At 70.0% G+C, this 56,416-nt stretch carries 53 protein-coding genes, 1 pseudogene and 1 riboswitch (1 of these 55 running past the window's edge); of the genes and pseudogenes, 29 read left to right on the top strand and 25 right to left on the bottom strand.

Going from position 1 to position 56,416, the window contains the following annotated elements; translation table 11 throughout:
• On the bottom strand, positions 1-135 hold the beginning of the coding sequence (locus tag Ate02nite_RS12020) for a glycine hydroxymethyltransferase (RefSeq protein WP_203803952.1). 1,290 nt of this gene lie to the left of the window's left edge; 135 of the gene's 1,425 nt are visible here — the first part of the coding sequence; it begins with the start codon at positions 133-135; its stop codon lies beyond the left edge, outside the window.
• 18 nt (positions 136-153) lie between these two features.
• Positions 154-244, bottom strand: a riboswitch (ZMP/ZTP riboswitch).
• A 427-nt stretch (positions 245-671) separates the two neighbouring features.
• Between Ate02nite_RS12020 and Ate02nite_RS12025 the strand changes: the two genes are divergently transcribed.
• The 3 genes from Ate02nite_RS12025 (at position 672) to Ate02nite_RS12035 (ending at position 3,901) form a co-directional block, all read left to right on the top strand.
• Positions 672-2,219 carry a cation:proton antiporter gene (locus Ate02nite_RS12025; protein WP_203803955.1) on the top strand — a complete coding sequence of 516 codons (1,548 nt, stop codon included), beginning with the start codon at positions 672-674 and terminating at the stop codon, positions 2,217-2,219.
• A gap of 113 nt (positions 2,220-2,332) precedes the next feature.
• Positions 2,333-3,148 (top strand): helix-turn-helix transcriptional regulator, encoded by an 816-nt coding sequence (locus tag Ate02nite_RS12030; RefSeq protein WP_203803958.1) that lies wholly within the window; start codon positions 2,333-2,335, stop codon positions 3,146-3,148.
• Between the two features lie 30 nt (positions 3,149-3,178).
• A complete protein-coding gene (locus tag Ate02nite_RS12035; protein WP_203803961.1) occupies positions 3,179-3,901 on the top strand; it encodes an SDR family NAD(P)-dependent oxidoreductase in 723 nt (240 codons plus the stop codon).
• 306 nt (positions 3,902-4,207) lie between these two features.
• Here Ate02nite_RS12035 and Ate02nite_RS12040 read toward each other — a convergent pair whose 3' ends face one another.
• Genes Ate02nite_RS12040 through Ate02nite_RS12050 form a run of 3 tightly spaced genes read right to left on the bottom strand, consistent with a single transcriptional unit; the run spans position 4,208 to position 6,198 of the window.
• Positions 4,208-5,437, bottom strand: a complete 1,230-nt coding sequence (locus tag Ate02nite_RS12040) for an SLC13 family permease (protein WP_203803963.1) — start codon at positions 5,435-5,437, stop codon at positions 4,208-4,210.
• 3 nt (positions 5,438-5,440) lie between these two features.
• A complete protein-coding gene (locus Ate02nite_RS12045; RefSeq protein WP_203803966.1) occupies positions 5,441-5,752 on the bottom strand; it encodes an STAS domain-containing protein in 312 nt (103 codons plus the stop codon).
• 29 nt (positions 5,753-5,781) lie between these two features.
• Entirely contained in the window at positions 5,782-6,198 is a 417-nt protein-coding gene (locus Ate02nite_RS12050; RefSeq protein ID WP_203803968.1) for an ATP-binding protein, read from the bottom strand.
• A gap of 397 nt (positions 6,199-6,595) precedes the next feature.
• Between Ate02nite_RS12050 and Ate02nite_RS12055 the strand changes: the two genes are divergently transcribed.
• Positions 6,596-7,315, top strand: coding sequence for a SigB/SigF/SigG family RNA polymerase sigma factor (locus Ate02nite_RS12055; RefSeq protein WP_239147347.1), 720 nt, complete (start codon positions 6,596-6,598; stop codon positions 7,313-7,315).
• Positions 7,316-7,386: 71 nt separating this feature from the next.
• Here Ate02nite_RS12055 and Ate02nite_RS12060 read toward each other — a convergent pair whose 3' ends face one another.
• Positions 7,387-8,982 carry a glycoside hydrolase domain-containing protein gene (locus Ate02nite_RS12060; protein ID WP_203803972.1) on the bottom strand — a complete coding sequence of 532 codons (1,596 nt, stop codon included), beginning with the start codon at positions 8,980-8,982 and terminating at the stop codon, positions 7,387-7,389.
• Positions 8,983-9,107: 125 nt separating this feature from the next.
• A complete protein-coding gene (locus Ate02nite_RS12065; protein ID WP_203803974.1) occupies positions 9,108-9,263 on the bottom strand; it encodes a DUF6131 family protein in 156 nt (51 codons plus the stop codon).
• Positions 9,264-9,417: 154 nt separating this feature from the next.
• Here Ate02nite_RS12065 and Ate02nite_RS12070 point away from each other — a divergent pair.
• From Ate02nite_RS12070 to Ate02nite_RS12080, 3 genes and pseudogenes are all read left to right on the top strand, one after another.
• Positions 9,418-10,161: pseudogene (locus tag Ate02nite_RS12070) on the top strand (dolichyl-phosphate beta-glucosyltransferase); the annotation flags it as partial.
• A gap of 102 nt (positions 10,162-10,263) precedes the next feature.
• Positions 10,264-10,941: a DedA family protein gene (locus Ate02nite_RS12075; protein ID WP_203803980.1), complete on the top strand. Its 678-nt coding sequence runs from the start codon at positions 10,264-10,266 to the stop codon at positions 10,939-10,941.
• Positions 10,942-10,980: 39 nt separating this feature from the next.
• The gene (locus Ate02nite_RS12080) at positions 10,981-11,649 is read left to right on the top strand and encodes a hypothetical protein (protein WP_203803983.1); all 669 of its coding nucleotides are present in this window, start codon (positions 10,981-10,983) and stop codon (positions 11,647-11,649) included.
• An 83-nt stretch (positions 11,650-11,732) separates the two neighbouring features.
• On the opposite strand, the gene Ate02nite_RS12085 is transcribed toward Ate02nite_RS12080, so the two are convergent.
• Positions 11,733-12,521: a hypothetical protein gene (locus Ate02nite_RS12085; RefSeq protein WP_203803986.1), complete on the bottom strand. Its 789-nt coding sequence runs from the start codon at positions 12,519-12,521 to the stop codon at positions 11,733-11,735.
• 81 nt (positions 12,522-12,602) lie between these two features.
• Here Ate02nite_RS12085 and Ate02nite_RS12090 point away from each other — a divergent pair, with 81 nt between their 5' ends.
• The gene (locus Ate02nite_RS12090; protein WP_239147328.1) at positions 12,603-13,208 is read left to right on the top strand and encodes an HAD-IA family hydrolase; all 606 of its coding nucleotides are present in this window, start codon (positions 12,603-12,605) and stop codon (positions 13,206-13,208) included.
• On the opposite strand, the gene Ate02nite_RS12095 is transcribed toward Ate02nite_RS12090, so the two are convergent.
• Positions 13,197-14,141: a Dyp-type peroxidase gene (locus Ate02nite_RS12095; RefSeq protein ID WP_239147329.1), complete on the bottom strand. Its 945-nt coding sequence runs from the start codon at positions 14,139-14,141 to the stop codon at positions 13,197-13,199. The genes Ate02nite_RS12090 and Ate02nite_RS12095 overlap by 12 nt on opposite strands.
• Positions 14,142-14,221: 80 nt before the next feature.
• Here Ate02nite_RS12095 and Ate02nite_RS12100 point away from each other — a divergent pair, with 80 nt between their 5' ends.
• The gene (locus Ate02nite_RS12100) at positions 14,222-15,055 is read left to right on the top strand and encodes an SDR family NAD(P)-dependent oxidoreductase (RefSeq protein ID WP_203803995.1); all 834 of its coding nucleotides are present in this window, start codon (positions 14,222-14,224) and stop codon (positions 15,053-15,055) included.
• Here the strand turns inward: Ate02nite_RS12100 and Ate02nite_RS12105 are convergent.
• Together Ate02nite_RS12105 and Ate02nite_RS12110 are read right to left on the bottom strand one after the other, a co-directional pair.
• Positions 15,052-16,188 carry a hypothetical protein gene (locus Ate02nite_RS12105; RefSeq protein WP_239147330.1) on the bottom strand — a complete coding sequence of 379 codons (1,137 nt, stop codon included), beginning with the start codon at positions 16,186-16,188 and terminating at the stop codon, positions 15,052-15,054. The genes Ate02nite_RS12100 and Ate02nite_RS12105 overlap by 4 nt on opposite strands.
• 6 nt (positions 16,189-16,194) lie before the next feature.
• Complete coding sequence (locus tag Ate02nite_RS12110; RefSeq protein ID WP_203804004.1) at positions 16,195-18,270, bottom strand: phage holin family protein; 2,076 nt, start codon at positions 18,268-18,270, stop codon at positions 16,195-16,197.
• A gap of 128 nt (positions 18,271-18,398) precedes the next feature.
• On the opposite strand from Ate02nite_RS12110, the gene Ate02nite_RS12115 reads away from it, so the two are divergent.
• A complete protein-coding gene (locus Ate02nite_RS12115) occupies positions 18,399-19,595 on the top strand; it encodes a glycoside hydrolase family 18 protein (RefSeq protein ID WP_203804005.1) in 1,197 nt (398 codons plus the stop codon).
• A gap of 98 nt (positions 19,596-19,693) precedes the next feature.
• On the opposite strand, the gene Ate02nite_RS12120 is transcribed toward Ate02nite_RS12115, so the two are convergent.
• Positions 19,694-20,422, bottom strand: coding sequence for a LamG-like jellyroll fold domain-containing protein (locus Ate02nite_RS12120; protein ID WP_203804016.1), 729 nt, complete (start codon positions 20,420-20,422; stop codon positions 19,694-19,696).
• Between the two features lie 62 nt (positions 20,423-20,484).
• Positions 20,485-21,777 carry an NAD(P)/FAD-dependent oxidoreductase gene (locus tag Ate02nite_RS12125; RefSeq protein WP_203804025.1) on the bottom strand — a complete coding sequence of 431 codons (1,293 nt, stop codon included), beginning with the start codon at positions 21,775-21,777 and terminating at the stop codon, positions 20,485-20,487.
• A gap of 246 nt (positions 21,778-22,023) precedes the next feature.
• On the opposite strand from Ate02nite_RS12125, the gene Ate02nite_RS12130 reads away from it, so the two are divergent.
• Together Ate02nite_RS12130 and Ate02nite_RS12135 are read left to right on the top strand one after the other, a co-directional pair.
• Positions 22,024-22,542 (top strand): SigE family RNA polymerase sigma factor, encoded by a 519-nt coding sequence (locus Ate02nite_RS12130; RefSeq protein WP_203804028.1) that lies wholly within the window; start codon positions 22,024-22,026, stop codon positions 22,540-22,542.
• Positions 22,539-23,735: a TolB family protein gene (locus Ate02nite_RS12135; protein ID WP_203804041.1), complete on the top strand. Its 1,197-nt coding sequence runs from the start codon at positions 22,539-22,541 to the stop codon at positions 23,733-23,735. The genes Ate02nite_RS12130 and Ate02nite_RS12135 overlap by 4 nt, the downstream gene beginning before the upstream one ends.
• Before the next feature lie 3 nt (positions 23,736-23,738).
• Here Ate02nite_RS12135 and Ate02nite_RS12140 read toward each other — a convergent pair whose 3' ends face one another.
• From Ate02nite_RS12140 to Ate02nite_RS12165, 6 genes are all read right to left on the bottom strand, one after another.
• On the bottom strand, positions 23,739-24,377 hold the full coding sequence (locus tag Ate02nite_RS12140) for a tetratricopeptide repeat protein (protein WP_239147331.1): 639 nt from the start codon (positions 24,375-24,377) through the stop codon (positions 23,739-23,741).
• Between the two features lie 28 nt (positions 24,378-24,405).
• On the bottom strand, positions 24,406-25,665 hold the full coding sequence (locus Ate02nite_RS12145) for a tetratricopeptide repeat protein (RefSeq protein ID WP_203804045.1): 1,260 nt from the start codon (positions 25,663-25,665) through the stop codon (positions 24,406-24,408).
• Positions 25,662-26,612: a cyclase family protein gene (locus Ate02nite_RS12150; protein ID WP_203804047.1), complete on the bottom strand. Its 951-nt coding sequence runs from the start codon at positions 26,610-26,612 to the stop codon at positions 25,662-25,664. The genes Ate02nite_RS12145 and Ate02nite_RS12150 overlap by 4 nt, the downstream gene beginning before the upstream one ends.
• Positions 26,613-26,620: 8 nt before the next feature.
• Positions 26,621-27,208, bottom strand: coding sequence for a TMEM165/GDT1 family protein (locus Ate02nite_RS12155; protein ID WP_203804049.1), 588 nt, complete (start codon positions 27,206-27,208; stop codon positions 26,621-26,623).
• Between the two features lie 236 nt (positions 27,209-27,444).
• On the bottom strand, positions 27,445-29,034 hold the full coding sequence (locus Ate02nite_RS12160; protein WP_203804056.1) for an alpha/beta fold hydrolase: 1,590 nt from the start codon (positions 29,032-29,034) through the stop codon (positions 27,445-27,447).
• Between the two features lie 95 nt (positions 29,035-29,129).
• Positions 29,130-30,347: an MFS transporter gene (locus tag Ate02nite_RS12165; protein WP_203804058.1), complete on the bottom strand. Its 1,218-nt coding sequence runs from the start codon at positions 30,345-30,347 to the stop codon at positions 29,130-29,132.
• A 79-nt stretch (positions 30,348-30,426) separates the two neighbouring features.
• On the opposite strand from Ate02nite_RS12165, the gene Ate02nite_RS12170 reads away from it, so the two are divergent.
• Positions 30,427-31,020, top strand: a complete 594-nt coding sequence (locus tag Ate02nite_RS12170; protein WP_203804060.1) for a TetR/AcrR family transcriptional regulator — start codon at positions 30,427-30,429, stop codon at positions 31,018-31,020.
• A 3-nt stretch (positions 31,021-31,023) separates the two neighbouring features.
• Here Ate02nite_RS12170 and Ate02nite_RS12175 read toward each other — a convergent pair whose 3' ends face one another.
• Both Ate02nite_RS12175 and Ate02nite_RS12180 read right to left on the bottom strand, forming a co-directional pair.
• Complete coding sequence (locus Ate02nite_RS12175; RefSeq protein ID WP_203804063.1) at positions 31,024-32,793, bottom strand: MFS transporter; 1,770 nt, start codon at positions 32,791-32,793, stop codon at positions 31,024-31,026.
• Positions 32,794-32,813: 20 nt separating this feature from the next.
• Positions 32,814-33,266, bottom strand: a complete 453-nt coding sequence (locus Ate02nite_RS12180) for a MarR family winged helix-turn-helix transcriptional regulator (protein WP_203804072.1) — start codon at positions 33,264-33,266, stop codon at positions 32,814-32,816.
• Between the two features lie 132 nt (positions 33,267-33,398).
• On the opposite strand from Ate02nite_RS12180, the gene Ate02nite_RS12185 reads away from it, so the two are divergent.
• The 5 genes from Ate02nite_RS12185 to Ate02nite_RS12205 all read left to right on the top strand — a co-directional run bounded on the left by Ate02nite_RS12185 (position 33,399) and on the right by Ate02nite_RS12205 (position 39,589).
• Positions 33,399-34,289 (top strand): DUF4240 domain-containing protein, encoded by an 891-nt coding sequence (locus tag Ate02nite_RS12185; RefSeq protein ID WP_203804075.1) that lies wholly within the window; start codon positions 33,399-33,401, stop codon positions 34,287-34,289.
• A gap of 45 nt (positions 34,290-34,334) precedes the next feature.
• On the top strand, positions 34,335-35,804 hold the full coding sequence (locus tag Ate02nite_RS12190) for a glycosyltransferase family 39 protein (protein ID WP_203804078.1): 1,470 nt from the start codon (positions 34,335-34,337) through the stop codon (positions 35,802-35,804).
• Positions 35,801-36,760 carry an asparaginase gene (locus Ate02nite_RS12195; RefSeq protein ID WP_203804083.1) on the top strand — a complete coding sequence of 320 codons (960 nt, stop codon included), beginning with the start codon at positions 35,801-35,803 and terminating at the stop codon, positions 36,758-36,760. The genes Ate02nite_RS12190 and Ate02nite_RS12195 overlap by 4 nt, the downstream gene beginning before the upstream one ends.
• A 104-nt stretch (positions 36,761-36,864) precedes the next feature.
• Positions 36,865-37,419, top strand: a complete 555-nt coding sequence (locus Ate02nite_RS12200) for a DoxX family protein (protein ID WP_203804086.1) — start codon at positions 36,865-36,867, stop codon at positions 37,417-37,419.
• Between the two features lie 169 nt (positions 37,420-37,588).
• The gene (locus Ate02nite_RS12205; protein ID WP_203804431.1) at positions 37,589-39,589 is read left to right on the top strand and encodes an EAL domain-containing protein; all 2,001 of its coding nucleotides are present in this window, start codon (positions 37,589-37,591) and stop codon (positions 39,587-39,589) included.
• Positions 39,590-39,592: 3 nt separating this feature from the next.
• Here the strand turns inward: Ate02nite_RS12205 and Ate02nite_RS12210 are convergent, their stop codons facing one another.
• The gene (locus Ate02nite_RS12210; protein ID WP_239147333.1) at positions 39,593-41,854 is read right to left on the bottom strand and encodes a putative bifunctional diguanylate cyclase/phosphodiesterase; all 2,262 of its coding nucleotides are present in this window, start codon (positions 41,852-41,854) and stop codon (positions 39,593-39,595) included.
• A gap of 253 nt (positions 41,855-42,107) precedes the next feature.
• On the opposite strand from Ate02nite_RS12210, the gene Ate02nite_RS12215 reads away from it, so the two are divergent.
• From Ate02nite_RS12215 to Ate02nite_RS12260, 10 genes are all read left to right on the top strand, one after another.
• The gene (locus tag Ate02nite_RS12215; RefSeq protein ID WP_203804099.1) at positions 42,108-42,869 is read left to right on the top strand and encodes a DeoR/GlpR family DNA-binding transcription regulator; all 762 of its coding nucleotides are present in this window, start codon (positions 42,108-42,110) and stop codon (positions 42,867-42,869) included.
• 50 nt (positions 42,870-42,919) lie between these two features.
• Complete coding sequence (locus Ate02nite_RS12220; protein ID WP_203804102.1) at positions 42,920-44,269, top strand: ABC transporter substrate-binding protein; 1,350 nt, start codon at positions 42,920-42,922, stop codon at positions 44,267-44,269.
• A complete protein-coding gene (locus Ate02nite_RS12225) occupies positions 44,270-45,199 on the top strand; it encodes a carbohydrate ABC transporter permease (RefSeq protein ID WP_203804104.1) in 930 nt (309 codons plus the stop codon).
• On the top strand, positions 45,196-46,011 hold the full coding sequence (locus Ate02nite_RS12230) for a carbohydrate ABC transporter permease (RefSeq protein ID WP_203804106.1): 816 nt from the start codon (positions 45,196-45,198) through the stop codon (positions 46,009-46,011). Before Ate02nite_RS12225 ends, Ate02nite_RS12230 begins: the two co-directional genes overlap by 4 nt.
• Entirely contained in the window at positions 46,008-46,997 is a 990-nt protein-coding gene (locus Ate02nite_RS12235) for a zinc-dependent alcohol dehydrogenase family protein (protein ID WP_203804108.1), read from the top strand. The genes Ate02nite_RS12230 and Ate02nite_RS12235 overlap by 4 nt, the downstream gene beginning before the upstream one ends.
• 94 nt (positions 46,998-47,091) lie before the next feature.
• Positions 47,092-48,639: an APC family permease gene (locus tag Ate02nite_RS12240; RefSeq protein ID WP_239147334.1), complete on the top strand. Its 1,548-nt coding sequence runs from the start codon at positions 47,092-47,094 to the stop codon at positions 48,637-48,639.
• Positions 48,640-48,657: 18 nt separating this feature from the next.
• A complete protein-coding gene (locus tag Ate02nite_RS12245; RefSeq protein ID WP_203804112.1) occupies positions 48,658-49,038 on the top strand; it encodes a hypothetical protein in 381 nt (126 codons plus the stop codon).
• Entirely contained in the window at positions 49,038-49,328 is a 291-nt protein-coding gene (locus Ate02nite_RS12250; protein WP_203804114.1) for a hypothetical protein, read from the top strand. The genes Ate02nite_RS12245 and Ate02nite_RS12250 overlap by 1 nt, the downstream gene beginning before the upstream one ends.
• Before the next feature lie 94 nt (positions 49,329-49,422).
• Positions 49,423-50,565 carry a sigma-70 family RNA polymerase sigma factor gene (locus Ate02nite_RS12255; RefSeq protein WP_203804117.1) on the top strand — a complete coding sequence of 381 codons (1,143 nt, stop codon included), beginning with the start codon at positions 49,423-49,425 and terminating at the stop codon, positions 50,563-50,565.
• 114 nt (positions 50,566-50,679) lie between these two features.
• Entirely contained in the window at positions 50,680-51,384 is a 705-nt protein-coding gene (locus Ate02nite_RS12260; RefSeq protein ID WP_203804119.1) for a class I SAM-dependent methyltransferase, read from the top strand.
• A gap of 3 nt (positions 51,385-51,387) precedes the next feature.
• Here the strand turns inward: Ate02nite_RS12260 and Ate02nite_RS12265 are convergent, their stop codons facing one another.
• The 3 genes from Ate02nite_RS12265 to Ate02nite_RS12275 are packed head-to-tail and all read right to left on the bottom strand — an operon-like array spanning position 51,388 to position 53,127.
• Positions 51,388-51,942, bottom strand: coding sequence for a DoxX family protein (locus Ate02nite_RS12265; protein ID WP_203804121.1), 555 nt, complete (start codon positions 51,940-51,942; stop codon positions 51,388-51,390).
• A 19-nt stretch (positions 51,943-51,961) separates the two neighbouring features.
• Positions 51,962-52,579, bottom strand: coding sequence for an AAA family ATPase (locus Ate02nite_RS12270; protein ID WP_203804123.1), 618 nt, complete (start codon positions 52,577-52,579; stop codon positions 51,962-51,964).
• Complete coding sequence (locus Ate02nite_RS12275; RefSeq protein ID WP_203804124.1) at positions 52,576-53,127, bottom strand: TetR/AcrR family transcriptional regulator; 552 nt, start codon at positions 53,125-53,127, stop codon at positions 52,576-52,578. Before Ate02nite_RS12275 ends, Ate02nite_RS12270 begins: the two co-directional genes overlap by 4 nt.
• A 57-nt stretch (positions 53,128-53,184) precedes the next feature.
• On the opposite strand from Ate02nite_RS12275, the gene Ate02nite_RS12280 reads away from it, so the two are divergent.
• Positions 53,185-54,153, top strand: coding sequence for an alpha/beta hydrolase (locus Ate02nite_RS12280; RefSeq protein WP_239147335.1), 969 nt, complete (start codon positions 53,185-53,187; stop codon positions 54,151-54,153).
• Here the strand turns inward: Ate02nite_RS12280 and Ate02nite_RS12285 are convergent.
• Positions 54,084-56,318 carry a putative bifunctional diguanylate cyclase/phosphodiesterase gene (locus Ate02nite_RS12285; RefSeq protein ID WP_239147336.1) on the bottom strand — a complete coding sequence of 745 codons (2,235 nt, stop codon included), beginning with the start codon at positions 56,316-56,318 and terminating at the stop codon, positions 54,084-54,086. The two genes, Ate02nite_RS12280 and Ate02nite_RS12285, sit on opposite strands and share 70 nt — an antisense overlap.
• Positions 56,319-56,416: the final 98 nt, after the last annotated feature.

Raw genomic sequence — 56,416 nt, forward strand, 5'->3', positions numbered from 1 at the left:
ACTGGCGATCAGTTTCAGCGACTCGCGCTGATCATGCAGTTCCTTGGTGATCGCGTCAGCGATGCGCGGCTCGACGGAACGAACCACCTCGAGCGCGGAGCGGAAGGCTGCGGATTCAGCATTAAGCTCGGACATAGGACCTCCCTATCACGATGCAGAGGCCCAGGCGCACGGCAGGTCGTCGGGTGACGGGGCCGCTCCCCGATGGTTGCCCCATCCGAACGCGCCAGTCACGGCCCGTCCGAAAGCATACCGGCGACGGCCGCCCAATTCACCCCGGTCAGCCGCCCACCCACGCTCAAAGCCCAGCCCTCACGCTCCAAGCCCAGCCACAAACGCTCTAAGCGCAACCACAAACGCTCTGAGCGCAACCACAACGCTCTGAGCGCAACCACCGACCAACTACATATTTCTCAAGGGCGCCCCTAGCCACGGGACCCGCGCGTTTTGCCCCGCTGATGAGTTGGTGGTCGCCGGCCTCGCGGTGTTTGCGATGTCGGTGCCCGCCAACTCATCAGCTCCCCGGGGGCAAAACGCCAGCCGAGCGAAGCGAGGCCAGCCAGCTCAGCAGCCGCATGCACCCAGCCCAACCCCAGCTCACCAGCCGCATGCACCCAGCCCAGCCGTCTCACCGGCCATACGCAACCAGCCCCAGCCACTAGCCTGATCAAGTGAACGGCGTCCAGCTACTAATAGTCATCGGCGCAGGCATAGCCATCAGCGCAATAGCCCGCAAGCGGCACATAGAACCCGGAATGATCATCGTCGTCCTGGCAGCGGCGGCAAGCTTCATCCCCGGTGTGCCAAGGCTAGAGCTGGAGCCCGAGGTAATCCTGGCAATAGTGGTCCCCCCGCTGCTCTATTCCGCCACCCGCGGCGCCTCCTTCTCCGCTTTCGGCGCCAACCTCCGAGCGATCGTCACCCTGGGCGTCCTGCTGGTAGTCCTGACCGCAGGCGTACTAGGCCTGGTAACAACCTGGCTCCTGCCAACGCTAGGAGCAGCCGCCGCCTTCACCCTAGGCTCGGTCCTAGCCCCACCGGACACGATCACCACGGTCTCGCACGGCGACGAGATCGGCCTGCCCAAACGGGTCACCTCGATCCTCACCGGAGAGAGCCTGGTAAACGACGCCACCGCGCTGACCCTGTTCGCCCTGGCGCTAGGCGTAGCCGAGGGCGAGCAGGCCAGCTTCGGCGCGGGCGCCCTGGATCTGGTGCGCAACGCCGGCCTAGGCCTGGCGATCGGCGCGGGCCTAGCGCTGCCGACCTTGTTCCTGCGCAAGCGCCTGGGCAACCCAACGCTGGAGACCGCGCTGGTCCTGCTGCTGCCGTTCACCGCGTACCTGCTGGCCGAGGAGGCACACGCGTCCGGCATCATCGCCGTGGTCGCGGCCGCGTTCTCGGTGAGCGTCAACCTGGCCCTGGACCCGAAGCACCAGTACCCGGGCGGCTACCGCACCCGATTGCAGGAAGAAGCTTTCTGGCCGGTGCTGGACTTCCTGCTGGAGACGTTCGTCTTCGCCTACATCGGGCTGCAGCTGAAGTTCGTGCTCGAGGACCTAGCCGAGTCGCACGACCCGGGCCTGACCCGCACCCTGGTCGCGGCGGGCGTGCTGCTGGCCGTCGCGATCGTGTTCCGGCTGGTAACGGTGTATGTCCTGTTCGGCCGCTGGCAGCTAAAGGCTCTGATGATCAAGAACCGGTCGGAGCGCGACCTCTACTTCCGGCAGGAGCAGCAGGCCCGTCAGGAACGACGCGCCCGGCGGGGTGGACAGCCGCTCGATCCGCCCACCCAGAAGGAGACCCTGCTGGTCGGCTGGACCGGCATGCGCGGCATCCTCACCCTGGCCGCGGCGGCCGCCATCCCGGAGACCGTGCCCGGCCGGGACGCGATCCAGGCGATCGCCCTGTTCGTCACGCTGGGTACGCTGCTGATCCAGGGCACCACCGTCGGCTGGCTGGCCCGGAAACTGAAGTTCGACCTGGGCGCCGAGCACGCCGAGACCGAGGAGCTGCGCTCGAAGGCCCGGCAGATCGTGCTGGCGGTCGACGGCGACCGGGCCGAGATCGACGCGCACTACGACGCCCAGCGGGCGGCGCTCGGCAAGGCGGTCATGGAACGGCAACTGACCGAGGACATCGCCCGCGAGGCCATCGAGGACCTCGACCTGCGTCAGGCCGCCCAGCACACCGGTGACAAGTGGGGTGGGCGGCCCTGACGGGACGTGCGGCCACGGTAGCCAGGGACAGACTGTCCGTGGATAGATTCGGCCTTCATCCAATTTCTCTTTCGAGCCAGTCTTGTCATGTCGAACGAGGAAGGGTGGGACGCATGGACCGGGCACAGCTCGCCGACTTTCTCCGGGCACGCCGCGAGGCGATGCAGCCGGAAGACGTGGGCCTGCCCCGTGGCCAGCGCCGGCGCACCGGCGGGTTGCGGCGCGAAGAGGTGGCGGCGCTGGCCGGGATGTCGGCCGACTACTACAGCCGGATCGAGCAGCAGCGCGGGCCGGTCCCGTCCGAGCAGATGCTCGCCTCCCTCGCCCGGGCCCTGCACCTCAACCTCGAGGAGCGCGACCACCTGTTCCGGCTGGGCGGGCACGCGACGCCGCAGCGGGTGCTCCGGGAAGATCACATCAGCCCCGGCATGATGCGGATCCTCGACCGGCTCGCCGACACCCCGGCCATGATCATGTCCCGGTTCGGCGAGACGCTGCTGCAGACCCGGCCGGCGGTCGCGCTGCTCGGCGACGAGACCCGGTGGCCCGGGATGGCCCGCTACATGGTCTACCGGTGGTTCACCGAGCCGTCGGCGCGGCTGATCTACCCGGCCGCCGACTACCCGCTGCACGGGCGCATCTTCACGGCCCAGCTGCGGGAGGCCTACACCGCGGCCCCCGACAGCCGGGCCGGCGAGATCGTCGACGCGCTGCTCGCGATCAGCCCCGAATTCGCCGAGATCTGGCGGTCGCACGAGATCGGGCTGACCCATCTCGACCGCAAGCGTTTCCAGCACGCCGAGTTGGGTGAGTTGGAGCTTTACTGCCAGACCCTGTTCGACCCCGACCAGTCGCAGGTACTGCTGGTCTTCACCGCGGTACCCAGCTCGCCGAGCTACGAGAAGCTCCAGCTGCTCGCGGCCGTCTAAATCCGGTTTTTCTCGAAGAAAGGCACCACCATGTCAAAAATCGCCCTGATCACCGGCGGCAACCGCGGTCTCGGCCGCGCGACCGCACTCGCCTTGATTGAGGATGGCGTCGAGGTCATCTACACGTACCGGGACGACCCGGGCGAGAAGATCGACGCGGTCGCGCTGAAGCTGACCGTCGGCGACCTCGACTCGTACCCGGCCTTCGTCGATGAGCTGCGCACCGTCCTGCGGGAAAAAGGCCGCGAGGACTTCGACTTCCTGATCAACAACGCCGGCATCGGCAAGGCCGGTAAGGTCGCCGACTTCTCGGTCGAGGATTTCGACGAACTTGTGAACGTGCACTTCCGCGGGGTGTTCTTCCTGACCCAGAAGCTGCTGCCGGTGATCAAGGACGGCGGCCGGATCATCAACCTCTCCACCGGCCTGGCCCGCTTCACCGGCGAGGGCATCTACGCCGCGTACGGCTCGGTCAAGGGCGCGATCGAGGTCTTCACCCGGTACCTGGCCAAGGAGCTCGGGCCGCGCCAGATCAGCGTGAACGTGGTGGCCCCCGGCGCGACCGGCACCGACTTCGGCGGCGGCGCGCTGCGCGAGAACGATCAGGTGCGCCAGCACCTCAGCGGGGTGATCGCGTTCGGCCGGGTGGGCGAGCCCGAGGACATCGCCGGGGTGATGGTCGGGATGCTCGCCGACAACACCAAGTGGATCACCGGCCAGCGCATCGAGGCTTCCGGCGGAATGCTGCTCTAGGTTCCGTAACTCAGATTTCTTGCTTGTTACGTGATGCATCGATAAAACTGAGTGAGTCGGACGCACCCCGCCGCCGATCCCCCACCGGATCACCCCGGTCGTTCCCCGAACCGGTCCCGGCGCGGCGGCGGAGGTGCGTTCCTAGGGCCCGTCCTGCCGATCACGCGAGAGCGAGGCGAGGTCCAGGTGGTGGCTGGCGTCGGCCGCGAAGCGGCCGCATACCGGTGTTGTATTCGGCCGCTTCGCGGACGCCGTCAGGCGCCGCCTGGGCCACGCCGCAGCCACGCGTGATCGGCAGGACGGGCCCTAGCTTCCGGCGAAGTGCAGCGACACCCAGAGCGCCAGCACCCCCGCGACCAGCGCGGCCGGCACCGAGAGCAGGCCCAGCCGGAGGAAGTCGCCGGCGTCCGGCGGGTGCTCGCGGGTGTGCAGGATCTGCCGCCACAGCAGGGTCGCCAGCGAACCCACGTAGGTCAGGTTCGGCCCCACGTTCACCCCGATCAGCACCGCCAGCAGCAGCGCCGGCCGGCTCTGCACGGCCGGGACCAGCACCAGCGTGGCCGGCAGGTTGTTCACCAGGTTCGCCAGCAGGGCCGCGATCCCGGCCACCGCCAGCAGCTGCAGCAGCCCGTTCCGGTCCGGCACCACCTTCTCCACCAGCGCGTCCAGGCCGTGCTGCCGGACCGCCAGCACCACCACACCGAGCGCCAGCACGAACGCGCAGAACGGCAGATTCGCCTCGCGGACCATCGTGGTGACCGAGACCCGCCGGGGCACGGCCAGTGCGACAGCGCCGGCTGCGGCGACCCATCCGGGGTGTACGCCGAAGGGCTGGGCAACCGCGAAGCCGGCCAGCGTCAGGGCCAGCACGACAAGCGCGTACCGGGGTGCGGCCGGGTCCTCGCCGTCCTCGACCGGCTCGGCCGACGCCCGCAGATCGGCCCGGAAGAACCAGCGGAAGACCAGGTACTCGGCGAGGATCACGGCGACCCAGGGCAGGGCCATCACCGCCGCGAAGCCCAGGAAGGTCAGCCCACTCGCCGCAAAAGCCAGCAGATTGGTCAGATTGGACACCGGCAGGAGCAGCGACGCCGAGTTGGCCAGGTGCGCCGAGGCGTAGGCGGCCGGGCGCGGGCGGGCCCCGGTGCGCGCGGCGGTGACCAGCACCACCGGGGTGAGCAGCACCACCGTGGCGTCCAGGCTGAGCACCGCGGTGGTCAGCGACGCGGCCACGAAGACCGCCGCGAGCAGCCGGGTCGGCCGCCGGCCGCTGATCCGCGCGGTCAGCGCACCGGCATACCGGAAGACGCCGTGCTCCCCCGCCAGGTACGCGAGGAGCAGGACCGCCGCCAGAAAGCCAACCGTCGGCCCGAGCTCGCGGATCTCGGCCAGCGCGTCGGCCGCGGGCAGCAGGCCGGTCGCGACGATCAACAGCGCGACCGGCACCGCGACGACCGCCTCGGGCAGGCCACGGGGCCGGCCGACGGCGAACGCGAGGACGCCGGCCAGCAGCGCTCCGGAGATGAAAAAGGGCATCCGCTAGGCGCCGAACAGCGCCAGCGCGCCGGACACCTCGAGCACCCGGGCCACCAGACCACGCGGATTGATCACTCGGAAGCCGACCGCACGCTGCAGGGACTGGTTGTAGCCGTCGATCAGCGCGCCGAGGGCTTCCGAGTCCAGAAAGGTCACCCCGGCCAGGTCGACCACGACGTCACCGGCGTCGAGTGCGGCCACGAACGCGCCGCGCAGGTCGTCGCGCGCCGTGATGTCCAGCTCACCGCTGATGCGCAGGAGGGTCGCGGCCCCGTCGGCCGTGCGCTCCTGACCGATCTTGTAAGAGTCCGCCACGGGAGAATTTTTACCAGTACCCGGCGCATTCAGCTCGGGAAGCTGGCCCAGACATGTTTGGTGAGGCCCGTCGCGTACCACCCGACGTCCAGCGCGAAGGTCTGGGTGAGCTGTAGACCGAGCCCGCCGGCGCCCAGCGGCCGGCCCGCGTCGACCGCCGGTTCGGCGTACCGATGGTGGTCGGCGACGTCGATGATCAGGCGATCCCCCTCTCGGAGCAGGCGCACCACGGTGGGTGGCAGGCCGTGCCGCAGCGCGTTGGTCGCCAGCTCGGTGACGACCAGGGCCATCCGCTCGACGGCATCACCCGTAGCGGTGGTCATGGTGCCGGCCACCGCTTGGCGTAGCGCCGCCCGCAGGTCGCGCAGATCGCCGAACGCGCCCAGCTCCCAACGGCATAACTCGGCGGCCCGGGGGTATGGCAACGACGCAGGCAGCGAGGTCATGGTGTCCATCTTGCCGGGACACGACACGGCGACGCACCGACCGACCAGCCCGCACGGAGTCCACCGGCCGGACATCGATCCCGCCCGTGATCACTCCGTATTACTTGTCATGACGCAAAGTCACTCATACTTTCGGCTAGTCTTTTCTCCACCTCTCGGTTAAGGTCGACTCACCGAACGGCCTACTTCACAGTTGTCGACCGGCGCAACATCGACTCCGGTCGACAACTGAAGGAACCCCGACCGAACTCGGGTCCAGCACGAACGGACCGGCTCTCCGGTTAGGTAATAGGGAGGACCACGCATGACCGTCACCCAGACGTCGTCGCAGATCTCGACGGCCACCAAGACCCGCGCCGAGGCTCCGGTCGACAGCGCCGCCGAGTTGCTCAACGCGATGGCTGCGATGCCCGTCGGGCACCCGTCCCGGGCGGCCCTGCGGGACAAGGCGATCGAGGCATGGTTGCCGCTGGCCCGGCACCTCGCGAACCGTTACTCCGGGCGCGGTGAGCCCACCGACGACCTCATCCAGACCGCCACCGTCGGCCTCATCAAGGCCGTCGACAAGTTCGACCCCGAGCGCGGTGTCGACTTCGCCGGCTACGCGATCCCGACCATCATCGGCGAGATCAAGCGCCACTTCCGCGACCGCACCTGGTCCGTCCGGGTCCCGCGCCGCCTGCAGGAACTGCGCCTGGCCATCACCGAGGCCAACAGCACCCTGACCCACACCCTCGGCCGCTCGCCCACCGTCGCCGACATCTCGGTGCACCTGGGCATCACCGAGGAAGAAGTCCTGGAAGGCCTCGAAGGCGCCCGCGCCTACAACGCCACGTCGCTGAGCACGCCCATCTCGGCCGACGGCACCACCGAGCTCGGTGAGACCCTCGGTGGCCTCGACGCCGAGTTCGAGCTGGCCGAGACCCGGGTCGCCCTCGGCCCGGCGCTGGCGATGCTGGACGAGCGGGAGCAGAAGATCCTGACGCTCCGCTTCTACGGCAACCTGACCCAGTCGCAGATCGCCGACCAGATCGGCATCTCCCAGATGCACGTGTCGCGGCTGCTGACCCGGGCGCTCACCAAGCTGCGCGGCCAGCTGGCCGGCGACCAGATCTAAGCCTTCCGCCACCTGAACTAGCGAAGGGCCGGCCCGGTTCGGGTCGGCCCTTCGCTGTGTCGTGAGCCAGGTCAGGCCAGCGGAGTCGAGCCCTTGAACACGCTGACCAGCGTCCGGGAGCTCAGCGTCTTGCCGTTGCCGCGCCACAGCAGCACGGCGCTGTCCCGGGTGCGAACCCCGATCAGATCGGTGTAGCCGTCCCGGTCGAAGTCACCGACGCCGACGATGTCGCGGACGCCGTTCCAGCCGGTGCCGAGCGAAATCTTGCTGGTGTTGTAGGCGCCCTTCTTACCCGGGAACAGGAAGAGCTTGCCGGTCGAGGGCTGCCGGGCCACCAGGTCGGGGAAACCGTCCCGGTTGAAGTCGCCCACCCCGGACAGCTCGTTGAGGGTGGTCCAGCCGCCGCTGTAGATCGCCTTGCGGGCGCCGAACTTCGTACCCGCGGCTCCCGGGTAGAGGTAGAGCGTGCCGCCCTGGACGGCGACCATGTCCGGGTAACCGTCCTTGTTGAGGTCGCCGGCCGCGGCGAGCTCACGGATCTTGGTCTGCTTGGTGGCGAGCTTCTTCCGGGTGCCGAAACCGGTGCCGGTGCCCGGGTAGAACCACAGGTCGCCGTTGGTCTGCCGGGCGATCACGTCCTCTTTGCCGTCCCGGTTGAGGTCACCGATCCGGATGATCGCGTTCATCGACTTCCAGTTGGTGCCGACCGTGATCCGCGAGGCAATCGTCGCCCCGTTGCCCGGGTAGAGGTAGACGTTCCCGTTCGACGTCTGTTTGGCCAGGAAGTCCGACCAGCCAGTGCCGTTGAAGTCGGCCATCGTGGCGGACGGCAGCGGCGCGAAGTCGACGTAGTTGTTGTCGATGTTGATGGTCACGTCGCCGTACGTCTCGGTGTGACCGCCGCGGTACTGCTTCATCCGGCGCTTGCCGGGCCACGCGGTGGCCGGGATCTTCGCGTCGGCGGTGGTGACGACCTGGTCCCACCGAGCGAAGTCGATGTAGTCGGGCCGGGCGTAACCTGGGGTGTTGTACCAGGCGAGCTGGTCGGCGATGCCGGAGCTGACGCTCGAGTAGAACCCGGAGAGATAGCCCAGCTCGTGCAGCCGCTGGGTCCAGCCGTTCATCAGGTTGTAGATGCCGTTGCGGCAGGTGGCGTCGCTGGTGCTGTACGCCTCGAGGTCGTAGATGATGATCGACTGCTTGGCCAGGCCGAGCGCGGTGGCCTGGGTGACCGCGTCCCCGGCCACGGTGCGGCCCTGGGCGTACGCGTTGTTGTTGTCGATCAGCGTCTTCTTCGGCACCGAGGCGCAGGTGGCCTGCGGTCCAACGTAGAGCGGCAGCAGCTTCCAGCCGGCCGTGACCTGTTCCTGCACCCACGCGGCGGTGAGGTTGGTCTGGGTGCAGCCGCGGGCGGCGCCACCGATGTAGATGCCGATCGCCTTGTACGGCGAGTTCGCCCGCCACGCCGCCATCGACTTGCTGGACGGTGCCGTGCACGCGTCGAAGGCGTATCCCGTGAACGATCCGGGTTGGACGGTGGAGTATGCGGTCGCTGCCCCGGCATCAGCCTGGGCCAGCGTGAACGACGACGCCGCGAGTATCAGGGCGCTGAACGCAGCCTTGACCTTGACGTTGCGGCGCGCCGAAATGAGCCTGTGAGCCCCCATGATCGCCCTTCTCGGCCGGAAACGACCACCGAGCTAAGCAGTCGATCATGAGACACAACTCCGCCGAACGGCTCGATCTACAGAGCCGCTCGGCGGAAGTGATGGTCATCAATGGTGCAAATACATCAATACCAATATTTCCGGCCGCCGATCGGGCGCCCGACCGAGCCGAGGATCCAAAACACGGCACCGACGATCAGCAGGATGGTTCCGATCGTGGTGAGGATCGAGATGTGGGCGAAGATGCCAATCAGCAAGAGGATCAGGCCGATGACCAACATGGGAGCGCTCCAATCAGCGGGGGGTTGCTTCCGCGCCGAGTGATACCCATGACTACAACTCGCCAACCATCACCGGTTGATCACGGCGACTTTCACAGAGCCGACACAGTCACGCCACACCCTGCGGAAAGTGCCGCGACCGACCTTTGATCGCATGAGACCAGTACTCGACGTGGTCATCCCCGTCTACAACGAAGCCGCCGACCTCGAGCGGAGCGTGCGCCGGCTCCGCGGCTACCTGCTCTCCGTGCTGCCGTACCCGTTCCGGATCACCATCGCGGACAACGCCAGCACCGACGAGACGCCGATGATCGCCGGGCGGCTCGCGGTCGAGCTGCCCGAGGTCACGGCGGTCTACCTGGCCGACAAGGGCCGTGGACGGGCGTTGAAGTACACCTGGCTCAATTCGAACGCCGACGTGCTGGCGTACATGGACGTCGACCTGTCCACCGATCTCGCCGGCCTGCTGCCGCTTGTCGCCCCGCTCGTCTCCGGCCACTCCGACCTGGCCATCGGGTCCCGCCTCAAGCGCGGCTCCCGGGTCGTGCGCGGGCCGAAGCGGGAGTTCATCTCGCGCAGCTACAACCTGATCCTGCGGGCCGCCCTCGGCGCCCGGTTCTCCGACGCCCAGTGCGGCTTCAAGGCGATCCGGGCCGACGTGGCGCACCAGCTGCTGCCGCTGGTCCAGGACACCAACTGGTTCTTCGACACCGAGCTGCTGGTGCTGGCCGAGCGGACCGGGCTGCGCACCCACGAGGTGCCGGTCGACTGGGTGGACGACCCGAACAGCAAGGTCGACATCGTCGCCACCGCCCGCGAGGACCTGCGCGGCATCGCCCGGCTCCGCCGCACCATCCCGAGCCTGCCGATCCCGGCGATCCGCGCCCGGATGGGCCGCACCACGCCCCGGGCGAGCGAACTCGCCACCCATTAGGGGATCAACCAGAAGTAGTGACTCCACAGGTTTCCCGCACCCGGGCCCGGCTACGGTAGATACCCGATGCCACCTTCTGCCGACCTTCCCGGATTCCTGCACGGCGTCGCCCCGATCCTCGACCGATGGGGCTACACGGCCGTCGCGGCCATGATCGGCGTGGAAAGCTTCGGCGTCCCCGCTCCCGGTCAGACGATCATGGTGGCCGCGGCCATCTACGCCGGCGCCGGTCGGCTCAACATCTTCGGTGTCGCAGCGGTCGCCTTCGTCGCGGCGGTGCTCGGCGACAACATCGGTTACTGGATCGGTGTGCGCGGCGGCCGCAAGGCCGTACACCGCTGGGGAAAGTACGTCTTCCTCACACCCGAGCGCCTGGAACGGGCCGAAGGTTTCTTCGCACGCCGCGGCGGACGTATTGTCGTCATCGCTCGTTTCATTGACGGTCTCCGGCAGTTCAACGGCGTGATCGCGGGAATCACCGCGATGCCGTGGCGCACGTTCCTGATTTACAACACGATCGGGGCGGCGATCTGGGTCGGTTGGTGGACGGGCGTCGCGTACGCGTTCGGAACGCATCTCGTCGAGATCATCGAGCACGCGCACCGATACAAATGGTGGGCGATCGCCATAGTTACCCTCGCGGTGGTCGCCTACGTCACCTTGCACCTCCGGCACATCAGACGCCGACGAGCCCGCACCGCCGCGGAGGTCGTCGAGGAACCCGTCGAGGAACCGCAGAGCTGACGCTCACCCGCCGGAGGGTGCGAAACGGAAGGAGAGTTCGTGACCACCCCTCAGCTCGACCGTCGTCGTGCGCAGTCCGCTTCCGCCGGCGCAGCCGCCGAGAAGGCCCGGCTGGCCGTCGCTGAACTGGACAACCGGCTCCGCAGCAATGCCGAGCTCACCCAGCAGCAGAAGCAGTCCCTGCGCAACGTCGAGGCCGAGGCGAAGCGCCTCAAGCGCTCCCTCAAAACCCAGGACCGCGATCGGGTACGCCTGACGAAGGCGCACAAGAAGGCGATCACCCGAGCGGCGAAGACGAAGGGTCGTGCCGCCGAGAGCGACACGAAGTACGACAAAGCGGTTCTCGCCGACCTGATCCGCCGGGAAAAGGCGCGCGACCTCGAGGCTGCCGCGTCCGCCGCGCCCGCCCCCGTCGTGGCCACCGCCACCCCGGCCCCTGAGGCCGTCGTGGAGCCGCCCGCGGCACCCGTCGTGGAGCCGGTGACCGAGCCGGTCGTCGAGGCCGTCACCGAGCCGGTCGTCGAACCGGTGGTGGAGCCGATCACCGAGCCCATCGCCGCTCCGGTCCGGGCCACCCGCGCCGCTCGGCCCGCCGCGCCCGCCAAGGCCGCTCCGGCCCGCACCGGCCGGGCCACGACGACCCGCACGGCGCCCGCCGAGCAGCCCGTCGCCGCTCGTCGCGCCCCGCGCCGGGCCACCGGTCGCTGATCGACGCAACACGCGAAGCAGCCCGCCCCGATCCTTGATCGAGGCGGGCTGCTTCGTCAGGGCCCCGCAGCCCTGTAGGTGGGTCAGTTCGGAGCGCCGCCGGCGGCGAGGCTGGTGTCGGTGATCGAGCCGGCGGTGACCGTCTGCTTGGCGCTGGTCGCCACGATCCGCACGGTGTGCCCCTTGAGCACGTCGGCGATCCGCCCGGTCCCGACCGTGGTCGAGGTGCTGATCACGTACGTCTTGCTGTAGCCGTCGTCGCTCTTCACCGTGATCGAGGTGCCGCTGATCGTGGAGACCGTCCCGGTCTGGGTGAGTTGCGTGGTGTAGCCGCCGTTGCCGTCGGACACCACATACGTCCCGTGCAGCGCACTCGTCGTCGCGGTCGCCGCGCCCTGGTTGCCACCCGGTCCGCCCTGGCCGATCCCCTGGCCGCCGCCGGGTCCCGTGGCCGTGGAGCTGCCGCCGCCGACCGCCGCCATCACGCCGGCGGTGACCCCGGCGCTGGCCACGGCCACCGCCACGATCCCGCCGATCAGCGCGAGCCGTTTGTTCTTCGGCGCCGCGGCGGGTGCGGCGGCGCTGCCGTTCTCGGGCGGCGTCCAGGCCGGCGGCGGACCGTCGACGTGCGCCGGCGTCCACTCGGCCGGCGGCCGGCTCGGCGAATCCTGGTAGGGATCGACCGCACGCACCGGCGTCTGGACCCGGTGGGCGGCGAACCGGGGGTCGTCCCGGTAGTCCGCCTGGAACGGCGGATCGTCCCGGAAGCCACCGGAGACCGGCGGATCCGCGTAGTAACCATCAGGGTCGGAGTGGTGGGGCCAGGTCGGAGGTTCGCCGGACGAACGGGTCGAATGGTCGTAAACGGTCATCGTTTCGGGTCTCCCTCGGTTCGTTCCTGCCAACCAGGGAGACTGGCCAGGGCGACTATGTCGGAGCTGTGGAGGCATTAGGTGGCGGATATCAAGGCAGTGCTCTTCGACATGGACGGCACGCTTGTCGACTCCGACAACGCGGTCGAGCGATCCTGGCTGAACTGGGGCGAGGAGTACGGCGTGGACGGCCCGGCCGCGCACCGGCTGGCGCACGGCGCACCCAGCGCCGCCACCGTCCCCAAGCTGCTCCCGCACCTGGGCGAGGAGGACCTGCAGCGCGCCGTGATGCGCCAGCTCGAGCTGCAGTACGACGATCTCGCCGACGTGGTGGCCGCTCCCGGCGCCCGGGAGCTGCTCGACGTGCTGGCCCGGCGCGGCCTGCCCTGGGCCGTGGTGACCAGCGCGGACACCCGGCTGGCGAAGGCCCGGCTGGACGCGGCCGGCATCGTCCCGCCGGTGCTGGTCACCATCGACGACGTACCGGCCGGCAAGCCCGACCCGGCCGGCTACCTGCGGGGCGCCGAGCTGCTGGGCAAAGATCCGGCGGACTGCCTGGTGGTGGAGGACGCCGAGGTGGGCCTGCAGGCCGCCCGGGCGGCCGGTGCCCGCACCGCCGCGCTGCGTGGCCTGGACGGCGACATCCGCCTCACCACCCTGGCCGATCTGGCCGAATTACTCGGGTAGGTCGTCCAGGAACGCCGCGGTCGGCACGTAGAACAGCGAACCGGTCACCGCGGTCGAGAAGTCGAGGATCCGGTCGGAGTTCCCGGGCGGGTCGCCGAGGAACATCCGGCGCAGCATCAGCTCCGGCACGTCCGGCGTGGCCGCGTACGCGATGTAGTAGGTGCCGAACTCGCCCTCTTTGATCGAGCCGAACGGCATGTTGTCCCGCAGGATCTTCAGCTCGTTGCCGTCCGGGTCGTCGACCGTGTTGAGCGCGACGTGCGAGTTGGCCGCCTTGTCCTTGAGCTCGATGTTGTCGAGCTTGGTCCGGCCGATCGCGGCCTCCTGCTGCTCGACGGTCAGCCCGTTCCAGGCCGCCATGTCGTGCAGGTATTTCTGCACGATGACATAGGTGCCGCCGGCGAAGTCCGGGTCCTCGTCACCGATCAGCACCGCCTCGGCCGCCTCGTCACCGGTCGGGTTCTCGGTGCCGTCCACGAAGCCGAGCAGGTCGCGCTCGTCGAAGTACTTGAAGCCGTGCGTCTCGTCGACCACGTCGGCGACCAGCGAGAGCCGCTCGGCGATCTTCGCGGCCAGCTCGAAGCAGACGTCCATCTGCCCGGCCCGGATGTGGAAGAGCAGGTCACCCGGGGTCGCCGGGGCGGTGTGCCGGGGGCCCTTCCAGGCCCGGAACTTGTGCAGCTCGGCCGGGCGCGACCCGGTGAACAGCCGGTCCCACAGCTCGCGGCCGATACCGGTGACGCAGGACAGCTCGGCGGCCGGCAACCGGAAGCCGACCGAGCGCTGCAACCCGCTCAGGTCCTCGAGCAGGTCTCGCACGGTTGCCTCGCCGCCCGGGCGGACGGTGAGCACCAGGAAGACGGCAGCATCGGTGAGCGGTGCCAGCACCGCCTGCGAGTTCACGAGCGGGGCTTGCGGACGAGGCGCGGTCATGATCCGCAGCTTACGGTTCGGCGGCCCGATAATGGGCCGATGAGTGATCGGGCTGACGTGACCTTCGGGAGGACCCCACGATGAAACGGTTCGCGTTCGCCGGGCGGATCTGCCTGATCACCGGGGCGGCCAGTGGCATCGGCGCGGCGGTGGCCCTCGAGCTGGCCAAGCGGCGCGCGGTGCTGGCGCTGCTCGACGTCGACACCGACGGTCTCGAACGGGTGGCCGCGGTGGCCCGCGAGATGGGGGCGGAGGTCACGACGTACAAAGTAGATCTGAGCGATGGGGGCGACCGGCTGGACCTGGCCGCCGAGATCGCGTCCCGCCATGGCGGGATCGATCTTTTGATCAACAATGCCGGGGTGACCCTGATGGGCACTTTCGAGCAGAACCGGATGTCCGATTTCGACTGGCTGCTGGAGATCAACCTGCACGCCGTCATCCGGATGACCAAGGCGTTCCTGCCGCAGCTGCTGGCCCGCCCCGGTGCGCACCTGGTCAACGTCAGCAGCCTGTTCGGCCTGATCGCCCCGCCCGGCCAGGTCGCCTACGTGACCAGCAAGTTCGGCGTGCGCGGCTTCACCGAGGCGCTGCGGCACGAGATCGAGCCGCTCGGCGTCGGCGTCACCGTCGTGCACCCCGGCGGCATCAAGACCAGCATCGCCACCAACGCCCGGCTCAGCGGCGCCGACCCGGACGGTGAGCAGGCCGAGCAGGCCCGGCGGTTCGAGCAGACGGCACTGACCGTGCCGGCCGAGGAAGCGGCCCGGCAGATCGTCGCCGCCATCCAGGCCCGCCGCCCCCGGCTGCTGATCAGTAAGGAAGCCCGAGCCGGGGACTGGCTGATCCGGCTCACCCCGACCCGCTGGTGGCAGATCACCCAGCGGTTCGCCAAGCGCCGAGGCGCTCTTTAAAAGATGGCCAACCGGCGGCGGTCCAGGCCGTTGATCGTGGTGAAGTCGCCGCCGGCCACCAGGATCCCGGTGTCCTCATTGACGCTCAGGGCCCGCACTCCGATGATGCCGTTGCCCTGCGGCGCCCACGGGGCCAGCTCGCCGCTCGCGGTCACCGCGGCCAGCTTGTAGCGTGGCTGCGACCCGTCCACGCACGCACCGTGCGCACCGTTCTTGGCGGTCAGGCAGGCACTGTCGAAGTGACCGCCGACGTAGGTGAGACCGCCGAGGGTGGCGATCGCGGCCGCGTCCCCGTCGAACACCCGCTGCCAGCGCATCTTTCCCTTGAACGAGTAGGCGATCGCCCGGCCACCCACCCCGGCCGTGGCCGCGTAGACGCCGGCCTTGTCGACCGCGATGGACCGCACCTCGGCCGGCGCCTTGGGCAGGAAGTCCTCGTTGACCTCGCCGGTCTTGCCGTGCATGACGGCCAGCCGCAGCGTGCCGCGCACCTCGTCGATGGTGTGGAACCCGCCGCCGGCGAACACCTGGCCGCCGTACGCGACGAGGGTGTGCACGGCGTCGTCGGCCCTGGGCCGCCAGCGGTCGTCCAGTTCGCCGGTCCGCAGCGAGAACGCGGCGAGCCGGGTCCGCGGATGCCCGTCCACGTCGGTGAAGCTGCCGCCCAGGTAGAGCCGGCCGTTGCCGCTGGCCAGCGTGTAGGCGGTGCCGGCCAGGGTGTGCTTGAACGGGAGCACCGCGCTGCTGCCCGGACTGAGCTGGGCCAGCGAGTCGCGGTCGTGGCCGCCGACGGCGTGGAAGTCACCGGCCACGAAGATGCTGTCGTCGGTGGAGACCAGCGCCCGGACCGTGCCGTCGGCCTCGGGGGCCCAGCTCAGCAGCGCGCCGGTGCGTGCGTCCAGGGCCGCGAGCCGCAGCCGCGGGTAGGTGCGGCCCCGGTAGGTGGCCGTGGTGAAGGCACCACCGAGGTAGACGACCGGGCCGCGCTGGGCGATCGCGTAGACCCCGCCGTTGAACGTGGGCGCGGAATCCAGTACCCGGCTGCCGGTCTCGGTGGCCTGCGCCGGCAAGCCGGCGAACAGGCCGAAAACAAGGATGGCGACGAGAGCGACGGCTCTGAGGAGTACGGACACACACCCTTAACCGTCGTGCGCACGGGAAAGTCTCGGCGCCGAAGTTTCGGCTTCCAACTCGTCCGCCTCGACCGGCTGGGTCCGCAGGCCGAGCATGTCCAGCCACTCGACCAACTGGCGGTGCACCGCGTCCGGACCGTCGAGCTCGGGCCGGCCGACCGGCCACCGCGACGGGTGCACCAGGACTGCCTCGGTCTGCCAGCCGCCCAGCCCGCCGTGCGAGCCGACCAGCTCCTCGAACGCGGCGACCTCCTCGGTCACCGGGTCCACCGAGGAGATCAGCACCAGGTCGCCGACGTGCATCGCATCCTGGTGACGCAGCAGGTCGGCGCGGGCCTGCGGACCGTACGGCAGGAGCGGGTCGGCGCCCTCGACCGTGCCGTCACGCAGCCGGTGCAGGCCGGAGGTACCGAGCGCGACCGGTCCGTCCTCGTCCCGGACCACCACCAGCCCGATCCCCGGATGGGCGACCAGCCCCGGCACCAGCCGGGGGTAGGCCTCGTCGATCTCGGCCCGGCACAGCCGGTGCGCGAACCGGGTCAGGTAGAGCAGGGACAGGTTGCCGGACGAGACCACCAGCAGCGGCGCGACCGGCGGGTCCGGTTCGTTTGCCGACTCCTCGGCCGGGGTGGCCGGGCCGTCCGCCTGATCCGGCGCGGACAGCCGCCCGACCATCCCGTCCAGGGTCTCGCCGTAGCGCTGCCGGAACGTGGCGCCCTGACTCTGTCCGTGGTCGGAGAGCACCACGATGTGGTAGCGACGGGCCGCCTCGGGGGCGAGCCGTTCCAGCACGCCCAGCATCCGGTCGAGGCTCTCCAGCTGCCGCATCGACTCCGGCCGGGCCGGGCCGGCGTGGTGTGCCACCTCGTCGTAATCGACCAGGTCGCAGTAGACGGCCGGGGCACCGCGGGCCATCTGCTCGGCGATCAGCGAGATGTTGACGTCCCGCAGCAGCATCGAGGCCGGGCGCAGGGCCAGGAACGCACCGGAGCGGCTGACCCGGGGCTGGAGGTTGCGGCGGCGCTGGAGACGGGCCTGGTGCAGCTCGGTGAACACCTCACCGACGCCGAGCACCAGGGCCCGGGTGAAGCCGTACGGCGAGGCCATGAACGCCGCCCAGCCGCGCGCCGACCGGCCGGGCAGCGCCGCGTGGCTGACCGTGAGCAGGCTGACCACGGCGTCCCCGCTGAACGCGTTGCCGATGCTGACCCCGCCGTCGCGCAGCAGTCCGCGCCCGTCGGACAGCCGCGGCTCGATCGTGGCCGCGTCCCGGGGCCGGTTGGTGACCATCAGCTTGCCGGTGTCCTTCTCGTACCACCGGAACGCCGGGATCTGCCGGAAGGCACCGTGCAGGATGCCGGCCTGCGAGGCGGGCGTGGTGGACGGCATCCCGGTGTGCCAGCCGACCATGCTGTGGCTGCCGGAGCGCAGCCAATAGCCCAGGGTGGGCAGGTTGCCGGCCCGCACCGCCCAGCGCAGCACCGGCTCGGAGAGCCCGTCGAACTGCAGCATGAGCAGGCCCGGCTCGGTGCCCTGGCGGGGCCGGCGCAGGGTGAGGATCGGCCCGCCGGCCTGCCGCATCTGCCGCCGGCGCACCCCGCGCATGAGCCGCTTGGCCTCCTTGACGAACGTGTCGTCGGAGCCGGAGTCGAGCATCCAGTCGATGATGGCGGCGAAGACGACGGCCAGGATCGCGGCGATGACCAGGGACGGAAGGCCGCTGATCCGCTCGGCCGGGTCGAGTTCGAGGGCCACCACGATCACCGTGATCTGGGCGACGACGCCGAGCAGCATGGCACCCCAGCCGCCGAGCGCGACGATGCCGACCAGCAGCAGCGGCCGCAGCACCGCGCCGGTCCCGGCGACCAGCAACACCAGGCCCAGGGTCTGCACGATGTCGGCGCTGGCCACGCCGGGCATCAGCCACAGGGTGGCGGTCAGCACGACGAAGGTGACCAGGGCGCTGCGCAGCACCGCCCGCAACCGGTTGAAGACGCGCCGCCAGCTCAGCAGAACACGCAGCTCGCCACGCAGGTCCCTGGTGGTCGGCGCGGGCGGAGGTTCATGCGGGCTTACGGCCACCGGGAAACAATCGCACAACCGGCTGTTTCGATGGCTCCCCGTGCCGCGAATCACCCCGGTATGGAAGTCACACCCGTTCGGGGGAACGACCGGCCGTCGCTCCGGCGCTTCCGGATAGCTTCGGCGCGGTGCGCCGACTAGCCCTTCCTGTCCTTCTGCTGCCGCTGGCGCTTCTCGCCTGTTCCGGTAAGGCCGAACCACCACCCGAACGGCCGACCACCAAGGTGGTCGGCTACTTCACCAACTGGGGCGTCTACGGACGCGACTTCCAGGTGAAAGATCTCGATGCGAGCGGCGCCGCCGGCAAACTCACCCATCTGGTGTACGCGTTCGGCAAGGTCACCGACGGCCGGTGCGCGGCCTCGGACGGCTGGGCCGACTACCAGAAACCGATGCCGGCCGCGGACAGCGTCGACGGGGTCGCCGACCAGCCCGACGCCACGCTGCGCGGCAACTTCGGGCAGTTGCGCAAGCTCAAGGCGAAGCACCCCGGGCTGCGACTGATCTGGTCGTTCGGCGGCTGGACCGGCTCGGACGGCTTCACCGAGGCGGCCCGCGACCCGGCCGCGTTCGCCACCTCCTGCCGGGACCTGCTCGGCGATCCGCGCTGGGCCGGCCTGTTCGACGGCATCGACGTGGACTGGGAGTACCCGAACGCGTGCGGCCTGCGCTGCGACACCAGCGGCCCGGACGCGCTGCCGAAGGTGCTCACCGCGCTGCGCTCGGCACTCGGGCCGAAGGCCCTGATCAGTGCCCCGGTCTCCGGCGACATCGCCAAGCTCAAGGCGACCGACTACCTGGCCGCGTCCCGCACGGCGAACTGGCTGAGCGCGATGACCTACGACTACTTCGGCACCGACGACGCCAAGACCACCGCGGCCCACTCGCCGCTGACCGCCTACCCCGGCATCCCGAGGGCGACAAACACCACCTCGGCCACCGTCGACGAGCTGCTCAAGCTGGGCGTCCCACCGGCGAAGGTGCTGCTCGGCATCGGTTTCTACGGCCGTGGCTGGACCGGCGTCACGGCCTCCGACCCCGGCGGTTCGGCGACCGGCCCGGCCGACGGCCGCTTCGAGAAGGGCCTGGAGGACTACGACGTGCTGGCGGTCCGCTGCCCACCGACCGGCACGGCCGGCGGCACCGCCTACGCGCACTGCGGCACCCAATGGTGGTCCTACGACACCCCGACAACCATCAAGGACAAGATGGCGTACGCGCGCAGCAAGGCCCTGGGCGGCGCCTTCGCCTGGGAGCTATCCGGCGACACCCCGAAGGCCGACCTACTCGGCGCAGTCGCTACCGGAGCCATCGAGGCCGGATAGCGGGTGTCGAGCGGGGACACCCGGCCGGTGTCCGACGCCGCCCAGGCCGACTACGACGCCGTGGTGCGGCCGGGGTGGGCAGCGAGGTGCTGACGGCCCTAGCCGACCTCGACCCAGACGTTGTCTAGAGCGCCGTTGAACTGGTCGTTGTCGGGAAAGGCGCCCTTGGCGCCGATGCTGAGCGGCCGGCTGTTGGTCACCGACAGATTGGCCGGCACGACCACGCTGCCGCGCACCACCCCGTCGAGGTAGACCGCCAGGGTGGTGCCGGTGCGGCGGCAGGCGAGCGCGTGCCAGCGCCCGTCGGCGGCGGTGACCGAGCTGGTCACCACCCGGATGAACGGCTTGCGGTGGTCGACCAGCACGCAACTGGGCCGGCCGGCCACCCCGTCGATCTGCAGCTTCCACTGGCTGCTGGTGGTGGAGTAACCCTTCTGCACGATGTTCTGGCCCTTGCTGGTCTGCCCGGGGGCGAGCAGGACGTCAGCGCCGTACGCGATGTCCCGGGTCCCCGGGTTCAGGTCGGGCGTGCTGGGCGACTGCAACGCGACGTGCGGGCAGATCGACGCCCGCGCCGCGCAGCGGGACGGGAAGGCGAGCGCCGCGCCCTGGCCGTGCACCACCGGGCGCACCGAGCCGCCCTGCCCGGAGATCACCGACAGCGTGTGCCCGCGCCCGGACTCGTCGACGATCGACCCGGCTCGCCCGTTGAAGGTGTACCGGGCCATCACCGCGCCCGGGACGTCCGGGGTGGCCGCCCGCACGGGCGCCGGGCCGGCGACGAAGGTGACAGCGACGACCAGCACGCCGAGCCAACGAGATCGCATGCCCCGAATTATGACTTGTGAGTCTTATGTCCGGGTGAACATCCGCACCGCAAACCGGCCGATCATGGCTGGCTGAATGGCTTACCGCTGTCCAGTGGCACCGCGTCACCCCGGATCAGCCCGAGTTGGACCCCCTGCCGGCCCAGCAGCGAGTCGAGCAGCCAGTCACCGGCCACCCGCACCCGGTTGCCCGGCATCGACAGCAGGTGGTAACCGCGGGCGACCACCTTGGCGGGTAGTCCCCGCAGCGGCAGGCGAAGTGGGTTGGCCGCCGAGTCCAGTCCGCCGAGATCGACGACGAACCCCAGGTCATGGTGCCGATAGGCGCGTCGGCGCCCGTACCCGTAGGAGGCCGCGATGTTGCCCGCCGCGACCGCGCCGTGCCGGACCGCGTGCTGCGCGGTCATCCCGGTGATCTCCCCGGGCCTGGTCAGGTCGGGCACCGCGGCGGCATCGCCGATCGCGTAGACCTCGGGCCGCCCCGGAACGTTGAGGAACTCGTCGACCACCACCCGGCCGTGCTCGGTGGCCAGCCCTAGCCCCTCGACCACCGGGTCGGGCCGCACCCCGACGCACCAGATCAGCGACCGGGTCGGCACGAACTCACCGCCGGACAGCCGCACCCCGTCCGCGGTCGCCTCCTGCACGCTCGTCTTCAGCAGCACCTCGACACCGCGCTCGCGCAGCACCGCGTCGGCGGCCTCGGCCAGCCGGTGGTCGAGCGAGGGCAGCACCCGCTCGGCGGTGTCCAGCAGCAGCCAGCGCGGCCGCCCGTGCCCGACCGGCCGCGCCCTGACCAGGTCGTCGGTGTAGAGCACGCCCTGCGCCGCCACCTCGGTGCCGGTGTAGCCGGCCCCGACCACCACGAACGTGCAGCGCGCCTGCCGTTCCGGCTCGTCGGCCGCGTTGCCGGCCATCTCGATCTGCCGGGTGAGGTGATCGCGCAGATAGAGCGCCTCGGAGATGCCGCGGAAGCCGTGCGCGTGCTCGACCACGCCGGGCACCGGCAGCAGCTTGTTGACGCTGCCGACCGCTATCACCAGTCGGTGGTAACCGATCGTGCGGTGGGCGCCCTCCGGGTCGCGCAGGGTGACGGTGCGCCCGTCCAGGTCGAAGGCCTCGACGCTGCCCAGCACCACCCGCACACCCGGCAGCGCCGCCGCGAGCGGGACGGTGACCCGCCGCGGTTCGAGCAGCCCGGTGGCCACCTCGGGCAGCAGCGGCAGGTAGAGGAAGTAGTCGGTCGGGTTGATGACGACGATGTCGGCGCTGCCGTGCGACAGCTTGGCGAGCTTGCGGGCCGCCGCGAAACCGGCGAATCCGGCCCCGACGATCACGATCCGGGGACGTGCCATGACGCTGTCTCCCTCCGGGGGCATCCGTTCGGCCCATATTGAAAATAGGCCGTTCGGCCGTCGACCGGTCGTTCACTACTTGGCGTCTAACCGTGTGCCGGACGGTGCCCACACGGGGAGGCATCGATTGGCGGGGCATCCGTTGCGGGGCGATCGACGGAAGGGGGAGACGTGAGCGGGGCCGCGGTATTTGAACCGCGTGGGTACGCTCACGTCTCCCAATACCCCTCGATCGGACACCAGGCAATGGACGCCCGAGAGGCCGACTATGCGCATTTCGTCCGCACCCGGACGCACGCATTGTTGCGCTCGGCGTACCTTTTGACCGGAGATCAACACCTGGCCGAAGACCTGGTCCAGGAGGCGCTGGCCCGCACTCATCGAGCGTGGTTGCGGTTGGAGAAACCCGAGAACGCCGAGGCGTACGCGCGGAAGGTGATGTACCACGCGCAGGTGTCGCTGTGGCGCCGGCCGCGGATCGCCGAGGTGCTGCCGGGCGAGTTCGCCACCGACCCGGCCGGCGCCGACGACCCGGCCGAGGCCGCGGTCCAGCGGCTCACCCTGCGCCGGGCCCTGCTCGCACTCAGCGCCAAGCAGCGCGCGGTGATCGTGCTGCGCTACTTCGAGGACCACACCGAGGCCGAGGCCGCCCAGTTGCTCGGCATCTCGGTCAGCACCGTGAAGACCCAGACCGGCCGGGCCCTCGAACGCCTCCGCACGCTGCTGCCCGACCTGCGGGTGCTCACCTCGGAGAACCCCCGATGACCACCCCGGGCGAGGGCGGCCTGCGCGAGTCGCTGCACGACCTCGCCGACCAGGTGACCTCGGCCGACATGTACGAGCGGGCGGTGCACCGGTCCCGGCGGATCGCCCGCCGGGAGGCCGCGATCGGCACGGTCGCCGCGCTGGCCGTGCTGGTGCTGCTGGCCAGCGGCCTGTGGCGGCTCCCGGACCGGGACACCGGGCACACTCCGATGGCGCTGATCTCCGCGTCGGCGCCGGCCCCCGAGCCGATGCCGTCGCCCATCCCATCGGCCATCCACCACCCGGAAACGCCGGAACACCACGCGAGCACCCGCACCACCTCGCCGCGGCGCAAGAACCAGCCGCGGGCCGCCACGCCCACCGCCACCCCGAAGTCCCGTGCGCTGGCCGACCTGCCCGGGCACGTCTTCTACCAGCAGACCGGCAACCAGCCGGACGTGGTGCGACTGTCACCCACCGACGGCGACACCACGACTGTGCTGTCCGGGGCGCCCTCCGCGGTCGGCATCTCCCCGGACGGCAACCGGATCGCCTACGCCGTCGGCGGCGTGCTGCTGGTCGGCGAGACCGGCAGCGCCCAGTCCCAACCGGTGGCGACCGGCATCACCACCACCGCGCAGGCTCCGGCGTGGTCCCCCGACGGCGCCCGGCTGCTGGTGGTCACGAGCCGCCCGGCGATCCTCCAGGTCGATTCGGGCACGCTGACCCCACTGCCCGGCCGGCTCGCCGCCGGCCAGCATTTCCGCTGGTCAGGCGACGGCAACACGCTGGTGTACGCGACGACGTACTGCTCGCTGAAGGTCTCCTCCGGCGAGTCGAACGCGGTGGTGCCGATGTTCGGTGACCGGCAGCCGGTGGACAACCCGGACGGCCTGGCCGCGTGCAAGCCGACCAGCGTGGACGTGACCGGCCAGCACGTGACGGTGCCGCTGCAGAGCACCGGCGACATCGGCACGGCCAGCACCGACCCGGCCGACGTGGTGGTCGACACGATCACCGGCGACCTGGAACCGCTGCCGGTGGCCGGCAGCGTCGTCGGCGCGGTCTTCGGTCCGGACGGCAACCTGCTGGTCCGGGCCCGCACCGACGAGAGCACGACGCTGTCGGTCTTCTCGCCGGCCGGAAAATTGCTGGTGCAGGCGGTCGAGCCGGCCGCGGTCCACGACCTGAACCTGCTCGCCTACACGCGTTGAGGCTTACTTACGGCGGAACGGGTTCCAGCCGCGCTTCTTCGGTTCCGGTTCGCGGGCGGCCTCGCCGTTGAGCACGGCCAGCCGGTGCTGGGCGACCGGGTTCTCCGGTTCCATCTTCAGCGAGGTGAGCAGGGCCTGCCGGGCCTGGTCGGAGTGCCCGAGCGCGTCCAGCGTCACGCCGTGCGTGAAGTAGTAGTGGGCCTCGTTCGGGTCCAGCCCGATCGCGGTGCGCGCGGACTGCTCGGCGTCGGCGAACTGGCGGTCGGCGGCGAGCAGCGCCCACGCCACCCGGTCGTGCCACTGCGGGTTCACCGGCTCGACGATCACCGCCCGGTAGGCCATCGTGACCGCCTCCTCGTGCCGCCCGAGCAGCGACAACGCCCGGCTCGCGGTGGCCAGCGACCGCGGGTTGTCCGGGGCCAGCGCGATCGCCCGGTTGGCCGCGTCGAACGCGGCCGCCGCCTGGTCGGCGGCGAGCCGCAGCCGGGCCATCAGGTTCCAGCCCTCCACCGTGCTCGGGTCAGCAACCAGCGCCGGCTCGAGGACGGCGATCGCGGCCGGAACATCGAGCCGCTCGAACAGCGCCGCGGCACGGGCAATGCCCAACTCGGTGGCACTCTGCGCGCTGGAGTCGGGGCTCACTCGCCCATTCTCGGCGAAATGCCGCAATTCATCTGCGGATTCCCCGGAAAGCCTCCCGGCGAGCGCGACGGCGCCGAACGATCACCAGCAGACACACCATCGCCGCGGCCACCAGGGTCAGGGCGGCCGCCGAGAACCACCACGCGGCGTCGGCGGTGCCGATCTGCAGCAGGATCGCGGTGACCATGCAGCCGATGATCACCCACCAGAGCACCACGCTGACCCGGTCCGGCTGAGCGCCGACGCCGGCCGCCCGCACGTGCGCGTTGGTGGCCGAGACGGTCAGCAGCCGGACCGCGAAGCCGCCCAGCGCGGCCGTCCCGAGCAGCCAGGGCAGCCAGCCGGCCGGCGCGAACGTCGAGACGAGCAGAAGCAGAAGGCAGACCGCGAAGCCGATCGCAGCGATCCGCTGCCGGCCATAGGCCAGAACATTGAGCAGGTACGCACGGAGCGGGCGATCCAACCGCAGTACGAAGTAGGCCGCGAAGCCGACCGTGGTCAGCGCCGACGCCCCGGCCAGCAGCCGAGCACCGGCCACCGAGAACTCGGTCATCCGCCAGCCCACGTAGGCCAGCACCGCGAGCAGCACGGCCGTGTAGACCAGGAAGCGCCGCAACGCCACGTCGAGCATGAACCGGCTGGCCTGCTGCCGGGGGTCGGACCGCAGCGCCCCGGCCAGCCCGCTGGCGCCCCGGGCCAACCGGCCCAGCGCGAACGGATTGCGGTGCACCACGTCGAGGGTGGCCAGTTCGTGCTGCGCGACCGCGTTGTCGGGTTCCAGGGCGAGCGCGTCGCGCAGCGCCTGCCGGGCCCGGTCGGTGTAGTCGAGCTGCTTCATCACCATGGCGTAGGTGATCCGGAAGTCGGCCTCGTTCGGGTCGAGCTGCACCGCCAGCCGGGCCGCGTGCTCGGCCTCGATCGTCCGCCGGCCGTCGCCGAGCAGCGCCCAGGCGAGCCGGTTGTGCCGGTACGCGTTGTCCGGTTCGAGCCGGCTGGCCCGCTGTGCCACCTCGACCGCCTCGTCGTGCCGGTCCAGCCCGGTGAAGGCCCGGCTCAGCGCGCCGAGCGCCTCGGCCGAGTCGGGCGCGACGTGCACCGCCCGCTGGGCGACGCGATAGGCGAGGTCGGGGTGCTTGAGGGCGAGCTGGGCGTGGGTCATCAGCACGAGCGCGCGCACGTTGTCCGGCTCGGCCGCGAGCACCGGGCCGAGCAGGCCGACCGCCGCATCCGGGTCGCCCCGCTGGAACTGCACGGCCGCCATCGCGACAGCCGTGCCGGTCTCCGTCATGACTGCTGAACTGCGGTGGGAAGCCAACCCGCCGACCGGGTGTGATCATGCGGTTCGAACCACGGCATGGTGGCGAACGCCCGCACCGGGAAGGTGCCGAAGCCGACGATCCGGGGCGGCGCCGCGGTGAACCGGGCCCCCAGCGGCGGCAGCTCGCCGAGGTTGGTGAGGTGCTCGACGATCGGGATGCCGACCGCCAGCAGCACGCTGTGCGCCGGCCGCGGCCCGCCCGGCACGGCGTCGTCGATATTGGCCGAGTCGATGCCGACCAGGGCGGCACCCCGCTCGACCAGCAACCGGGCGCCCGCCTCGGTCAGGAACGGCGCGTCCGTCCCGTAGGCGTCCGTCCCCCAGTGCCGGTCGCCGCCGGTGTGCAGCAGCACCGCGTGCCCCGCCACCACGTACGGCTCGAGGTCGCCGGCGTCGACCGCGCGGCCGTCGTTGTCGACCGTGCGGACCACCACGGCCGGCAGGTCGGCGAGCCGGCCGAGCGGGAGGCCGGCCAGGTCGGTGCCGTCCTGGTAGCGGTGCCGAGGGCTGTCGAGGTAGGTGCCGGTCTGCCCGATCATCTCGATCCGGTCGAAGCTGAACTCGGTGCCCTCGGCGTAGCCGGGCCGGGACTCCGCCCAGGTGCGGTAGGCCGAGATGACCGGGCCGGGCAGACCGGCGTAAGTGGTCATGCCCGACTCGATCACGTGACTGAGTTCGACGTACTCGATCCGTTGTGGGGTTCGGCCGCCGCCGGCCGCGACGGTCTCGCCGAAGACCCGGACCGACGTGAGGTCGACCTTCGCGCCGGCCAGGCCGAGCGCGGCGACCGCCAGCCGGGCCACCTCGGGGTGGGTGACGTCGGCGTGCGGCACTTCCACGAGCAGGGCGCGCGCCGTCACGCTGCCGCCGTTGCTGAGGGTGATCTCGGCGTCCAGCTCCGCCCGGTACTGCAGCACGGCAACCCCTATCGCAGTTTGATGATCGCTTCCACGATCAACCAGATGCCGAAGATAGCGAAGAGCGCGGCCGCACCGTACTTGATGAATTTCTCCGGTAGATGGCGGCCGAGCATCCGGCCGACCACGATGGCCAGCGCGTCGGCGGCGACCATGCCGATCGTCGAGCCGACCCAGGTGCCGAACCAGCCATGCTGGGTGGCCAGCGTGATCGTCGCGAGCATCGTCTTGTCACCCAGCTCGGCCAGGAAGAACGCGCCGCCGACGGCCCAGATCGCCGAGCCGGTGGTGCGCTCGGCCTTGGTCTTCTCATCGTCGGTCAGTTTGTCACCGCGCAGCGTCCAGGCGCCGAAGGCGAGGAACGCGATGCCGGCCACCAGCGAGATCCAGCCGGTCGGCAGGGTGGCGCCGAGGCCGTAACCGATGCCCACCGAGACGAGGTGCACCACGGCAGTCGCCACGGTGATGCCGATCAGCACCGGCCACGGCTTGAAGCGGGTGGCGAAGGTGAGGGCCATGAGCTGCGATTTATCGCCGAGCTCGGCCACGAAGATGACCGCAAAGCTGATCGCCAGCGCGGCGAGGAAACCATCCACCAAAAACTCCCGGGGGCATTCAGGACCGGGAGGAAGTTTTGGCCCAGGGGCGTCTTCGACCCGGCCGTTGTGAACAACAGCCAAGTCGAAGGTCTCGCTCGCCTCTGGTGAGGCTGTCCGGCCGGACACCCGGAGGCGTCAGCATGTCGACCGCGACATTGGGAGCTACTCCCCTTCGCGTTTTCGAGCATAACCGCCGCCGGGTGCCGACCGGTTGCAAGGTGGTGCGGATCTCGTTACCGGATGAGCGCCCGCTGCAGCAGCAGGGCCTCGGCCGGCCGCTTGCCCTTGACGTCGTCCGCGCCGTCGTCGGCGGGGTTCGGCTGGGGAATCGGCGGGCAACGCTTGTCGGACCGCTCCCCCGCCTTGCGCTTGGGGAGTGCGCCGGTGGCGAGGTAGTCGGCGATCGTGTTGTCGATGCACTCGTCGCCGAACAGCGAGCCCGCGTGGGTGGTCCCGCCGACGCCCTCGATCAGCGACGAGCGCGGGAACCGCTTGCGCACCTCGATGCTGCCGTTGAACGGGGTGGCCGCGTCCAGGGTCTCGCTGATCAGCAGGATCGGCGGCACGCCCTCGCCGGAGACGGTGGTCGGGATGCCCGGCTTGCCGGCCCAGGTGCGGCAGGGCGCGTTGTACCAGGCGTTGGCCCAGGTCTCGAACGGCGCCTTGCGGTGCGCCTCCCAGTTGTCCGCGGCCCACTTGGTCCAGCTCAGCGGCCACTGCACGTCGGTGCACTGCACACCCAGGTAGATGGCGTACCCGTTGTCGCCGCCCTCGCCCTGGTCGTTGTTCTTGTCGTACAGCTTCTTGAGCGGTTCCGCGTCTTTCTTGTGCACCCAGGCGGCGAACGCCTGCGCGATCTCCTCCCAGCCGAAGACGTAGTAACCCGCCTGCAGGAAGATGTCGGTGAACTCGGACGAGCCGAGCACCCCGCCGGCCGGCTTGGTGGCGAGCTTGGCCCGCTCGGCGTAGTAGCGACGCTCGACCGCCTTGGCGGTGCGGCCGAGGTGGTAGACCCGGTCGTACTTGGCGAGCCAGCCGAAGTAGACCTTCATGTTCTTGTCGAACGCGATGTCCTGGTCGATGTTCGAGTCGTACCAGACCCGAGCCGGGTTGACGTTGCCGTCGAGGACCATCCGGCGCACCCGGGACGGGAACATCGTGGCGTAGACCTGGCCCAGGTACGTGCCGTACGAGAAGCCGTAGAAGTTGATCTGGGTGGCGCCGAGGACGAGGCGGATGCTCTCCATGTCCCGGACGGTGTCCTGGGTCTTGAGGTGGTCGAGCAGGGGACCGCCGGCCTTGGCGCAGTCCGACGCGTACTTCTCGGCCCGCTCCAGCCAGGTCTTCTCGATCGCGGTCGTGGTCGGCACGTACTCCGGCCGGTTGTAGCCGGCGTAGTGGGTGTCACAGCTCAGCGACGGCTTGCTGGCGCCCACCCCGCGCGGGTCGAAACCGATCCAGTCGTACGCCTCGCCGGCCCGCTTGGGCACCAGCGAACCGATCACTCCGAGGCTCTGGCCCTTCCCGCCCGGGCCGCCCGGGTTGACCAGCATGACGCCCTGGTACTTCTTCTGCGGGACGGTGTGCTTGATCCGCGAGATGGCGATCTCGATGGTCTCGCCGTCCGGGTCCTTGTAGTCCATCGGCACCGTGACGAAGCCACACTCGGCCTTCCGGCTGACCAGTGACGGGTCGGTGCAGGTGCCCCAGGTGAGCTTGGGATAACCGGGCTTGAGCCGCGGTTCTGCGCGCGCCCCGGTCGCCGTGGCGCCGGCCGCCGCCACGGCGATCGTGATGGCCGCAGCCAGAAGTCTTCTTCGCATCTCAAGCCCTCTCGTGTCTGTTTCGCCCCATATGCTGCGGCGTGGGCGACCTCAAGGGAGGTCGCCCACGCCGGGGACGCACGAAAGATGGCCTTTTAGCTGATCCGCGCCCTCAGCCGTTGAGCTGTCAGTGCCGCTGCCGCCAGTACCGCCACGACCAGTCCGTAGACCAGCGTGGTGCGGTGCAGGCCGACCGAGGTGGCGGCGAAACCAGCGATCACGGCGGGCACGCTGAACGCGATGTACGCGATGGTCAGCGCGACCGCGAACAGCTCACCCCGCTCGTGCGGGGCGGCCAGCACCGCGAGGGTGCCGAACGAGGCCAGCGCTGAGGCGCCGAAGCCGATGCCGGAGATCACCGTGCCGATCGCAGCGACCGCGATGTTCGACCACTCGACACCGGCCACGCTGATCAGCGAACCCGCGGTGAGCAGGGCAGCGGCCAGGGTGAGCACACGCGGGGTGGGCACGCTGCGCATGGCGTACGACGTGATCGCGCCGGTGCCGCAGAGCAGCGTCACCACCAGGCCGCCGACCAGATGGTTGGTGAGCCCGAGTTCGGCGGCCGCGACCGACGGGCCGAGCGACAGGTAGAGCCCGCCGATCGCCCAGCTGGCCACGATCACCGGCACCAGGGCCAGCAGGTCGCCGCGCAGCCGGGCCGGCACGCCGAGCCGGGGCGAGAGCGAGGCGACCGCGCCGGGGCGGCGGATCGAGGTCTCCGGAAGGCGGGCCACCACCACGCCGGAGAGCAGCATCCCGGCCAGCAGCAGGGCCCAGACCAGGTGGGTGGGCTCGGGCGCGAACTGGACCAGGGCACCGCAGCCCAGCGCACCGACGGCCAGTCCGGCGGTCGGCGCGATGCCGTTGATCAGGCCGGCCCGTCCGGGAGCGTGCGGCGGGTTGAGGTCGACCAGGGCCGCACCGAGGGTGGTGAGCGCGGCGCCGGTGGCGATGCCCTGCAGCAGTCGGGCCACGAGCAGGACCGTGACGTCACCGGCGGTGAGGAAGAGGACGAGCGAGGCGGCCTCCAGCGCGATCGCGGCGGCCAGCACCGGGCGGCGGCCGACGTGGTCGGAGAGCGCGCCCAGCATGAGCAGCGACCCGATCAGCCCGACCACGTAGACCGCGAAGACCACCGTGAGCGTGGTCGCCGAGAAGCCCCAGAGGTGCTGGTAGACGACGTACAGCGGGGAGGGCGCGGCGGACGCGGCGGTGAAGGTCACGAAGATCGCGGCGATGGCCGCGAACGCGACCGGGCGAGACAGCCGCCGGTTGCGAATGACCGGTGGCGCTTCAGCAACGGTGGTCATGGCGAGCCTTTCGCTTGTGAACAGACAGGTCTGTCTGCCTCCAAGAGACTAGACAGACCTGTCTGGTATCGTCAAACCCATGTCACCCGCATCACCTACCGCGGCCCGTAAGCCGTCGGCCCGCGAGCGCCTGCTGGCCGCCGCGGACGAGCTCTTCTACGCCGAGGGCGTGCACACCGTCGGCATCGACCGCGTCATCGAGCGCGCCGGGGTCGCCAAGGCGTCGCTCTACAGCAGCTTCGGCAGCAAGGAGGAGCTGGTCCGGGCCTACCTGGAAAACCGGCACGAGCTCCGCCGCAAGCGACTGCTGGCCGGGCTCGAGCGGTTCGACAACCCGCGCGACCGGCTCCTCGGCGTCTTCGACGTGCTCGCCGAGGTGACCGGCACGCCCGGTTTCCGGGGCTGCGCCTTCTACAACGCCAGCGCCGAGTCGGTGGCCGAGGGCGGCGCGGTCGACCAGGTCTCCACCGCCAACCGCGCCTGGACCAGGGGCCTGTTCACCGAGCTGGCCCGGGACGCCGGGGTGGCCGACCCGGCCGCCCTCGCCGACCAGCTGGTGATCCTCTACGACGGCGCCTCGGTCGGCGGCCGGATGGACAAGCAGGCCGGCGCCGCCGTCCTGGCCCGCTCGATCGCCGAGCACCTGCTCGACGCGGCCACCGCTACCGCCTAGGAGTTACTGCTGCGCCCGGTCCAGCGGCTCGGAAACCGCGGTGGCCGGGCTCAGCGGCTGCGCGTCGGACAGCTCGGCCTTGACCTCGGCCTCGTGCGCGACGAACCCCTCTGCTGGCGGCACCTTCTTGCTGCGCAGCAGGGAGAGCAGCGCACCGGCCACGGCCATCGCGATGGCCAGCCAGAAGACGATCACCAGGCCGTCGTGGAACGGCTCGGAGATGAGTCGCGGGAAGAACTCCAGGCCGGTCAGGTTGGCCGCGTTGGCGGCCGGCAGTGCGCCCAGCACCGCCGGGCCGAGCAGTTCGCCGATCGGGTTGAAGCCGAGGAACGCCGCGAACAGCGTGCCCACCGGCGGCAGCTGGGCGATCATGTTGGCCGTGTCGGCGGGAACGCCCTGCGAGGTCAGGCCGGTGCTGAGGGTGCCCGGCAGCGAGTCGGCCAGACCGGCCACCATCAGCGAGAAGAAGACGCCGATGGAGAGCACCTGGCCGGCGTTCTGGAAGGTGGCCCGCATGCCAGAGGCGGCGCCGCGCATGTTGGCCGGCACGCTCGACATGATCAGCGACGTGTTCGGCGCCGCGAACAGGCCACCGCCCAGGCCGTTGATGAAGATCAGGATCGCGAAGATCGTGTAGTTGAAGTCGCCCGGCAGCAGGAGCAGGCCGACAAAGGACGCGGCCATCACCAGCAGGCCACCCGACGCGAACAGGCGCGGCCCGAACTTGTCGGAGAGGTAACCGGCGAGCGGGCCGGCCGCCAGGAAGCCGATCGTCATCGGGACCAGGTAGATGCCGGCCCACAGCGGGGTCGACTCGTAGTCGTACCCGTGCAGTGGCAGCCAGATGCCCTGCAACCAGATGATCAGCATGAACTGGAGACCGCCGCGGGCCACGCTGGCCAGCAGGTTCGCGGCGTTACCGCTGGTGAAGCCGATGTTCTTGAACAGAGCGAGCGGGAACATCGGCTCGGCCACCCGGGTCTCGATGATCCCGAACGCGGCAAGCACGAACGCGCCGCCGATCAGGCCGGTCAGCACCCACGGGTTGGTCCAGCCCATGGTGTGCCCGCCGTACGGCTGGATGCCGTAAGTGATCGCGGCCAGCACGGCCGTCAGGCCGATCGCGAAGGTCGCGTTGCCCCACCAGTCGATCTTCGCGGGCCGGCGGACGCCGGTGTCGTGCAGCGATCGGTACGCCCAGATGGTGCCGAGGACGCCCAGCGGGATGTTGACCCAGAAGATCGAGCGCCAGTCCCACTCGGCGAGCACCCCACCCAGCACCAGGCCGATGAACGAACCGGCCAGCGCCGAGACGATGTTGACACCGAGCGCCATGCCGCGCTGCTCGGCCGAGAACGCGTCGGTGATGATCGCGGCCGAGTTGGCCATCAGCATCGCGCCGCCGACCGCCTGCAGCACCCGCCAGCCGATCAGCCACAGTGCACCGCCACCGCCGTCGAACGGGTCGAGCGACAGGATGACGCTGGTGATCGTGAAGATCGCGAAGCCGGCGTTGTAGATCTTCACCCGGCCGTACATGTCGCCGAGCCGGCCCAGCGTCACCACCAGCACCGCGGTGACCAGCATGTAGCCCATCAGCATCCAGAGCAGATAGCTGACGTTGCCGGCATCGAGCGGGTCGACGTGGATGCCCTTGAAGATCGCCGGGAGCGAGATCAGCACGATCGACGAGTTGATCGTGGCGAGCAGATTGCCGAGGGTGGTGTTCGACAGCGCGACCCACTTGTACCGAGGGTGGTCGGTCGTGATCAACCGAGTGCCCCTTTCATTTCTCAGAGGGGAGGCTGCTCGGCCATCAGGTCGCTGAGCCGCTCGAGCGCGGGCAGAGCCGCCAGAATGGCCGCGTGGTCCTCGGCCGGGAGCTGCTCCAGCAGGGCGGACAGCGCCCGGGTGCGGCCCTCGCGGCGGCGAGCCACCGCGGCCCGGCCGTCGTCGGTGATGGTGACCACCACGGCCCGGCCGTCGTCCGGGTCGCTGCCGCGCTTGGCCAGCCCCTCCTTCTCCAGGCGGGTGATCAGCTGCGTCATCGCGGGCTGGCTCACCCCCTCGGGCGCGTGCAGCTCACAGAGCCGATGTGGGCCCGAGCGCTCCAGGCGGCGCAGGGTCGAGGCGGCGGTCAGGCTCAGCTCGGAACGTGGTGTCAGCCGGCGAAGCACCTCGTAGAAGCGCTCGAAACCGCCGGCGATGGCCAGGTCCTCGGCCGAGAGAGTGTCTGTATCCCGCACCAATTTTTTATATCACCAACTTATGAAAGTCCGTCGGCCGGGTGACGAAGCGCTCATTACCAACGGGTAATCGCCCGGACGTGACGGAATGTCTTACCTATCCCGGTGTGCCCCTGGTGACAGCATGCCGTCATGGACGAGCAGACCTTCTGGGAACTGGTCGACCGGACCGGCCCCGACCCGGCCAACCTCGAACGCCTGGCCGACGAGCTCTCCGACCACGCCGCCGCGGACATCCGGGACTTCGCCGACCATCTGGCCCGCGCACTGCACGCGCTGGACACCCCCGCGCACTATCACGCGGTGGCCACCTCCGGCGCGTCGTTCCTGGGCGTACGCTGCGCGGCCGTCGCCGCCGGGAACCGGGCCTACCGCAAGGTCCTGGGCGCCCCGGCCGCACTCGCCACCTACACCGGCTCCCCCGGCGACCAGCTGCTCCCGGTGGCCGAACGCGCCTACCGCACCTCCACCCGGGCTGACTGGCAGCACCAGACCGCGGTCAGCACCCACACCGGCTCCAACGTCGCGGCCTGGGGCACCTCGTGGCTGCACCCGCACATGGGCACCACCACCGTCGAGGGCCTCGCCCCGCAGGACTACATGATCGCGCTCCGGCACGTGGCGCTCACCCTCGACGCCGACCCGGCCTGGCGATCGTGGTGGCGGCAGTCCGGGCTGACCGCCTGCGAACTGGGCATCGTCGCCGAGGGCCGGCTCGACCACCTGCGTCCCAGCGCCGACATCCGGCGCTGCGCCGACCGGCTGCGCGCCAACTTCACCTGCGCGTCGCCGCACGGCGGCGCCGACCTGTCGGCCCGGGCGGTGTCCGAGGTGCGGTCCATGTTCGAGGTGATCCGGCAGGCCATGTCCATGCCCGGTCTCCCGCCCACCCCGCCCGTGCCGACCCTGCCGGCCGACGTGCCCGAGGTGCCGGTCACCGCCAAGCCGCTGGCCGCGATGCCGGCCGAGCTGGAACCGCAGGGTTACCTCACGCTGACCCAGATCCAGGAGTTCTTCGGCTGACCGTTCATCCGCCGTACATCGACGCGGATTAACGTGCCATCCACCATGGACACGGTCGCCCGCTCGGATGCACAGACGGCGATCATCCCCCGGCAACGGGCCGCCCCCACCGCCCCGGCACGGCCGACGACCTGGCTCACCTGGGTGGCACCCGCGCTGGTCACCGCGGTGCTCGGCGGCTGGCGGCTCACCACCCCCGCCCTCTGGGCCGACGAGCTGGCCACCTGGGGAGCCGTGCGGCTCAGCTGGGAACAGCTGCGGGAACTGACCGACAACGTCGACATCGTGCTCGCGCCCTACTACGCGGCCATGAAGGCGTACACCTCAATCGCCGGCACCTCGACGGTGGCCCTGCGCCTCCCCGCCCTGCTCGCGATGATCGCGGCCACCCTGCTCACCACCGCGTTGGGACGCCGTCTCGGCGGCCCGGCGGCCGGCCTGCTGGCCGGCCTGATCTTCGCGGTCCTGCCCGCTACCTCCCGGTACGGCCAGGAGGCACGCTCCTACGCGTTCGCGATCTTCGCCGGCACCCTGGCCCTGCTGTTCCTGATCCGGCTGCTGGACCGGCCCACCGTGGCGCGCGCGGCCGGTTATGCCGGTGCGGTGGCCCTGACCGGACTGAGCCACCCGCTCAGCGCCCTGCTGGTGCTGGCCGCTCACGGCGCGGCGGTGGCCTGGCGCCGCGGTCCGCGGGTCGCGGCCTTCTGGCTCCCGGCGGCCGTGCTCGGCGGCCTGCCCGCCCTGGTGCTCACCGCCCTCGGCGCCCGGCAGCGCGGCCAGCTCTCCTGGATCAAGGTCCTCACCATCGACCTGCTGCAGGTGGTCCCCGACCGGATCTTCCTGTCCGGCGCGGTGGCCGGCCTGGTGCTGGGCCTGGCCGTCCTGGGAGCACGCGAGTCCGCGAGTCTGGCCGCCGCCGGCTTCGGGCCGATCCTGCTGTTGCTGGTCGCGGGCCTGTTCGAGCCGATCTGGAGCGCCCGGTACGTACTGGTGTCGCTGCCCGCCCTGGCCGTGCTGGCCGCCGTGGCGGCGCTACGCTTCGGGCCGCGCCCGGCCACCGTGGTCCTGCTGCTGCTCACCCTGATCGGCTGGCCGGCCCAGCTCGACGCCCGCGCCCCGGCTGGGCACTCGGAGGACTCGGCGAAGATCGCCGCGGTGATCACCCCACTCGAGCGCCCTGGCGACGTCGTGGTCTTCCCCGACACCCACCCGAGCATCCCGTGGGCGCCCCGCGACATCTACGAGCGCTACCTGTCGCCCCCGCGCCCACCCGACGTGCTGCGCACCGAGCCGCAGCGCACCGACGGCCGCTTCCTGGCCACCGAGTGCCCGGCGGCCACGTGCTTGGGCGCGCCGCCCCGGATCTGGGTGATCCGCGTTGACAACAGCGCCGATCCGTACGCCAATATGATCGGTCCCAAGCGGAAGGTTCTCGCCGACAATTACCAACCGGTCCGTCGCTGGCAGTACCCACTTCTCGGCATCACCCTCCTGGAACGGAAACCCAGCCGATGAGCCGCGTCCTGGTCGTCGGGCTCGGTGGCACGATCGCCATGACCGGTTCGGCCGGTGTCGTGCCCAGCCTGACCGCGCAGCAGTTGGTCGACGCCGTCCCCGGCCTGCCCGGCGACCTCGAGGTGCACAGCTTCCGGAACAAACCCGGAGCGTCGCTGACCCTGACCGACCTGACCGACCTCGCCGACCTGATCCGGCAGAGCTCCGCCACCGGCACGGTGATCACCCAGGGCACCGACACCATCGAGGAGACCGCGTACGTCCTCGATCTCCTGCACACCGGCCCCGAGCCGATCGTGGTCACCGGTGCGATGCGTAACCCCACCCTGGCCGGCGCGGACGGCCCGGCCAACCTGCTGGCCGCCGTCACCGTCGCCGCCGACCCGGCCGCCCGCGATCTCGGCTGCCTGGTGGTGCTGGCCGACGAGATCCACGCCGCCGCCCGGGTACGCAAGACCCACTCGATGCACGTGGCCACCTTCGCCTCCGCCAACGGCGGCCCGCTCGGTTACGTCGTGGAGGGCCGGCCCCGCCTGGTCAACCGGCCCGTGCAGCGGTACACCCTGCCGTCGGCCCCGACCCGGGAATCGGTGCGGGTGGGTCTCTGCACCGCCACGCTGGGCGACGACGGAACCCTGCTGCGCACCGTGGCCGAGCAGGTGGACGGCCTGGTGATCGCGGCCTTCGGGGTCGGCCACGTGCCCGAGTCGTGGGTGCCCCACCTGGCCGAGGCCGCGGCCCGGATCCCGGTGGTGCTGGCCTCCCGCACCGGCGCCGGTTACGTCGGCACCGACACGTACGGCTTCCCCGGCTCCGAACGAGATCTCCTGGACCGAGGCCTCATCCCGGCCGGCAGCCTGGACCCCTACAAGGCCCGTCTCCTGCTGCACCTGCTGCTGACCACGACGGCGAACCCGGCCCAGATACGCGCCGAGATCGCGGCGGCCGGCGCCTGACGGCAGGACTTTGGTCCCGCCAGGTGGGGAGTTTCAGCCCGGGTCTCGCCTCCGCCATCGGAGGAATCTCAGTGGTGAGAGATAAAGAGACCCCGGAGGCAACGATGACCACCACCGCACACGCCCACCAACTCGAGACCGTCGAAGCCCCGGGCGCGATGATCACCAAACCCGCCGCCCGCGTGCTCGCCACCCTGCGCGTCGCCACCGGCTTCGTCTTCCTCTGGGCCTTCCTTGACAAGACCTTCGGCTTCGGGTTCAGCACCCCCTCGGCCAAAGCCTGGATCAACGGCGGGTCCCCGACCAAGGGCTTCCTCGCCAGCGTCGAAGTCGGACCCTTCCAGAGCTTCTTCCACAACATCGCCGGCGCCGGCTGGGCCAACTGGCTGTTCATGCTCGGCATGCTCGGCGTCGGCCTCGCCCTCATCCTCGGCATCGGCCTGCGGGTCGCCGCCGGAGCGGGCACCGCGATCATGGCGATGATGTGGCTGGCCGAGTGGCCCCTCGCCTCCGGCAGCTCGAACCCGATCGTCGACTACCACGTCGTCTACGCGCTGGCCGCGATCGTCTTCGCACTGACCTACGCCGGACAGACCTGGGGCCTCGGCAAGATCTGGGCCAAGCTCCCGATCGTGCAGAAGAACCGCTGGCTCATCTGAACCAACAGACTCGAAGCCGCCCCGGCCGCACCCGGGGCGGCTTCGTCGTGCCTTGACCTGAAGTCGCAGATCGACTTGATTAACCTGCGGCTCACTAGTATCACTGAGGGCCAGACATCCGGGCAGCGCTCACCTTCGAGGATTCTGGGTGGCACATCGACGCCTCGCAGTGATCATCGGAGTCGATGGGGTCGGTGTCCGAAGCTCAATGTCACCCCTTCGCTACGCTGAGCGAGATGCGGTCGCGGTTCACGACGCTCTGGGTGATACGTACGAAATAGTGCTTTTCTCCGGATCGCGGGTGCGGGCCGCCGAGATCAAGCGGACCCTTCGCCGCATCGCGCTCGAGTCCGACGAGTCCGATGTCCTCCTGGTGTACTACGCCGGCCAGGTGGTCGAGCCGTCCTGGAGTCGCGGCTCGGAGTTCTATCTGGTGACGCCGGACCTCGACGAGTCGGCGCTGTCCGAGCGGCCGGACGCGGGCCTGCGGATGACCTTCCTGAACCGGGACGTCCTGCCGCACTTCCGCGGGACGGCGGTGGCGATCCTGGACTGCTGCCGGGCCGACGGTTCCGCCACGTTCCAGGGCACCGACCTGGTCGACGCCGGCGGCCGCGACGACCCGCGGCACGGCGTTCTGGTCGCCTGCGCCCCGGACGCGGCGACTCGCGAGGACGCGACAGTTCAGCACGGTGTCTTCACCCACCACGTCCTCGAGGCGTTGCGCGACGGCGCGTCCGTCGAGACGCTGAGCGGTCTCGACCCGCGGCACGCGGGCGCGCACCAGGTGTCGATCATTCCGCTGGGCAACCCGCTCGACCGGCACGCACCCGAGTTGACCCGGCTGATCCGGCGGCTGGCCCGCACCGGGCCGATGGTCGGCCACGTCGAGCGGGTGCGGTCGGCGCTCGGGGCCGGTGGGGTGGCCTATCTCGGCAGCGGCGAGGACGGCTACGTCGCGGTCGACGCCACCGACGGGTTCGACCTCGACGCCGTACGCCACCTGCTGCGGGCCGCCCGTCCGCGCGGGTTCGGGCACACCGTGCGCGAGGGGCCGCGCCGGCTGTGGTGCGCCCCGCTCGGACCGGCGTCGAGCACGGCCCGGCTGCTGGCCGTGGTCGATCCGCCGGAGTGGCTGGTCGAGCTCGGCCAGACCGGCGCGAAGGTGCTGGAGACCATCTGGCACACCACCACCGCCGATTCGCCGGAGGAGTCGGAACTCCACTTCCTCAGCGCCCTGCGCTCGGTGTTCGGCCGACTCCCGGACCAGATGTTCGAGCGGGCCCTGGACCTCTACCGCGAGGTGCTCGAGTCGTTCCGCATCGTGTTCCAGCCGGTGGTCACGATCGGCGAGGCGTGGACCCAGGTGGGGGTGCACAGCTACGAGGCATTGGCCCGGCGTTCGCTTGACGACCAGCGTGCGCCGGTCGCGATGCTGCAGCTCGCGCACACCTGGGGCGATCACTTCGTGGTCGAGCGGGACCGGTCGATCCTGGGCCGGGCGCTGACGGCGTACAAGCTGGCCCATGCCGACAGCCCGTGGAGCGCGGACGAGCCGAAGCCGGTCTCGGTGAACGTGTCGGTGCGCTCGCTGCTCGACGATTCCTACGTCGACACCCTCCGCCAGTTGATCTCCGAGCTGGAGTTGGACGCGGGTGCCGTCACGCTGGAGATCTCCGAGCAGGACGCGATCGAGCCGTGGGCCGGCGAGCAGTGGGGCGAGGCTCCGCACGACTACTTCAACAAGCGGCTGGCGGCGATCGCCCAGGACGTCGGGGTCGCCTTCTCGCTCGACGACTTCGGGGTCGGGCACGCCTCGCTGGCCCGGATGGTCGACCTGCGGCTGACCCACATCAAGGTCGACCGGGCGATCCTGCAGCACGAGCTGGCGACCCGGGAACTCGAACTGGTCGTGGCGGTGGCCCGCCAGACGATGGACGCTCCGCGCGCGGTGGTCGTCGAGGGTGTGGACGAGGAGTCCCTGGTCAGCCTCCGGCAGATCTATCGCAGCGGCATCCGGCACGTGCAGGGTTACATCACCGGCGAGCGCGGCGCACCGGAACTCCGGCCGCTGGCCGCCGAGGTCCGCAAGGAGATCGCGGCCCGGGTTCGCGGCGACGACGAGACCCGGCCTACCTCGATCCGGCCGGCTCTGCGCAAGAGTGCGTGACCCTCACTCGCACTCGTTCGGTGAGTGGGCCGGGAACAGCAGGTCGTCGAAGGCGGACTCGGTCAGGGGCTCGGCGAAGTAGTAGCCCTGGCCCAGCTCGCAGTTGCCGCCGGCCAGGGACGTCAGCTGGCCGGCGTGTTCGATGCCCTCGGCGATGGTGGACAGCTGCAGGGCCCGGCCCAGCTGGATGATGCCGTGGGTCAGGGCGGCCGCGGTCGGCTCGTCGACCACGTCGTCCACGAAGGACTTGTCGATCTTGATGATGTCGACCGGGAACTGACGCAGGTAGGCGAGGGACGAGTAACCCGTACCGAAATCGTCGATCGCCAGGCGTACGCCCAAGGCCTTGATGTCATGCAGGCGTTGGAGGGTCTCCGGGCGGTGGTCGACCAGCAGGCTCTCGGTCAGTTCGAGGGTCAGGCGGTCGGCCGGCAGGCCGGCCGCGTCCAGTGCCGACCGCACGACGTCCGGCAGCACGGTGTGTTCCAGCTGGACGGCGGAGATGTTCACGCTGACCGTCAGCGGGCGGCCGGCCCGGCGGGTGTTCCACTCGGCCACCTGCCGGGTCGCCTCGCGCAGCACCCATTCGCCGATCGGCACGATCAGGCCGGTTTCCTCGGCGAGCGGGATGAACTCGACCGGCGGGACGATGCCGCGCTCGGGGTGCAGCCAGCGGATCAGGGCCTCGACGCCGGTGATCTCGCCGGAGCTGAGCCGGACGATGGGCTGGTAGCGCAGTTCGAACTCGTGCCGGACGACCGCGCGGCGCAGGTCGCTCTCCATGTCGATGGTGGCCTGGAAGGCGACCCGCATGGCCGGCTCGAACATCTCGAACTTGTCCTTGCCGTGCTTCTTCGCCTGGTACATCGCGAGGTCGGCGTCGACCATCAGTTCCTGGGCGCTGGGTGGCTCGGGGGCGCCGGCCGGGCAGTAGGCGATGCCGATGCTGGCCGTCACGTACGCCTCGGTGCCCAGCTCGAAGGGCGCGCGCAGCCGTTCCAGCAGGCGATTCGCGATCGGCACGGCCTCCTCGGCCGAGCCGAGTCCGGGCAGCAGGACGGCGAACTCGTCGCCGCCGAGCCGGGCCGCGATGTCCACGTCGCGCAGGCAGGCGCGGATCCGGTCGGCGACCCCGGTGAGCAACTGGTCGCCGGCCGCGTGGCCGAGCGAGTCGTTGACCATCTTGAAGCGGTCGAGGTCGATGAAGAGCACGGCCAGGCCGCCGTGCTCGCCGGCCAGGGTCTCCTCCATCCGGGTCTGGAAGAGCTGGCGACTGGGCAGGCCGGTCAGCGAGTCCAGGAAGGCCTGGTTCATCGCCTCCAGGGTGCGCGCGTCGGTGATGGCCAGGCTGACGTGCTCGGCGAACGCCCGCAGCATCTCCTGGGCCGGCTTGTCCCACTCGCGGGCCTCGCTGTACATGCCGACCGCGAGACTGCCGACGGCGTGCCCGTTCTCGTGCACGGGGGTGGCCATCACCGAGCGCAGCAGCGCCCGGGTCATGGTCGGCATCGCGATCGGGCAGGCCTGGTAGTCCTCGACCATGACCAGTTCGTCGCCGAGGATGGCCAGGCCGGAGACGCCGCCGGCGACCAGCGGCAGGCGTTCGACCTGCGCGCAGATCTCCTCGGCCACGCCGGCGGCGGCGACCATGCTGCCGGTGGTGGGGTCGTCCCGGTCGACCATGTTGAGACTGGCCATCTCGACGTTGAGCAGTTCCCGGGCCGAGCTGGTGATGGTCTCGAGGATCTTGTCGAGCGGGGACCGCCGGGCGATCGCCCGCTGCACCTCGGTGAGCTTCTCGAAGAGGAGTTGTCGCTGCTGGAGCGAATCGTGCAGGCGGTCGTTCTCCTCGGCGTAACGGCGTTCGTTCTCGAACATCCGCACCGAGCCGAGGCTCAGCTGGAAGACCCGGGCCATGTTGCGCAGCAGGCATACCTCGTCGGTGCTGAACGCCTGGTCGCGCCGGCCCAGCACGAGAAGGGCGCCGACCGCGCCTTCCATCACGGCGAACGTCACGGCGTACCGCTGGCCGGCCAGGTCGAGGCTGGTGCGGTGGCCGGTGGCGACCTCGCGAAGGGCGTAGATGGGTACGTCGTCGGCGTCGAGCCCGATGGTGTCGGCCACGCCCTCGTCGATCAGAAGTATGGCCACGTCGGCGTGGAGGGCCCGAACGGCGCAGCCCACGGCAGCATGCTGCACGGCCGGGCTGTCGGGCCGTTCGGCGACGACGGAGAGGAACTCCGTCAGTTGCTGGGTCGCTAGCACGGAACCAATGTCGGCCGGGACCTTCGGCACTTGAGGAAAGCCCGGGTTGCACACCTCGGGCAGGAATCGGTCACGTTTCCGGAATAAACGGGCAGAAGATTTGTCCGCTTAATACATAAAAGCGAGCAATGACCCGGCAACTTGTGATGGCCAAGCGGGCAAGTAAACAACTAACTTGCCTGAGTGGTGATGCGGGCCACAAGTTTCTCCGGTGTTACAAATAGTCCACGGTTAATCGACGGCGGGAGTGTTGATGAATGGGGATGAGAGACAGCATCAGATCGTCGCGCTGGCCCGCCGGCACGGCGAGGTCAATGTCGCCAAACTCGCCGCCGAACTGAACGTCTCCGCCGAAACAATTCGCCGCGATCTGCGGCTGCTGGAAAAACACGGTCTCATCCGGCGCACGCATGGCGGTGCGTACCCGGTGGAGACCGCGAAATTCGAGACCGATCTGGCGATCCGCACCACCCGCGGGGTGCCGGAGAAGCGCCGGATCGCGGCCGCCGCGGCCAGCCTCATCGGAGATGCCGAGACGATCTTCATCGACGAGGGCTTCACGCCGCAGCTGATCGCCGAGGCGCTCCCGACCGACCGGCCGCTCACCGTGGTCACCGCCTCCCTGAACACCGCGGCCTGGCTGGCCGGGAACTCGCCGACCACGGTTCTCCTGCTCGGCGGCCGGGTCCGCGGCCGCACCCTGGCCACCGTCGACCACTGGGCGGCCGGGATGCTGTCCGGCTTCGTGATCGACCTGGCCTTCGTCGGCGCGAACGGCATCTCCCGGGAAGCCGGGCTGACCACCCCGGACCCGGCCGTCGCGGACATCAAGGCGCACGCCGTTCGGGCGTCCCGCCGGCGCATTTTCGCCGGCCTGCACACCAAATTCGGGGTACGCACGTTCTGCCGTTTCGCCGAGATCTCTGATTTCGAGTCCCTGATCACGGACACCGCCCTGCCGGTTTCCGAGGCCCACCGCTATTCCCGGCTGGGCCCGCAGGTAATTCGCGTCTGATTTTTTTGTAATAGCCACCAACCGTTTTCGAATAAAACGGAGGTTCCACCATGCCCAAAAAGATTGCCATAGCGGCGGCCGGCCTGTTGCTGCTCACCGCCGGTTGCTCCGGCGCCGGGTCGACCGGTGGCGGAAGCGGCGACACCGGTGACACCACCATCACCGCGCTGATGGTCGGCAACCCGCAGATGGAAGACATCCAGAAGCTGACCGCCGACAACTTCACCAAGCAGACCGGGATCACCGTGAAGTTCACGATCCTCCCGGAGAATGAGCTTCGCGACAAAGTCACCCAGGACGTTGCAAACCAGGGCGGGCAGTACGACGTGGCGACCGTCGGCGCGTACGAGGTGCCGATCTGGGCCAAGAACAACTGGCTGCACGAGCTGTCGACGCAGGCCCAGGCCGACTCCGCGTACGACTCCGGTGACCTGCTCAAGCCGATGGTCGAGTCGCTGACCGGCGAGGACGGCAAGATGTACGCCGCCCCGTTCTACGGCGAGTCGTCGTTCCTCATGTACAACAAGGAACTCTTCGCGGCCAAGGGCCTGACCATGCCCGAGCACCCGACCTGGGCGCAGGTGGCCGACTTCGCCGCCAAGCTCGACGACAAGGGCAAGGGCGTGGCCGGCATCTGCCTGCGCGGCCTGCCCGGCTGGGGTGAGCTGTTCGCGCCGCTCACCACCGTGGTCAACACCTACGGCGGCACCTGGTTCGAGAAGGACTGGACGCCGAAGGTCAACTCGCCGGAGTTCACCGCGGCCACCAACTTCTACGTCGACCTGATCAAGAAGTACGGCGAGGCGGGCGCACCGCAGGCCGGCTTCACCGAGTGCCTGAACACGTTCGGCCAGGGCAAGGCCGCCATGTGGTACGACGCCACCTCGGCCGCCGGCACCCTGGAGGACAAGAACGCCAGCAAGGTGGCCGGCAAGGTCGGCTACGCGTACGCCCCGGTGAACAAGACCGAGTACTCGGGCTGGCTGTGGACCTGGGCCTGGGCGATGCCGAAGACCACCAAGAAGGCCGACGCCGCCTGGAAGTTCATCTCCTGGGCGACCAGCAAGGACTACGAGAAGCTGGTCGGCGAGAAGCTCGGCTGGTCCCGAGTGCCGTCCGGGAAGCGCACCTCGACCTACTCGATCCCGGAGTACAAGGCCTCGGCCGCCGCGTTCGCCGACATCACGCTCGGCTCGATCGAGCACGCCGACCCGACCAACCCGGGCGTGCAGCCCCGGCCCGCGCTGGGCGTGCAGTTCGTCGGCATCCCCGAGTTCGCCGACCTCGGCACCAAGGTGTCGCAGGAGGTGAGCGCCTCGATAGCCGGCAGCAACACGGTCGACAAGGCGCTCGCCGACGGTCAGAAGCAGGCCGAAGATGTGGCGAAGAAGTACAAGTAGATGACCACCATGGTGGCCCGGCGGGACGAGCGCACCCAGGCGCCCGTCCCGCCTACCAAGGGCGGAGCCAAGGACCGCTGGGTGCGTCGCGCACCGCTGCTACCCGCGCTGATCTTCGCGCTGGTCGTCACGCAGGTGCCGTTCCTCTACACGCTCTACCTGTCCACGCTGAGCTGGAACGCGCTGCGGCCCGGGGACAAACCGTTCGTCGGGCTGGACAACTACATCACCGTCTTCAACGACAGCCGGCTGCGGTCGGCGCTGTTCAACACCGTCCTGCTGACGGCGGGCGCGGTGCTCTTCTCGATCATCCTCGGACTGCTTCTCGCGCTGCTGCTGGACCGGAAGTTCATCGGCCGCTCGGTGGTGCGGACGATGCTGATCACGCCGTTCCTGATCATGCCGGTGGCCGCCGCGCTGCTCTGGAAACATGCGATCTTCAACCCGGCGTACGGCCTGATCAACGGCATTTTCGGCGGGCAGACCGACTGGATCTCGTCGTACCCGAAGGCGGCCGTGATCGCCACCCTGGTCTGGCAGTGGACGCCGTTCATGATGCTGATCCTGCTGGCCGGCCTGCAGTCACAGTCGAACGAGGTGATCGAGGCGGCCCGGGTCGACGGCGCCAACGCCTGGCAGATCTTCCGCCGGATGACCCTGCCGCACCTGCGGCAATACCTCGAACTGGGTGCGCTGCTGGGCTCGATCTACCTGGTCAACACGTTCGACGCGATCTTCACGATCACCCAGGGCGGTCCGGGCACGGCGACCACCAACCTGCCGTACGAGATCTACCTGACCACGTTCCGCAAGTTCGAGTACGGCGAGGCGTCGGCGGCCGGTGTGGTGGTCGTGATCCTGACGATCATCGTGGCGACGTTCGCCTTGCGGGTCATCTCCAGCCTCTTCCGGATGGAGGACAATCGATGAGAGCCCGTCTGCACAACACGATCTGGGGCACGGTGGCCTGGATCGCCGGGATCATCTTCGTCTTCCCGGTCATCTGGATGGTGCTGACCAGCTTCAAACAGGAGCAGGCCGCCGCCAGCAACCCGCCCAGCTGGACCTTCACCCCGACCCTCGATCAATACGCGCAGATCTTCGACCGGAACATCACGCCGTACCTGCTGAACTCGCTGATGGCCAGCATCTTCTCGACGCTCCTGGTCATCCTGCTGGCCACCCCGGCGGCGTACGCCCTCTCGCTGCGCCCGGTAGCGAAGTGGACCGACACGCTGTTCTTCTTCATCAGCACCAAGATGATGCCGGCCGTGGCCGCGCTGCTGCCGGTCTACCTGCTGGCCAAGCACCTCGGCATGCTCGACAACATCTGGACCATGGTCATCCTCTACACGTCGATGAACCTGCCGCTCGCGGTCTGGATGATGCGGTCGTTCCTGCTCGAGGTGCCGCGCGAGGTGCTGGAGGCCGGCGAGGTGGACGGCGCCGGGCTGATCACCTCGATCCGCAAGATCATCATGCCGATCGTGTCGCCCGGCCTCGCCGCCACCGCGCTGATCTGCTTCATCTTCGCCTGGAACGAGTTCTTCCTGGCGGTGAACCTGACCGCCACCGCGGCCGGCACCGCACCGATCTTCCTGGTCGGTTTCATCTCCTCCGAGGGGCTCTTCCTGGCCCGGCTGTGCGCGGCCGCGACGCTGGTGTCGCTGCCGGTGCTGATCGCCGGGTGGCTCGCCCAGAACAAGCTGGTCCGCGGCCTGTCGATGGGAGCCGTCAAGTGAGAGCTGCGGTCGTCGTCACGCCCGGCACTCTGGAAATAGCTGATATTCCGGACCCGGCGCCGGGCCCGACGGACGTGGTGGTCAAGCCGGCCGCGGTCGGCATCTGCGGCACCGACCTGCACATCATGGACGGCGAGTTCGCCCCCGCCTACCCGATCGTCCCCGGCCACGAGATGGCCGGGGAGATCGTGGCGGTGGGTTCCGCGGTCACCGGTTACGCGGTCGGTGACCAGGTCGCCGTCGACCCGTCGCTGTACTGCGGTTACTGCTATTACTGCAAGCGGGCCCGGGGCAACCAGTGCGAGAACTGGGCGGCGATCGGGGTGACGGTGGCCGGCGGGGCGGCCGAGTTCGTGGTCGCGCCGATGGCCAACCTGTTCAAGTTGCCCTCGGTTCTGAAAGCCGGCGACGCGGCGCTGATCGAGCCGCTCTCCTGCGCGCTGCGCGGCTTCGACGTGCTCCCGCGCCAGATGGCCTCGTCGTACCTGATCTACGGCTCCGGGACGATGGGGCTGATGATGCTCGAACTCGCGAAACGGGCGGGCGCCGAGTCGGTCTCGGTGGTCGATCTCAACCCGGAACGGCTGGCCACGGCGTCCCGGCTCGGCTGCTCCGCAGCCGTCGCGTCCGCCGACGAGTTGGTCGCGCCCCGCGGATATGACGTGGTCATCGACTGTACGGGCGTGGCCGCGGCGATTCGGGACGGGTTGCCGCGGGTCGGCCGGGGCGGCACGTTCCTCCAGTTCGGAGTGGCGAGTTACGACGCCCGGGTCGCCATCGAACCGTACGAGATCTATCGGCGGGAGATCACCATCACCGGGTCGATGGCCGTCCTGCACACCTTCGACCGGGCCGGCCAGATGCTCGCCGCGGGCGTGCTGGACCCATCGATCTTTGTCTCTCATCGGTACCCGCTGACCTCGTACTCTGCGGCCCTGGAACAGTTCCGAGCGGGCGTCGGTCGGAAAATTCTCATAGAACCGTGAGGTCAGAGGGCATCTGTGCCAATCTCTTGACCGAAAGTGAGTGAAACAACACGGGCTGTTGTCAGTTCGGCGCTCCATCAGGCTGAATGGATCTGTGGGTAGCCCCGAGGCTGATCATCCAGGCGAGGTCCAGACCCTCGCCCCGAGCCGCATCGGCGCGGCCGCCGTCACGTTCTTCGCGCTTGCCGCGACGGCGCCACTCGCCGTGTTGACCACTGTGGTGCCCGCCGCCTACGCCCGCGGCGGCGGGCCACTGATCCCGCTGACCTTCGCGGCGGTCGCGGTCGTGCTGCTCCTGTTCGCTACCGCGTACGCGGCGATGGTGCACCGGGCGCCCTATGCCGGCGCGATGTACACGTACGTCTCCCGGGGTCTGGGTCGCCCGGCCGGGCTGGCCGCCGGCTGGCTCGCGATCGCCTCCTACCTGGCCCTTCAGCTCGGGATCTACGGCGTCGCCGGGGTCGCGGCCGCGCCCCTGCTGCACAGCTGGTTCCACGTCGAGGCGGCCTGGTGGATGGTGGCCGGGGTGTGCTGGCTGCTGGTCACGCTGCTCAGCACGGTCCGGGTCGAGATCGCCAGTGGACTGCTCGCGCTGCTCGTGCTGGCCGAGCTCGCGGTGGCCGCCGGGTTCGCCACCGCCAACCTGCTCGACCCGGCCGGCGGCAAGCTCAGCGCCGACTCGATCCTGCCGTCCAGTGCCGTCGACCGGCCCGCTCTTGGCCTGCTGCTCGCGGTCGGGGTGCTGGCGTTCATCGGGTTCGAGACCACCGGCACCTACTCCGAGGAGACGATGCGCCCGCGGCGGGAACCGGGCTATGCCACGTACGCATCGGTGTTGCTCCTGGCCTTGCTCTTGGGTTTGGTTTCCTGGTCGTTCAGCGTCGGCGCCGGTCCCGGCGAGATCACCGCGCTGGCCCGGGCCCGCGGCAGCGAGCTGGTCTTCGACCTGGCCGCGGCCCGGCTGGCGCCGTGGGCGGTCACCGCCGGCCGCATCGTGCTGCTGGCCGGCCTGATCGCCGCGATGCTCGCGCTGCACAACGCGATGTCGCGATATCTGTACGCGATGGGCAAGGAACGCGCCCTGCCCCGGGCCTTCGCCCGCACCGCGGCCCGCACCCACGTGCCGCGCACCGCCGCGCTGACGCTGTCCGCGGTGACCGCGATCGCGCTGGTCGCGGCCTACCTGGCCGGGGTGCGCACGCCGTCGATCCTGGCGCACCGGCTCGGCGTGATCGGCGGCCTCGGCATCCTCGTCGTCCTGCTGGCCACCGCACTGGCAGCCCTGCTGCACCTCAACCGGGTGCCGAACGGCGAAGGCACCTGGGGGCGGTTCCTCGCCCCGATTCTGTCCACGGTGGCCCTCGGCACCCTCGGCTACCTGGCCTTCTGGAACATCCCCTCGCTGCTGGGGGTGCCGGCCGACTCCGCCCTGGTGTGGTCGGTGCCCATCGCGTTCGTGGCGGTGGGTGCACTCGGCCTGATCCACGGCGCAGCGCTGCGCGGCCGCCGGCCGGTCCAGTACGCGGGTGTCGGCCAGGGCGGAACGCCCGTGGTCGTCACCCCGGTGCCACCCACGGTGGCGCGAACCATCCCGCAGCAGCGGGAGCCCGGAGCTCATCGACCAGAGCGAGTGAAACGCTGACTTTGCCGGAGGTGGCGGATGACGATCACGCTTTTGGACACGGATCGGATACGCGCGCTCGGCATGGATACGGCAACCGGCCGTTATCGCCATAATGAGGCGATAACGGCCATCAAGATCGAAGCGGCGCTCGGGGTCAGGCTGACCCGAGCGCCGCGTTGGTCTCGGGCCGATTGGTTCGACCAGTTCGGCGTCTCGTACGACGCGGTGGGCCCGTTCTCGGCGTTCCGCTTCGAGCGGCAGTGGCGACGTTTCTCGGAACAGATCCTGCTGCACCTGAACAAGGCACAATTCGTGCCGGTGGACGTCTCGCTGTTCACCCCCGCCCAGATCGAGGTCATCGAATTGTTCATCGCGGATCACCGGCTGTCCCCGCGCGTCTTCACCCTGGGGCACTGATGGCCGCGCTGATCATGGTCCGCCCCGGCCGCGACTGGCAGTCCTCCGGCGGCCTCTTCGACTGGACCCTCGAATACCTGATCCCCCGCCTGTCCGACGCCGCCACGGCCGAGTGGCTGCGCACGGTGCTCGAGGAAAATCTGGGCAGCCTGTGGATCCCCGACCTGCCGTCCGACACCCAGACGGAGATCTACGACCTGCTGCGAGCCGGCCTGCTGCGAGCCGCCGAGAAGGAACTGTCACCGGTCGCGGTGGAAGAGCTACGGGAGCTGATCGCCCTCACCTACTAGATGTGACTCACATCACGCTGCCATGGTGTAGTAAAACCACGATTTTCGCCCTGAGAGGTGAGGGGCTGATTGGCAGCCCGCAAGGGAGTGGTTCGTGGACGCGGCTTCGAACTCCAGGGAACTGGGGCAAACCCTGCTGTCGCTTCGGGGGCAGATCGAGCGACTTGCGCAAGGTCCCGCCGTCGGTGCCGCCCATCAGGCGACCCGGCAGGTCGCTTCGGTCCTCGAACCGGTGTGGAGCATCCTCGAGGCCGGGGACGCGGGATCGGGTATCGGCCACCTGCGCCGCCTCGGGACCGTCGCTGCACACGACGACATCGAGAAGCTCAATGACGAAGTGCTTGCCGAGGCCGCCGACGCCTACGGACGACTGAACCTGGTCGCACCGCCGGCGGGTGCGGTCTGGCGCGCGTTGAGTCGACCCTCGGTGGCTCTGGTCCGATCGGTCGGCGCGCAGTCTCGGGACATCACCGCGGCCACCTTGGAACCGACCGTCCGGCCGGCGATGCCGGTGCGGCTGCTCGCCGGTCAGAACGACGCCAGCATCGTGCCCGCGCTCCGGGTGGTTCTGCGGCGATGGTGCGATCTCGTTCGGCACACCACCGGCGAACAGCGGGAGGTCGCCCGGCTCACCCTCGCCGCGGCCATGCTCGCTCGTGGAGCTGTGCTCGACGGTGACACCGACACTGTCGCCTGGTTCGTCGAACGCTGGCTCGGTCTCACGCCTACCGGCTATCGCGTCGATGGCACGAGCGCGGCCCTGCTCGAAGGTGGATGGGTTCGGCGGCGGGTGGACGAAGAGTTCTCGGCGGTCCGGGACACGGTCACCAAGCTGCGGACCGAGTCCCTCGACCAGCACCGTTTACATCGGCCCGTGTGGCACACCCAGCTTCGCGGCCGGCCGATCGCCCTGCTCTACGACCCCATCGGCAGCAGTGCCGAACTCATCGACACCATCGGTGCGGCCGACCAGGCTCTGCTGGAGATCGAGACCGCCGACGTCATGCGTCACATCGAGAGTCTGCCCAGCCGCACGCAACAGGTATTCGCGCTGCTCGCTGATGATTACCGGCCCCGGGAAATCGCCGAGGAGTTGAGCCTCAGCGCCGCCCTGGTCCTCGGCGGAATGGTCCTCGTCATTCATCTGGGCGGCCTGCCGGGTGCGGCGCTCATGGCCGGCGGCGGAGTGGCAGCCGCGGCCGTCCGCCGCCATCCGCGTCGCCGCCGAGGGAGTTAGGAGAGGCTCGGCAGGTCGCACACCGTTCCCTAGACTGTGGCGGGTGTCGACCTTCCCTGGCCGGACGAGACTGAACCGACGGCGGCTGCCGTCGCTCGAGAGCCTGCTGCGGGCATGAACTACGACGACGAACTCCGCCGGCACCAGGAGGTGCTGCTACAGGCCATCGGCCTCCGGCCGGATGACCAGGTCCTGGACATCGGCTGCGGCACCGGCGAAACCACCAGGCAGGCCGCGCGTACGGCCAGGAGCGCTCTCGGAGTCGACATCTCGGCCGCCGCGATCGGGCGAGCCACCACCGACGGGCTCGGCAACGTCACGTTCGAGTGCGCCGACGTGCAGCAGCACCCCTTCCCGCCGGCGTCTTTCGACCTGGCGATCAGCCGGTTCGGCACGATGTTCTTCGCCGATCCGGTCGCCGCGTTCACCAACGTCCGACGCGCGCTGCGCCCGTCCGGACGGCTGGTGATGATGGTCTGGCAGGCCGCCGACCGCAACGAGTGGGCCGTCGAGATCCGCCGAGCCATCGGCGAGACCGGCGGGCCCAATGCGTTCTCGCTCGCCGACCCGCCGACGGTGACCCGGATCCTGCAGGCGGCCGGCTTCACCGACGTCACCTTCACCGAGGTCGCCGAGCCGGTCTACTACGGCCCGGACGTGCCCGCCGCCCTCGACTGGGTGCACGGCTGGGTCCCGCCCAGCGCCGACGACCAGCTGAGCCAGACCTTCCGCGTCCACCTGCGGGACGACGGCGTCTGGCTCGATTCCCGTGCCTGGATAGTAAAAAGCCGCCCCGGAGGGCGGCTTCCAGATCTTTGATTCTCAGATGAGCCAGCGGTTCTTCTGCACGATCGGGAGCTTGGCCCAGATCTTGCCGAGGCCCCAGGTCTGTCCGGCGTAGGTGAGAGCGAAGACGATCGCGGCCAGCGCGTAGACGACGTGGTAGTCGACGATCGGGTTCGAGCTACCCGAAGCCAGAGGCCACTCGGCCAGCCACATCATCGCCATGATCGCGGTGCCGGCACCGGCGGCGACCCGCAGGCCGATGCCGAGGATGAGGGCGAGGCCGACGCCGAGCATGCCGAGCATGAACAGCCAGTTGGCCCAGCCGGCGCCGGCGATGTTGTGGAAGAAGCTCTGGAAGGGTCCGACTTCGACGCTGGCGAGGAAGCCCTTGGTCGGGGACCCGCCGTTGATCCAGGCTTTGGCCGAGGGGGTGCTGAACCCGAAGCCGAAGGTCTTGTCAAGGAAGGCCCAGAGGAAGACGAAGCCGGTCGCGACCCGCAGGACGGCCAGAACCTTGGCGGCGGGCTTGGTGAGCATGTGGCCCGGGGCTTCGACGGTCTCAAGCTGGTGGGCGTGGGCGGTGGTGGTCATCGTTGCCTCCGGGGTCTCTTTATCTCTCGCCTTTGACACTCCTCTCCGCAGGCGGTGCTGACCCGGGCTGAAACTCCCCACTCGGCGGGACCAAAGTCCCGGCGCAGTGCGGGCACCGCGTCGGGCACGGGGATCGCGGTGCCGCCCCCGACAGGCCACTCGCGTGCAGGATCGTCGCGACGGTGTCCTCCAGGGCCGATGTCTCCGGGATGACCTGCTCCCCCGGTACGTCAAGCAGGTCCAGCGGCCGGTACCAGGCGCGCATGTCCCGTTCGGTGAAGCCGACCGTCGCGGCCCGGCCCGCGTGCCGGCGAACCGTCTCCTCGAACGACACGTCGAGGTAGAAGGTCCGCCCGCCGTGCGCGGCGATCAGCTCGGTCAGCGCCGGCCGGTAGGTGCCGGCGTCGAGAATCCCCTCCAGCACGACGTGATAGCCGTGCCGCAGGGACTCCCCCGCCATGGTCGCGATCAACGTCGGCGCGACCGCGTCCGGCGCCTCGTTGTGCTCGCGCAGGATGATTCGGCGTACGTAGTCCTGCTCGATCAGCGCGCACCCGCGCCCGAACCGGCGCCGCACCTCGCGGGCGGCCGTGGTCTTCCCGCTGCCGGAGTTGCCGCGCAGCACCACCAGCGTCATCCGAGCACCCGCAGCACCATGTCGACCAGGGCATCCACGTCCGCGGCCACCATCGGCTCGCCGGTCATGCCCATCCGGTGGATCAGGGTGCCGATGACCACGTCGATGAAGAACAGGACCCGGTTCTCCGGCTCGTCCAGTGCCTCCTGCAGGGCGACCCGGTAGGGATCCTGCAGCTGGGTGGCCAGGATCCCGCGCAGTTCGGGGTCGTTCACCGCGTCGGTGAAGACGCCGGCGAAGGCCGCGCCGACGCCGGGGTCGGCGACCTTCCCGGCGGCCCAGCGGATGGCCGCCGCCAGGATCTCGGCCCGGTCGGTGCCGGTCAGCGGCGCCGGGCCGAACGCGTCGACCAGGCAGGCGGTGATCAGCGCGCCCTTGGACGGCCAGCGGCGATAGACGGTGGTCTTCGCGACGCCGGCCGCGGCCGCGATGCGATCGACGGTGGCGTTCGCATAGCCGAGCTCGGCGACCGTGGTCAGGGTGGCGGCGAAGACCGTGGCGTCGATGCCGGCCCGCGGTCGGCCGGGTGGTCTGGCGGTGACGGGCATGGCGCCATTATGCTACTTCTAGTATCGATACCCTGAGTAGCGTAATGGGGAGGATCCATGCGTCACACCATCGGCATCCGGCTGCTTACCGCTCTGCGCACCGAACCCGACTGGCTCGCCATGTCGGCCGCCGACCTCGACGCCTACCGCGAGGCGGAGAACCGCAAACGGGCCTCCCGGGCGATGCGGCTGGTCACCGGCTTTCCGCGCCGCGGGGTCACCATCGGATGGCACCCCGACCTGCCGGTCCGGGTCTATCGCGACGGCGGGCCGAGCCCGATCAAGCCGCTGGTGCTGCACGTGCACGGCGGCGGGTTCGCCGGCACCGCGGTGCAGTGCGACTGGATCAACAGTCACCTCGCGGGGCGGCTCGGCGCCGTGGTGGTCTCGGTCGAACACCGCCTGCTCGCCGCCGATACCCCGTTGTCGACGGCCGTCGAGGACGGGTGGAACGCGCTGCGCCACATCGTCGACTACGCGGCCGAGTGGGGGATCGATCCCGAGCGGGTCGCGGTCGTCGGGGAGAGCGCCGGCGCGCTGATCGCCGCGCTGGCCGCGATCCGGGCCCGCGACTCCGGCCTGAAGCTGCGGGCGCAGGTCCTGGTCAATCCGGCGGTCGACCTGACCGATACGGCGTTCGACTATCCGTCGATGCGGGAGCACACCGACGGCCGCGGGCAGCTGGAACTCTTCCGGCGGCTGGCCGCCGCCGGGCCCGAGCTGTCCCCGCTGTACGCCGATGACCTGAGCGGGCTGGCCCCGGCCCTGGTGGTGGTGCCGACGCTGGACCCGCTGGCCGATCACGGGCGCGCCTACGCCGAGCGGCTGCGGGCGGCCGGCACGCCGGTGCGGCTCACCGAGCACCCGGGAGCGCCGCACGGGTTCCTCAGCATGCCGGGCCTGGTGCCACGGCAGGCTCGGGCCGCCCGCGCCGAGATCGTCGACTTCCTGCGCGATCAGGCCGCCATCGGCGTACCCGTCAGCAGTTCGGAGAACTTCTCGGGCGAGAGCGGTCGCGCGAAGTAGAAGCCCTGAGCCGACCCGTAACCGAGGTCGTGGAGCCGGTTCGCCTGGTCGGGGGTTTCCACGCCCTCGGCCACCGCGGTCATGCCGAGGCTGCGGGCCAGGGTCAGGACGGTCGCCGCGGCCGGGTTGCGGGCCTGGGTGAACGAGCTGTCCAGCTTCAGTTCGTCGACCGGGCAGTCGGTGAGCATGGTCAGCGACGACGGACCGGTGCCGAAGTCGTCGAGGGCCACCCGCACCCCCATCGAGCGCAGCTCCGCCACGCTCGGACAGGACTCGTCAGAGTCGATCGAGGTCACCTCGAGGGTGAGCCGGCGCGGGGCGATGCCGTACTCGGTCAGGAGCACCGCGACCGTGGCGGCGAAGCCGGGTTCGCGCAGGTCCCGGGCCGAGACGTTGACGCTGAGGGTCAGCGAGTCGTCGGTCCAGGTGGCCAGCTGGCCGATCGCCGCGCGCAGCACCCACTGGCTGAGCGGGACGATCAGGCCGGTGCGCTCGGCCAGCGGGATGAAGCTCTGCGGCGGCAGCGTGCCGTGCGTCGGGTGCCGCCATCGGACCAGCGCCTCGGCGCCCAGCACCCGGTGGTCCGGCAGGGCCACGATCGGCTGGTAGAGCAGGTACAGCTGACCGTCGTCGATGGCCTTACCCAACTCGGCCCCCAGGTCGTGGTGGTCGGCGCCCGGGGTGAAGTGCAGGAACGCGGTGCCGACGATGCCCTTGGCCCGGTACATCGCGATGTCGGCCTGGCGCAGCAGCAGGCTGGGGTCGTCGCCGGAGTGGCCGTCGGCGATGCCGATGCTGGCCCGGATCGGGAGTTCGTGGCCGTCGGCCAGGACCGGCTCGCGAAGTGCCTCGACCATGCGCTGGGCGGCCAGGTCGGCGGCCTCCGGGTCGGCGCCGTCGAGGACCACCACGAACTCGTCGCCGCCTAGGCGGGCCACGGTGTCCTCGGCCCGGATGCAGGCGTCCAGCCGCTGGGCCACCGCGATCAGGAGCAGGTCCCCGACCTCGTGGCCGAGGGTGTCGTTGACCTCCTTGAAGTCGTCGAGGTCGATCAGCGCCACCGCGACCGGCCGATCGCCGGGCGTGGTCAGCGCCTTGATCAGGCGTTCGTGGAACAGCACCCGGTTCGGCAGCTGGGTGAGCCCGTCGTGGGTGGCGCTGTGGTCGAGCCGGCGCAGGAGGCGGCCGTTGTCGATGAACGCGGTGATCTGGCGGAGCACCACCAGGGTGGTCAACGCGACCGCGCTGACCACGATGACCCGGCGGTCCGGGGCATCGGCCGGCAGCGCGACGCCGAGCAGCAGGGCGTCCACCCCGGCGACGGCGATGTAGGGCAGCACGCTGAAGCTGCGGCGGCGCGGTTCGCGGACGCCCCGGCGCGGGCCGTACTCGGCCGCGCGCTGCCGCACCGCGGCCCAGGACGCGAAGAAGAAGACCGCCGGCAGTACGACGACGTCCGGGAACAGGTGCGGGTCGATCGGCTCGAGCAGGGGTCGCAGGATCGGGCCGATGCCGCCGAGCGCGACCGCCACTCCGATCAGCCGCATCGCACCCCGGTCCAGGTGCGAGGACGTGTCGGTCAGGACGACCTTGGCGACGGCGAAGACGGCCAGCATGGTGAGCACCGTGATGGCCAGCATGGTGTAGGCGATCCGGGAGTCGCTCTGGCCCAGTGCGTGCCGGGTGGAGAAGTGCCAGACGAAGACGGCGCAGGCCAGCATGACCGTGCCGGCGTCGAGGAAGAGGCGGAACAGCTCACCGCGGGTCTGTTTGCCGACCGGCAGCCGCAGCAGGGAGTAAATGATCATGAGGACGGCGGCGCCGTCGAAGATCAGCTGACCGGAGCTGATGGGCGCGCCGGACAGTTCGGCGGCGGTGGCGGTCACGGTGCTGACGGTCTGTGCGATGGCGCCGAGGCCGACCAGCACGGTCGCCACGAACAGATGTCGCCAGAACCGCCGGGTCGGCGCCGGCAGGTGCTCGGTCCGGGAAGTTCGCCAGAAGTTCACCACCAGCGGCCCGGTACCGGCGATCAGCGGGAGCCACAGCACCAGCCAGGGCAGCACCGGGTGCATCGCATTAACGACCAACAGGACGAAAGCCACCGCGGTGATCGCGGCTGAGCCGCGCAGCAGACGGCCTTCCGGCAGCCGGGACCAGGGCAACAGCAGCCTCCTCGACTAGGTCTGTCCGGCTGCATCGGCCGCGCGGCGGCCAAAATGAGGAATTGCCCTGTGACGCAGGTCCTGGTCACCCACGGTTT

It is taken from the genome of Paractinoplanes tereljensis (genome assembly GCF_016862435.1).
Taxonomy (GTDB): Bacteria; Actinomycetota; Actinomycetes; order Mycobacteriales; family Micromonosporaceae; genus Actinoplanes; species Actinoplanes tereljensis.

Coding starts and splice junctions, on each gene's coding strand:
- Ate02nite_RS12120 (WP_203804016.1), bottom strand. CDS start 20,422: ATGCGATCTCGTTGGCTCGGCGTGCTGGTCGTCGCTGTCACCTTCGTC.
- Ate02nite_RS12225 (WP_203804104.1), top strand. CDS start 44,270: ATGACCACCATGGTGGCCCGGCGGGACGAGCGCACCCAGGCGCCCGTC.
- Ate02nite_RS12065 (WP_203803974.1), bottom strand. CDS start 9,263: ATGTTGGTCATCGGCCTGATCCTCTTGCTGATTGGCATCTTCGCCCAC.
- Ate02nite_RS12270 (WP_203804123.1), bottom strand. CDS start 52,579: ATGACGCTGGTGGTGCTGCGCGGCAACTCCGGCAGCGGGAAGACCACG.
- Ate02nite_RS12215 (WP_203804099.1), top strand. CDS start 42,108: ATGAATGGGGATGAGAGACAGCATCAGATCGTCGCGCTGGCCCGCCGG.
- Ate02nite_RS12280 (WP_239147335.1), top strand. CDS start 53,185: ATGCGTCACACCATCGGCATCCGGCTGCTTACCGCTCTGCGCACCGAA.
- Ate02nite_RS12200 (WP_203804086.1), top strand. CDS start 36,865: ATGACCACCACCGCACACGCCCACCAACTCGAGACCGTCGAAGCCCCG.
- Ate02nite_RS12195 (WP_203804083.1), top strand. CDS start 35,801: ATGAGCCGCGTCCTGGTCGTCGGGCTCGGTGGCACGATCGCCATGACC.
- Ate02nite_RS12220 (WP_203804102.1), top strand. CDS start 42,920: ATGCCCAAAAAGATTGCCATAGCGGCGGCCGGCCTGTTGCTGCTCACC.
- Ate02nite_RS12030 (WP_203803958.1), top strand. CDS start 2,333: ATGGACCGGGCACAGCTCGCCGACTTTCTCCGGGCACGCCGCGAGGCG.
- Ate02nite_RS12100 (WP_203803995.1), top strand. CDS start 14,222: ATGAAACGGTTCGCGTTCGCCGGGCGGATCTGCCTGATCACCGGGGCG.
- Ate02nite_RS12055 (WP_239147347.1), top strand. CDS start 6,596: ATGGCTGCGATGCCCGTCGGGCACCCGTCCCGGGCGGCCCTGCGGGAC.
- Ate02nite_RS12125 (WP_203804025.1), bottom strand. CDS start 21,777: ATGGCACGTCCCCGGATCGTGATCGTCGGGGCCGGATTCGCCGGTTTC.
- Ate02nite_RS12230 (WP_203804106.1), top strand. CDS start 45,196: ATGAGAGCCCGTCTGCACAACACGATCTGGGGCACGGTGGCCTGGATC.
- Ate02nite_RS12190 (WP_203804078.1), top strand. CDS start 34,335: ATGGACACGGTCGCCCGCTCGGATGCACAGACGGCGATCATCCCCCGG.
- Ate02nite_RS12145 (WP_203804045.1), bottom strand. CDS start 25,665: ATGACGGAGACCGGCACGGCTGTCGCGATGGCGGCCGTGCAGTTCCAG.
- Ate02nite_RS12035 (WP_203803961.1), top strand. CDS start 3,179: ATGTCAAAAATCGCCCTGATCACCGGCGGCAACCGCGGTCTCGGCCGC.
- Ate02nite_RS12250 (WP_203804114.1), top strand. CDS start 49,038: ATGGCCGCGCTGATCATGGTCCGCCCCGGCCGCGACTGGCAGTCCTCC.
- Ate02nite_RS12160 (WP_203804056.1), bottom strand. CDS start 29,034: ATGCGAAGAAGACTTCTGGCTGCGGCCATCACGATCGCCGTGGCGGCG.
- Ate02nite_RS12050 (WP_203803968.1), bottom strand. CDS start 6,198: ATGACCTCGCTGCCTGCGTCGTTGCCATACCCCCGGGCCGCCGAGTTA.
- Ate02nite_RS12165 (WP_203804058.1), bottom strand. CDS start 30,347: ATGACCACCGTTGCTGAAGCGCCACCGGTCATTCGCAACCGGCGGCTG.
- Ate02nite_RS12170 (WP_203804060.1), top strand. CDS start 30,427: ATGTCACCCGCATCACCTACCGCGGCCCGTAAGCCGTCGGCCCGCGAG.
- Ate02nite_RS12185 (WP_203804075.1), top strand. CDS start 33,399: ATGGACGAGCAGACCTTCTGGGAACTGGTCGACCGGACCGGCCCCGAC.
- Ate02nite_RS12060 (WP_203803972.1), bottom strand. CDS start 8,982: ATGGGGGCTCACAGGCTCATTTCGGCGCGCCGCAACGTCAAGGTCAAG.
- Ate02nite_RS12275 (WP_203804124.1), bottom strand. CDS start 53,127: ATGCCCGTCACCGCCAGACCACCCGGCCGACCGCGGGCCGGCATCGAC.
- Ate02nite_RS12085 (WP_203803986.1), bottom strand. CDS start 12,521: ATGACCGTTTACGACCATTCGACCCGTTCGTCCGGCGAACCTCCGACC.
- Ate02nite_RS12135 (WP_203804041.1), top strand. CDS start 22,539: ATGACCACCCCGGGCGAGGGCGGCCTGCGCGAGTCGCTGCACGACCTC.
- Ate02nite_RS12130 (WP_203804028.1), top strand. CDS start 22,024: ATGGACGCCCGAGAGGCCGACTATGCGCATTTCGTCCGCACCCGGACG.
- Ate02nite_RS12075 (WP_203803980.1), top strand. CDS start 10,264: ATGCCACCTTCTGCCGACCTTCCCGGATTCCTGCACGGCGTCGCCCCG.
- Ate02nite_RS12260 (WP_203804119.1), top strand. CDS start 50,680: ATGAACTACGACGACGAACTCCGCCGGCACCAGGAGGTGCTGCTACAG.
- Ate02nite_RS12245 (WP_203804112.1), top strand. CDS start 48,658: ATGACGATCACGCTTTTGGACACGGATCGGATACGCGCGCTCGGCATG.
- Ate02nite_RS12095 (WP_239147329.1), bottom strand. CDS start 14,141: ATGACCGCGCCTCGTCCGCAAGCCCCGCTCGTGAACTCGCAGGCGGTG.
- Ate02nite_RS12040 (WP_203803963.1), bottom strand. CDS start 5,437: ATGCCCTTTTTCATCTCCGGAGCGCTGCTGGCCGGCGTCCTCGCGTTC.
- Ate02nite_RS12265 (WP_203804121.1), bottom strand. CDS start 51,942: ATGACCACCACCGCCCACGCCCACCAGCTTGAGACCGTCGAAGCCCCG.